Annotated in this window: 53 protein-coding genes, 2 tRNA genes and 1 pseudogene (1 of these 56 running past the window's edge); 22 read left to right on the top strand and 34 right to left on the bottom strand. The window is 72.0% G+C overall.

The features are described from left to right. Positions 1-3689 carry the 5' portion of an NAD-glutamate dehydrogenase gene (locus A5481_RS21805; protein WP_048433347.1) on the bottom strand. 1183 nt of this gene lie to the left of the window's left edge, so only the first 3689 of its 4872 coding nucleotides appear in the window; it begins with the start codon at positions 3687-3689; the stop codon falls past the left edge of the window. A gap of 144 nt (positions 3690-3833) precedes the next feature. On the opposite strand from A5481_RS21805, the gene A5481_RS21800 reads away from it, so the two are divergent. Then, a complete protein-coding gene (locus tag A5481_RS21800; protein WP_425339730.1) occupies positions 3834-4514 on the top strand; it encodes a peroxidase-related enzyme in 681 nt (226 codons plus the stop codon). Positions 4515-4902: 388 nt separating this feature from the next. Here A5481_RS21800 and A5481_RS21795 read toward each other — a convergent pair. The 3 genes from A5481_RS21795 to A5481_RS21785 all read right to left on the bottom strand — a co-directional run bounded on the left by A5481_RS21795 (position 4903) and on the right by A5481_RS21785 (position 5676). Continuing rightward, positions 4903-4987, bottom strand: a tRNA-Leu gene (locus tag A5481_RS21795). A gap of 175 nt (positions 4988-5162) precedes the next feature. Next, positions 5163-5247, bottom strand: a tRNA-Leu gene (locus A5481_RS21790). A 123-nt stretch (positions 5248-5370) separates the two neighbouring features. Beyond that, the gene (locus A5481_RS21785; protein ID WP_048433346.1) at positions 5371-5676 is read right to left on the bottom strand and encodes a FliM/FliN family flagellar motor switch protein; all 306 of its coding nucleotides are present in this window, start codon (positions 5674-5676) and stop codon (positions 5371-5373) included. 60 nt (positions 5677-5736) lie between these two features. Between A5481_RS21785 and lipB the strand changes: the two genes are divergently transcribed. From lipB to A5481_RS21770, 3 genes are all read left to right on the top strand, one after another. Next, positions 5737-6462: a lipoyl(octanoyl) transferase LipB gene (gene lipB, locus A5481_RS21780; protein ID WP_048433345.1), complete on the top strand. Its 726-nt coding sequence runs from the start codon at positions 5737-5739 to the stop codon at positions 6460-6462. Positions 6463-6627: 165 nt separating this feature from the next. Further along, on the top strand, positions 6628-7725 hold the full coding sequence (locus tag A5481_RS21775) for an ATP-binding protein (protein WP_048433344.1): 1098 nt from the start codon (positions 6628-6630) through the stop codon (positions 7723-7725). Between the two features lie 190 nt (positions 7726-7915). Then, positions 7916-8917 (top strand): TIM44-like domain-containing protein, encoded by a 1002-nt coding sequence (locus A5481_RS21770; protein ID WP_048433343.1) that lies wholly within the window; start codon positions 7916-7918, stop codon positions 8915-8917. 117 nt (positions 8918-9034) lie between these two features. Here the strand turns inward: A5481_RS21770 and rsmA are convergent, their stop codons facing one another. Further along, the gene (gene rsmA / locus A5481_RS21765) at positions 9035-9871 is read right to left on the bottom strand and encodes a 16S rRNA (adenine(1518)-N(6)/adenine(1519)-N(6))-dimethyltransferase RsmA (protein WP_048433342.1); all 837 of its coding nucleotides are present in this window, start codon (positions 9869-9871) and stop codon (positions 9035-9037) included. Further along, the gene (pdxA, locus tag A5481_RS21760; RefSeq protein WP_048433341.1) at positions 9868-10905 is read right to left on the bottom strand and encodes a 4-hydroxythreonine-4-phosphate dehydrogenase PdxA; all 1038 of its coding nucleotides are present in this window, start codon (positions 10903-10905) and stop codon (positions 9868-9870) included. Before pdxA ends, rsmA begins: the two co-directional genes overlap by 4 nt. 156 nt (positions 10906-11061) lie before the next feature. On the opposite strand from pdxA, the gene A5481_RS21755 reads away from it, so the two are divergent. Then, a complete protein-coding gene (locus tag A5481_RS21755) occupies positions 11062-11475 on the top strand; it encodes a CCDC90 family protein (protein ID WP_048433340.1) in 414 nt (137 codons plus the stop codon). Between the two features lie 36 nt (positions 11476-11511). Here A5481_RS21755 and A5481_RS21750 read toward each other — a convergent pair whose 3' ends face one another. The 3 genes from A5481_RS21750 to lptF are packed head-to-tail and all read right to left on the bottom strand — an operon-like array spanning position 11512 to position 16446. After that, positions 11512-14178, bottom strand: coding sequence for an LPS-assembly protein LptD (locus A5481_RS21750; RefSeq protein WP_048433339.1), 2667 nt, complete (start codon positions 14176-14178; stop codon positions 11512-11514). Next, positions 14179-15267 (bottom strand): LPS export ABC transporter permease LptG, encoded by a 1089-nt coding sequence (gene lptG, locus A5481_RS21745; protein ID WP_048433338.1) that lies wholly within the window; start codon positions 15265-15267, stop codon positions 14179-14181. 6 nt (positions 15268-15273) lie between these two features. Then, entirely contained in the window at positions 15274-16446 is a 1173-nt protein-coding gene (gene lptF / locus A5481_RS21740; RefSeq protein WP_048433337.1) for an LPS export ABC transporter permease LptF, read from the bottom strand. A 247-nt stretch (positions 16447-16693) separates the two neighbouring features. On the opposite strand from lptF, the gene A5481_RS21735 reads away from it, so the two are divergent. The 3 genes from A5481_RS21735 to A5481_RS21725 are packed head-to-tail and all read left to right on the top strand — an operon-like array spanning position 16694 to position 20697. Continuing rightward, positions 16694-18205 carry a leucyl aminopeptidase gene (locus A5481_RS21735; RefSeq protein ID WP_048433336.1) on the top strand — a complete coding sequence of 504 codons (1512 nt, stop codon included), beginning with the start codon at positions 16694-16696 and terminating at the stop codon, positions 18203-18205. Continuing rightward, complete coding sequence (locus A5481_RS21730) at positions 18202-18933, top strand: hypothetical protein (protein ID WP_048433335.1); 732 nt, start codon at positions 18202-18204, stop codon at positions 18931-18933. The genes A5481_RS21735 and A5481_RS21730 overlap by 4 nt, the downstream gene beginning before the upstream one ends. A 54-nt stretch (positions 18934-18987) precedes the next feature. Beyond that, positions 18988-20697 carry an AMP-binding protein gene (locus tag A5481_RS21725; RefSeq protein ID WP_082173050.1) on the top strand — a complete coding sequence of 570 codons (1710 nt, stop codon included), beginning with the start codon at positions 18988-18990 and terminating at the stop codon, positions 20695-20697. A 91-nt stretch (positions 20698-20788) separates the two neighbouring features. Here the strand turns inward: A5481_RS21725 and A5481_RS21720 are convergent, their stop codons facing one another. Together A5481_RS21720 and A5481_RS21715 are read right to left on the bottom strand one after the other, a co-directional pair. Beyond that, positions 20789-21643, bottom strand: coding sequence for a prephenate dehydratase (locus A5481_RS21720; RefSeq protein ID WP_048433334.1), 855 nt, complete (start codon positions 21641-21643; stop codon positions 20789-20791). A 19-nt stretch (positions 21644-21662) separates the two neighbouring features. Then, the gene (locus A5481_RS21715) at positions 21663-22406 is read right to left on the bottom strand and encodes a 3-deoxy-manno-octulosonate cytidylyltransferase (RefSeq protein WP_048433333.1); all 744 of its coding nucleotides are present in this window, start codon (positions 22404-22406) and stop codon (positions 21663-21665) included. A 262-nt stretch (positions 22407-22668) separates the two neighbouring features. Here A5481_RS21715 and A5481_RS21710 point away from each other — a divergent pair, with 262 nt between their 5' ends. The 4 genes from A5481_RS21710 (at position 22669) to A5481_RS21695 (ending at position 28229) form a co-directional block, all read left to right on the top strand. Then, positions 22669-23208 (top strand): c-type cytochrome, encoded by a 540-nt coding sequence (locus A5481_RS21710; protein WP_048433332.1) that lies wholly within the window; start codon positions 22669-22671, stop codon positions 23206-23208. A 161-nt stretch (positions 23209-23369) separates the two neighbouring features. Next, the gene (locus A5481_RS21705; RefSeq protein WP_048433331.1) at positions 23370-25277 is read left to right on the top strand and encodes an extracellular solute-binding protein; all 1908 of its coding nucleotides are present in this window, start codon (positions 23370-23372) and stop codon (positions 25275-25277) included. After that, positions 25277-27118, top strand: coding sequence for an extracellular solute-binding protein (locus tag A5481_RS21700; protein WP_048433330.1), 1842 nt, complete (start codon positions 25277-25279; stop codon positions 27116-27118). The genes A5481_RS21705 and A5481_RS21700 overlap by 1 nt, the downstream gene beginning before the upstream one ends. Before the next feature lie 4 nt (positions 27119-27122). Beyond that, the gene (locus A5481_RS21695; RefSeq protein WP_048433329.1) at positions 27123-28229 is read left to right on the top strand and encodes a microcin C ABC transporter permease YejB; all 1107 of its coding nucleotides are present in this window, start codon (positions 27123-27125) and stop codon (positions 28227-28229) included. A 203-nt stretch (positions 28230-28432) separates the two neighbouring features. Here the strand turns inward: A5481_RS21695 and eutC are convergent, their stop codons facing one another. Both eutC and A5481_RS21685 read right to left on the bottom strand, forming a co-directional pair. Further along, positions 28433-29260 carry an ethanolamine ammonia-lyase subunit EutC gene (eutC, locus tag A5481_RS21690; RefSeq protein ID WP_048433328.1) on the bottom strand — a complete coding sequence of 276 codons (828 nt, stop codon included), beginning with the start codon at positions 29258-29260 and terminating at the stop codon, positions 28433-28435. Continuing rightward, on the bottom strand, positions 29257-30627 hold the full coding sequence (locus A5481_RS21685; RefSeq protein ID WP_048433327.1) for an ethanolamine ammonia-lyase subunit EutB: 1371 nt from the start codon (positions 30625-30627) through the stop codon (positions 29257-29259). Before A5481_RS21685 ends, eutC begins: the two co-directional genes overlap by 4 nt. A gap of 413 nt (positions 30628-31040) precedes the next feature. On the opposite strand from A5481_RS21685, the gene A5481_RS21680 reads away from it, so the two are divergent. Continuing rightward, on the top strand, positions 31041-31259 hold the full coding sequence (locus A5481_RS21680; protein WP_048433326.1) for a DUF6894 family protein: 219 nt from the start codon (positions 31041-31043) through the stop codon (positions 31257-31259). Between the two features lie 29 nt (positions 31260-31288). On the opposite strand, the gene A5481_RS21675 is transcribed toward A5481_RS21680, so the two are convergent. The 4 genes from A5481_RS21675 to A5481_RS21660 all read right to left on the bottom strand — a co-directional run bounded on the left by A5481_RS21675 (position 31289) and on the right by A5481_RS21660 (position 33178). After that, positions 31289-31645, bottom strand: coding sequence for a HepT-like ribonuclease domain-containing protein (locus A5481_RS21675; RefSeq protein WP_053082319.1), 357 nt, complete (start codon positions 31643-31645; stop codon positions 31289-31291). Continuing rightward, a complete protein-coding gene (locus A5481_RS21670) occupies positions 31645-31944 on the bottom strand; it encodes a nucleotidyltransferase family protein (RefSeq protein WP_048433325.1) in 300 nt (99 codons plus the stop codon). Before A5481_RS21670 ends, A5481_RS21675 begins: the two co-directional genes overlap by 1 nt. A gap of 85 nt (positions 31945-32029) precedes the next feature. Continuing rightward, positions 32030-32890: an SDR family oxidoreductase gene (locus A5481_RS21665; RefSeq protein ID WP_048433324.1), complete on the bottom strand. Its 861-nt coding sequence runs from the start codon at positions 32888-32890 to the stop codon at positions 32030-32032. Between the two features lie 33 nt (positions 32891-32923). After that, a complete protein-coding gene (locus A5481_RS21660; RefSeq protein ID WP_048433323.1) occupies positions 32924-33178 on the bottom strand; it encodes a hypothetical protein in 255 nt (84 codons plus the stop codon). 183 nt (positions 33179-33361) lie between these two features. Here A5481_RS21660 and A5481_RS21655 point away from each other — a divergent pair, with 183 nt between their 5' ends. Further along, positions 33362-33961: a PepSY domain-containing protein gene (locus A5481_RS21655; protein WP_048433322.1), complete on the top strand. Its 600-nt coding sequence runs from the start codon at positions 33362-33364 to the stop codon at positions 33959-33961. Between the two features lie 165 nt (positions 33962-34126). On the opposite strand, the gene A5481_RS21650 is transcribed toward A5481_RS21655, so the two are convergent. After that, a complete protein-coding gene (locus A5481_RS21650; protein WP_048433321.1) occupies positions 34127-34630 on the bottom strand; it encodes a GNAT family N-acetyltransferase in 504 nt (167 codons plus the stop codon). 301 nt (positions 34631-34931) lie between these two features. Here A5481_RS21650 and A5481_RS21645 point away from each other — a divergent pair, with 301 nt between their 5' ends. Genes A5481_RS21645 through A5481_RS21630 form a run of 4 tightly spaced genes read left to right on the top strand, consistent with a single transcriptional unit; the run spans position 34932 to position 38042 of the window. Further along, a complete protein-coding gene (locus A5481_RS21645) occupies positions 34932-35786 on the top strand; it encodes a transporter substrate-binding domain-containing protein (protein ID WP_048433320.1) in 855 nt (284 codons plus the stop codon). 46 nt (positions 35787-35832) lie between these two features. Next, positions 35833-36537: an ABC transporter permease gene (locus tag A5481_RS21640; RefSeq protein WP_048433319.1), complete on the top strand. Its 705-nt coding sequence runs from the start codon at positions 35833-35835 to the stop codon at positions 36535-36537. Next, on the top strand, positions 36534-37244 hold the full coding sequence (locus A5481_RS21635) for an ABC transporter permease (protein WP_064504290.1): 711 nt from the start codon (positions 36534-36536) through the stop codon (positions 37242-37244). The genes A5481_RS21640 and A5481_RS21635 overlap by 4 nt, the downstream gene beginning before the upstream one ends. Before the next feature lie 15 nt (positions 37245-37259). After that, the gene (locus A5481_RS21630) at positions 37260-38042 is read left to right on the top strand and encodes an ABC transporter ATP-binding protein (RefSeq protein WP_064504289.1); all 783 of its coding nucleotides are present in this window, start codon (positions 37260-37262) and stop codon (positions 38040-38042) included. Positions 38043-38049: 7 nt separating this feature from the next. Here A5481_RS21630 and A5481_RS21625 read toward each other — a convergent pair whose 3' ends face one another. The 6 genes from A5481_RS21625 to A5481_RS21600 all read right to left on the bottom strand — a co-directional run bounded on the left by A5481_RS21625 (position 38050) and on the right by A5481_RS21600 (position 42019). Beyond that, positions 38050-38346, bottom strand: coding sequence for a helix-turn-helix domain-containing protein (locus A5481_RS21625; protein ID WP_197514220.1), 297 nt, complete (start codon positions 38344-38346; stop codon positions 38050-38052). Positions 38347-38379: 33 nt separating this feature from the next. Then, positions 38380-38754, bottom strand: a complete 375-nt coding sequence (locus A5481_RS21620; RefSeq protein ID WP_048437212.1) for a type II toxin-antitoxin system RelE/ParE family toxin — start codon at positions 38752-38754, stop codon at positions 38380-38382. 106 nt (positions 38755-38860) lie between these two features. Further along, positions 38861-39370: an OsmC family protein gene (locus A5481_RS21615; protein ID WP_048437211.1), complete on the bottom strand. Its 510-nt coding sequence runs from the start codon at positions 39368-39370 to the stop codon at positions 38861-38863. A gap of 75 nt (positions 39371-39445) precedes the next feature. Next, positions 39446-40228 carry an ABC transporter ATP-binding protein gene (locus A5481_RS21610; RefSeq protein WP_048437210.1) on the bottom strand — a complete coding sequence of 261 codons (783 nt, stop codon included), beginning with the start codon at positions 40226-40228 and terminating at the stop codon, positions 39446-39448. Position 40229: 1 nt separating this feature from the next. Next, entirely contained in the window at positions 40230-41051 is an 822-nt protein-coding gene (locus A5481_RS21605; RefSeq protein WP_048437209.1) for an ABC transporter permease, read from the bottom strand. Further along, the gene (locus A5481_RS21600; protein ID WP_048437208.1) at positions 41048-42019 is read right to left on the bottom strand and encodes an aliphatic sulfonate ABC transporter substrate-binding protein; all 972 of its coding nucleotides are present in this window, start codon (positions 42017-42019) and stop codon (positions 41048-41050) included. The genes A5481_RS21605 and A5481_RS21600 overlap by 4 nt, the downstream gene beginning before the upstream one ends. Before the next feature lie 258 nt (positions 42020-42277). On the opposite strand from A5481_RS21600, the gene A5481_RS21595 reads away from it, so the two are divergent. From A5481_RS21595 to A5481_RS32690, 3 genes and pseudogenes are all read left to right on the top strand, one after another. Then, on the top strand, positions 42278-45112 hold the full coding sequence (locus tag A5481_RS21595) for a [protein-PII] uridylyltransferase (protein ID WP_082173582.1): 2835 nt from the start codon (positions 42278-42280) through the stop codon (positions 45110-45112). A 59-nt stretch (positions 45113-45171) separates the two neighbouring features. Continuing rightward, a complete protein-coding gene (gene grpE, locus A5481_RS21590; RefSeq protein ID WP_048437213.1) occupies positions 45172-45762 on the top strand; it encodes a nucleotide exchange factor GrpE in 591 nt (196 codons plus the stop codon). Positions 45763-46038: 276 nt separating this feature from the next. Next, a pseudogene (locus A5481_RS32690) lies at positions 46039-46287 on the top strand (transposase family protein); the annotation flags it as partial. A gap of 155 nt (positions 46288-46442) precedes the next feature. Here the strand turns inward: A5481_RS32690 and fliP are convergent. The 10 genes from fliP to flgB form a co-directional block, all read right to left on the bottom strand. After that, positions 46443-47216 (bottom strand): flagellar type III secretion system pore protein FliP, encoded by a 774-nt coding sequence (gene fliP, locus A5481_RS21580; protein WP_048437206.1) that lies wholly within the window; start codon positions 47214-47216, stop codon positions 46443-46445. Between the two features lie 11 nt (positions 47217-47227). After that, positions 47228-47719, bottom strand: coding sequence for a flagellar basal body-associated FliL family protein (locus tag A5481_RS21575; RefSeq protein WP_048437205.1), 492 nt, complete (start codon positions 47717-47719; stop codon positions 47228-47230). A 25-nt stretch (positions 47720-47744) separates the two neighbouring features. Further along, positions 47745-48452 carry a flagellar basal body L-ring protein FlgH gene (flgH, locus tag A5481_RS21570; RefSeq protein ID WP_048437204.1) on the bottom strand — a complete coding sequence of 236 codons (708 nt, stop codon included), beginning with the start codon at positions 48450-48452 and terminating at the stop codon, positions 47745-47747. Continuing rightward, positions 48452-49039 (bottom strand): MotE family protein, encoded by a 588-nt coding sequence (locus A5481_RS21565; RefSeq protein ID WP_048437203.1) that lies wholly within the window; start codon positions 49037-49039, stop codon positions 48452-48454. Before A5481_RS21565 ends, flgH begins: the two co-directional genes overlap by 1 nt. Then, the gene (gene flgI / locus A5481_RS21560; RefSeq protein WP_425339773.1) at positions 49036-50181 is read right to left on the bottom strand and encodes a flagellar basal body P-ring protein FlgI; all 1146 of its coding nucleotides are present in this window, start codon (positions 50179-50181) and stop codon (positions 49036-49038) included. The genes A5481_RS21565 and flgI overlap by 4 nt, the downstream gene beginning before the upstream one ends. A 26-nt stretch (positions 50182-50207) precedes the next feature. Beyond that, on the bottom strand, positions 50208-50726 hold the full coding sequence (gene flgA, locus A5481_RS21555; protein ID WP_048437201.1) for a flagellar basal body P-ring formation chaperone FlgA: 519 nt from the start codon (positions 50724-50726) through the stop codon (positions 50208-50210). A 121-nt stretch (positions 50727-50847) separates the two neighbouring features. Beyond that, positions 50848-51636: a flagellar basal-body rod protein FlgG gene (gene flgG, locus A5481_RS21550; protein ID WP_048437200.1), complete on the bottom strand. Its 789-nt coding sequence runs from the start codon at positions 51634-51636 to the stop codon at positions 50848-50850. A gap of 13 nt (positions 51637-51649) precedes the next feature. Beyond that, positions 51650-52000, bottom strand: a complete 351-nt coding sequence (gene fliE / locus A5481_RS21545; protein WP_048437199.1) for a flagellar hook-basal body complex protein FliE — start codon at positions 51998-52000, stop codon at positions 51650-51652. 7 nt (positions 52001-52007) lie between these two features. Then, positions 52008-52421, bottom strand: a complete 414-nt coding sequence (gene flgC / locus A5481_RS21540) for a flagellar basal body rod protein FlgC (RefSeq protein WP_197514222.1) — start codon at positions 52419-52421, stop codon at positions 52008-52010. After that, positions 52421-52801 (bottom strand): flagellar basal body rod protein FlgB, encoded by a 381-nt coding sequence (gene flgB / locus A5481_RS21535; RefSeq protein ID WP_048437197.1) that lies wholly within the window; start codon positions 52799-52801, stop codon positions 52421-52423. Before flgB ends, flgC begins: the two co-directional genes overlap by 1 nt. 231 nt (positions 52802-53032) lie before the next feature. Here flgB and A5481_RS21530 point away from each other — a divergent pair, with 231 nt between their 5' ends. After that, a complete protein-coding gene (locus A5481_RS21530; RefSeq protein ID WP_064504288.1) occupies positions 53033-55744 on the top strand; it encodes a heparinase II/III domain-containing protein in 2712 nt (903 codons plus the stop codon). The last annotated feature ends 85 nt before the right edge of the window (positions 55745-55829 follow it).

The following is a 55829-nucleotide window of genomic DNA, read 5'->3' as shown; positions in this document are numbered from 1 at the left end:
AGGGTCTGGAGCTGGTTGTTGCGCAGGACCAGGTCGGCCACCGCCTCGGTCATGCCGGCGAGGAGGGCGTTGCGGCTCTCCGGGCTGAGCCGCCCGTCGCGCTCCGGGGTCGCGAGCGCGATCTTGATGTTGACCTCGACGTCCGAGGTGTTGACCCCGGCCGAGTTGTCGATCGCGTCGGTATTGAGGCGCACGCCGCGGCGCGCGGCCTCGATCCGGCCGCGCTGGGTGAGACCCAGGTTGGCGCCCTCGCCGACGACCCGGGCGCGCAGCTCCGCGCCGGTGATGCGGATCGCGTCGTTCGCCCGGTCGCCGGCCTCGTCGTCGCTCTCGGCGGTCGCGCGCACGTAGGTGCCGATGCCGCCGAACCACAAGAGGTCGACCGGTGCGCGCAGGATCGCCTGCATCACCTCGGCCGGCGTCGCCTCGGCCCGGTCGAGGCCGAGGCGGGCGCGAATCTGGGGCGAGAGCGGCACGGTCTTGGCCTGGCGCGAGAACACGCCGCCGCCGGGCGAGATCGCCCGCCGGTCGTAATCGGCCCAGGACGAGCGGGGCAGGTCGAACAGCCGCTTGCGCTCGGCATGGGCCGCGGCCGGATCGGGATCGGGATCGAGGAAGATGTCGCGGTGGTCGAAGGCGGCGACGAGCTTGAGGCAGCGCGACAGCAGCATGCCGTTGCCGAACACGTCGCCCGACATGTCGCCGACGCCCGCGACCGTGACCGGCTCGGCCTGGATGTCGATGTCGATCTCGCGGAAGTGGCGCTTGACCGCCTCCCAGGCGCCGCGGGCGGTGATGCCCATCTGCTTGTGGTCGTAGCCCTGGCTGCCGCCGGACGCGAAGGCGTCGCCGAGCCAGTGATGCGCCTCCAGCGACAGGGCGTTGGCGACGTCCGAGAAGGTGGCGGTGCCCTTGTCGGCGGCGACCACCAGGTAGGCGTCGTCCTCGTCGTGCCGCACCGTCGCGGGCGGCGGCACGATCGCGCCGTCGACGATGTTGTCGGTGAGCGAGAGCAGCGTGCGGATGAAGATCCGGTAGCTCTCGGTGCCCTCCTGCATCCAGGCCTGGCGGTCGGACGGCGGCGGCAGGCGCTTGGGGAAGAACCCGCCCTTGGCGCCGACCGGCACGATCACGGCGTTCTTGACCTGCTGCGCCTTGACGAGGCCCAGCACCTCGGTGCGGAAATCCTCGGGCCGGTCCGACCAGCGCAGGCCCCCGCGGGCGATGTAGCCGAAGCGCAGGTGCACGCCCTCGACGCGCGGCGAGTAGACGAAGATCTCGAACAGCGGGCGCGGCAGCGGCATCCCGTCGACGCGCGCGCAGCGGAACTTGAACGCGATGGTCTCGGGCGGCAGGCCGTTGCGGCCGATCTGGAAGAAGTTGGTGCGCTGCGCCGCCTCCACGAGGTTGACGAAGCGGCGCAGGATCCGGTCCTCGTCGAGGCTGGTGACGCCGGCGAGGTCCGCCTCGATCTCGGCGCGCACGACCTCCTGCCGCTCGGCGCGGTCGCCGGCCAGGCGGGGGTCGAAGCGGGCGTAGAACAGGGCGACCAGCCGGCGCGCCAGGGCCGGGTGGCGCGAGAGCGTCGCCGCGAGGTAGTCCTGGCCGTAGCGGATGCGCAGCTGGCGCAGGTAGCGCCCGAGCGCCCGCACCAGGGCGACGTCGCGCCAGCCGAGCCCGGCCTCGAGCACCAGGCGGTTGTAGGCGTCGGATTCGGCGAGGTCGCGGGCGAGCGCCAGCAGGGCCGCCTCGACCGGGCCCTCGACCGACGCGACGTCGACGGCGCCGCCGCCGGCCCGCTCCAGCACCATGTCGTGCAGCCAGACCCGGGCGCCGGCGCCCTCGGGCTTGAGGCGGTAGGAGCGCTCGTCGATGACCCGGAAGCCGAGATTCTCCAGCACCGGCACCCGCTCCGACAGCGGCAGGGCGGTATTGCGGGAGAACACCTTCAGGCCGATCCGCGTGTCGGGGTCGCCGGGCCGCCGGAAGAGGTCGACCGCCCGGGGCTGCGCTTCCGAGATCCGCTCCAGGATGGCGATGTCGGGCAGGGCCTGGGCGCCCGCATACATCTCGCGGTAGCCCGCCGGGAAGGCGTCGGCGTAGACGGCGGCGAGGCCGCGGGCGTCGCCGCCGCGGGCCTCGGCCAGCGCCTCGCGCAGGGAATCGGCCCAGGTGCGGGCAAGCTCCGCGATGCCGGCCTCGAGCGCGCCCGCGTCGATGTCGTCGGGGGGCGAGCCCGGCGTCGCCACAATGACGTGGAGGCGGGCGAGCGGGCCCTCGGGATAATCCGGCGCGATCGTCGAGAGGCGCCCGCCCAGAGCCTCGGCGAGGTAGGTGCCGATCCGGGCCTGGAGCCGGGCGTCGGTGCGGTCCTTCGGCAGGTAGGCCAGCAGCGAGACGAAGCGGCCGAACTTGTCGGGCCGGGCCAGCACCCGCACCCGCGGCCGGTCGGCGAGCGACACGATGGCGAGGGCGAAGCGCAGGAGCAGGTCGGCGTCGATCTGGAACAGGTCGTCGCGCGGATAGGTCTCGAGCACGTGGACGAGGGAGCGCCCGGCATGGCTCGTCGGGTCGAGGCCGGCCTTGGCCAGCACCGCCGCCACCTTGCGGCGCAGGTACGGCACCTCCTCGGCCCGGCTCGCATAGGCGCTGCCGGTGAACAGGCCGACGAGGCGCAACTCGCCGGGCAGCCCGCCATCCCCGGGGAACAGCTTGACCGCCACCATGTCGAGATGCGCCTGCTGGCGCACCCGCGAGCGCAGGCTCGCCTTGGTGACGAGGAGCGCCTCGGGCCCCTCGAGGAAGGCGCGGATCTCCGGCGTCACCGCCACCATGGCGTCGCCCCGGCGCAAGACCTCGACGGCGGGATCGCGCAGCAGGCCGAGCCCGCTGCCCGGCACGCCGGCATGGTCGGCGCGATCGTCCGTCCGGTACTCGCGCAGGCCGAGCAGCACGAAATGCCCGTCGCGCAGCCAGTCGAGGAAGGCGCGCGCCTCCGCCCGCTCGTCGGCGGCGAGGAGGCCGGGACCGTCGCCGTAGGCGCCCGCGGCGTGGGCCAGGCGCTCGACCATCGCCGCGTGGTCCGCCGCCGCCGCCGCGACGTCGGCGTAGACCCGGGCGAGGCTCGCCCCGAGGGCGGCGCGCGCCGCCTCGTCGTCGATCCGGTCGAGATGGATGTGGATGAAGCTCTCGCGGGCGAGGCCGTCGGTGTCGCCCGTCTCCTCCCCGGATTCCTGCGCCGTGGTCTCGCCGACGACCCGCACCAGGGCGCCGTCGGCGTCGCGCTCGACCCCGAGGATCGGGTGGGCGACGAGGCGGGGCTGGTAGCCGCGCCCGACGAGCTCGGCGAGGGTCGAATCGAGCAGGAACGGCCGGTTGGCGTTGATCGCCTCCAGCACCGTGAGGTCGCGCCGGCGCCCGCCCTGCACCACCTCGACGTCGCTGAGGCGCACCGCGCTCACCGTGCGGCCGGGCCGGGCGGCGGCGAGGTGGGCCCGGGCGGCCAGCGCCAGCTCGGCCAGGGCCTCGGGCGCGTACCCGGTCAGGTCCTCGGGCGCGACGCGGCCGAACAGGTCGCGGACGAAGCCGCCCGGGCCGCCGCTCGTCTCGGCGGCCGCCGCCGCCGCGGCGATCAGGTCTGTGCGGCTGGCCTTCGCTTCGGCGGTCGCGGTCGCGGTCGAGGGTTCCACGTCTGCATGTCCTCTGCCGAGGTTGGTGACCGGAGCGGTGGCACAGCGCACCGACCCCCGCAACCCCGGCCTCGCCCTCCGCGAGCAAACTGCCTATAGCTCGCGCATGATGACGAAGGGTGCAGGGACGGGGGAGGCAGGGGCATGACGGGCGGCGGCAAGATGGCGGGCAAGGCGGCGGGCAGGAAGACGGGATCGAAGCCGGAGGTGGGCGAGCGGCCGGCGCCGCAGGAGACGGAGGGCACCGTGATGGCCCTCGACCTCGCGCCCTCGCCGGACCTGTCGCCGGAGATGCGGGCCTACTTCGACAAGTGCCGGGAGAAGATCGGCTACGTGCCGAACGTGCTCCTCGCCTACGCCCACGACAGCGCCAAGCTCGAGGTCTTCGCGGGCCTCTACAACGACCTGATGCTGGCCCCCTCCGGCCTGTCGAAGCTGGAGCGCGAGATGATCGCCGTCGCGGTCTCGAGCGTGAACCGCTGCTATTATTGCCTCACCGCGCACGGCGCCGCGGTCCGCAGCCTCTCGGGCGACCCGGTGCTGGCCGAGATGCTGGTGATGAACTACCGCGCCGCCGACCTCTCGGCCCGCCACCGCGCCATGCTCGACTTCGCGGTCGCCCTCACCGAGGCGCCCTGGACGATCGAGGAGGAGGACCGCGAGGCCCTTCGCGATGCCGGCTTCTCCGAGCGCGACCTGTGGGACATCTCGGCGGTGGCGAGCTTCTTCAACATGTCGAACCGCATGGCCTCGGCCGTCGACATGCGCCCGAACCGCGCCTACCACGGCGAAGCCCGGACCCTGCCCGGTCCGGGCGAGGCGTGAGCCGGTCGCCCGTCGGGCACCGGGGCCGCGGCGCTCCCACACGGGGTCGGGCTCCGGGGGCTTTCGATGGGATGCGGCGGGCGATGCGGCCCGTCGTGACGATCTCCCGGAACCGCGCCGGCTCCTTCCACACATCGTGCAGGACGCGGCCGTTCACGCGATCGCACTCTCGGCCGACGTGGTCGCGTCCCGGCAGGGGAGCGTGCCGGCGTGACGACGGCGGCTGCCGACGACCGAGCGTCCTGGCACCGCGCACGGGCAGGTTTCGTCGGCCGACTGATCGGGTGAAAGGAGATTGGGGGAAGGGTACCTTCGATCCTGCCGACGATCTCGTCGTGCGATCGGCACCGTTCGGGAAGGATCCCGGAAATCCTGCGCTACGGCAGGATGGTGCGGCCGAGAGGACTCGAACCTCCACTGGTTGCCCAACTAGCACCTCAAGCTAGCGCGTCTACCAATTCCGCCACGGCCGCGGATGTTGCCGGACATCGAAAACCGGTCCAGCCTCGTCTCGAAACATCATCAACAATCGGACACGAAGACCGCTCAGCGGCGAGTGCCCCGGCAACCTCGCTCGGCGTCCGATCCCGTGAGGGGTGGGATCGTCATGCCGAATCCGGTCTCCATTCCGCTCCTTCGAGGAAGGAATGGTGCGGCCGAGAGGACTCGAACCTCCACTGGTTGCCCAACTAGCACCTCAAGCTAGCGCGTCTACCAATTCCGCCACGGCCGCGGATCGCTTCGTCTCGCCGGAAGCGGCGGGGCGGGGGTGAGACCCGTCCGAAGCGAGGCTGCGAATACCAGTCCCCTCCCGGGGACGCAAGCGCCCCGATGCGGATCCGGCGAACAATCTCGCCTAGAGAGCGTCCGACAGGGTGCCGAGCAGGGAGGCGCCGCCGTCGCCGATGCGGATGCCGGGCTCCTGCACCACCTCGGCCTTGCGGATCAGCTCGGTCACCTCCACGGAGATGCGGTTGCCCGTGACCACGATCTGGCCGCGGGCGATCGGGTGGTTGTTGGCGAGGATCTCGACCATATCGCTGTCGGTGGAATCGAGCTCGATCACCGCGCCGCGGCCCATGCGCAGCAGCATGTGGATCGGCATCCGGGTCCGCCCGAGCACGACCGCGAGGTCCACCTTGAGAATGTCGAGTACCGCCAACGGACGCACCCACCCTGATCACCACACGATGCCCCGACAATCCGATCTTATGGTGAAGCCTTGGTAAACGACCGGCTCGCAACCGCCCCGGGCAGCCTCCTGCCCGCCCCCGGCAGCCCCCCCGTCGAGTGGGTGGTGCGCGACGCGCGCCTCGATTACCGCGAGGCGGAAGCCGCGATGGAGGCGCGGGCCGCCGCGATCGCCGAGGGGCGCGCGCTGGAGCGCGTCTGGCTCGTCGAGCACCCGCCGCTCTACACCGCCGGGACCTCGGCGAAGGCGCAGGACCTGGTGGCGCCGGAGCGCTTCCCGGTCCACCGCACGGGACGGGGCGGGCAGTACACCTATCACGGCCCCGGGCAGCGGGTGGCCTACGTCATGCTCGACCTCAACCGGCGCCGGCCGGACCTGCGCGCCTACGTGGCCGCCCTCGAGGCCTGGCTGATCGACACCCTGGAGGCGTTCACGGTGCGGGGCGAGCGCCGGGAGGACCGGGTCGGCGTCTGGGTGCGCCGGCCGGAGAAGGGGCCGGGCGTCGAGGACAAGATCGCGGCGATCGGCATCCGGGTGCGGCGCTGGGCGACCTTCCACGGCGTCAGCCTGAACGTCGAGCCGGACCTGTCGCACTTCTCCGGCATCGTGCCGTGCGGCGTGCGCGAGCACGGCGTCACCAGCCTCGTCGATCTCGGCCGCCCGGTCACCCTGCCGGAGGTCGACGCGGTGCTGCGCGGGCGCTTCGAGGCGATCTTCGGGCCGACGGTCCTCGTCGACGACGACGGCCGGGCGTGAGCGCCGAGGCGCCCGGGCGTCGCGGTTTTCACGCCGCCCCGACTTGCACTAGAGTGCGGGCCCTGATCGCGGACACGACCCGGCCGCCGCGGCGGGCGGCCCCGGCCGCGCCACCACGGAGGTCCGCCCGTGCCGGATGTCCTCGCGCCAGCGCCGGCTGCCGAGATGCCTGAGGACGCCGATGCCCTGCGGGCCGCGCTCGCCGCCGCGCCGCTGCCCTCGCTCCTGGTCGCGCCCGGGCCGGAGGGCGTCGTGCGCTTCGCCAACCCGGCCGCCGGACGGCTGCTCGCCGGCGCGCCCGGGACGGTCGCCGCCCTCGGCGCCGAGCCGGAGGCGGAGGCGGCCCTGCGCGCGCTCCTGGCGGCCGGCGGGCCGGGCAGCGCCGAGGTGCCGCTGCGCCGGCACGACGGCGCGACGCTCTGGGCGGCGCTGCACCTCTCGCCGCTGCCGGGCGACGGGGGCGCCGGCCTGATCCAGATCGTCGAGACCTCGCGGTGCCGCGACCTCGAGGTCTCCCTGGCCCTGGCGCAGAGGCGCGAGGCGCTGGGGCAGCTCACCAACGGCGTCGCGCACGAGTTCAACAACCTGCTGCAGATCCTCGTCGGCTACGTCGACGGCCTGCGCCGGCGCCTCGGCGAGCATCCGGACGCCTTCGTGCAGCGCGCGCTGAGCCGCTCGACCGACGCCGCCGAGCGCGCCTCGGCGCTGACCCGCCATCTCCTGGCCTTCTCGCGCAGGCACCGGCCCGAGCCCCGGCCGGTCGACCTCAACGCGCTGCTGCGCGATTGCCGCGAGCGGGCCGCCGGGCTGCTCGGCACGGCGGTCGCCCTCGACCTCGACCTCGCCGACGACCTGTGGATCGCCTGCGTCGATCCGGTCCAGACCGAGCTGATCCTGCAGATCCTGCTGCGCAACGCCGCCGAGGCGATGCCGGCGGGCGGGCGCGTCACCGTCGAGACCCGCAACCACGGCGGCGAGGGCGTCGCCGCCGACGGGGCGGCGGGGCGCCACGTCGCGCTCAGCGTGACCGATACCGGCGCCGGCATGGCGCCGGAGGTGCTGGCCCGGGCGCTGGAGCCGTTCTTCACCACCCGCGAGCCCGGCCGCGGCACCGGCCTCGCCATCCTCAACGCGGTGGTCAAGCGCCAGAACGGCGCCGTCGCCCTGCGCAGCCGGCCCGGCGAGGGGACCTGCGTGCGCATGACCTTCCCGGCCGCGGAGGCGCCGCGGCTGCGTCTCCAACGAAGTGCCTCGGGTCGATAATCCCGATCGTCGCAAAAATTTATCGCTTGGCAGATCTGGCGGCGATCGGTGACTCTTCATCGGGTGTAGTTACAACCGGGCCGGCATCCGGCGCGATGCCTCCCTTCTACTGCGCCACCCATGCCCCCATATGTGCGATCGGGGGCCTGGACGACCCTCACTGGTGATTGCGCGAGGCTGAGACGAACCGATGATGACCACCTTCACCCGCGGCCGCCGGACGGCGGTGGCCTTCGGCCTGGCGGCCCTGATGGCCGTGGCGGCGACGGCCGGCGAGGCGCGTCCCGGCAGCGGCTCCTCCATGGGTTCGCGCGGCTCCCGCACCTATTCGGCGCCGGCCCCGACCACGACCGCCCCCGGCGCCCCGGCGCCGATGCAGCGCTCGATGACCCAGCCCGGCTCGTCGATGGGCGCCCCGGCCGCGCCGCAGCGCCGCTTCGGCGGCGGCTTCTTCGCCGGCCTCCTCGGCGCGGGCCTCCTCGGCGCGCTGGTCGGCGGCGGCTTCTTCGGCGGGCTGGGCGGCATCGCCTCGTTCCTCGGCCTGCTGCTCCAGGTCGGCCTGCTGGTCGGCGTGGTGATGCTGGCCCTGCGCTTCTTCCGCCGCCGCCGGGCCGAGCCGGCCATGGCGGGCGCCTATCAGCGCAGCGGCCCGGCCTCCGGTCCCGGCGGTCCGCTCGGCGGCACGGGTGGCAACATGACGGGTGGCAACCTGGGCGGCGGCCTCGGCGGCGGTCTGGGCGGCATGCTCGGCGGCGGCGCGGCGGCGCAGCAGGCCCGCCCGCCCAAGCGCGACGAGGTCGGCATCGGCCCGCAGGATTTCGACGCCTTCGAGCGCACCCTGAGCCAGGTCCAGCTCGCCTACGGCGCCGAGGACGCCGCCACCCTGCGCCGTCTCACGACGCCGGAGATGTTCGGCTATTTCGGCGAGGAGATCCGGGCCAACGCCGCCCGCGGCGTGGTCAACAAGATCGCCGACGTGAAGCTGCAGCAGGGCGACCTCGCCGAGGCCTGGCGCGAGGGCCCGGTCGATTACGCCACCGTGGCGATGCGCTACACCCTGCGCGACGCGCTGATCGAGCGCGCCAGCGGCAAGGTCGTCGAGACCAACCCGCCCGAGGCGACGGAGGTCTGGACCTTCCTGCGCGAGCGCGGCGGCCCGTGGGTGGTCTCGGCCATCCAGCAGACGCGATAACCCGCGTTTCGCGGGGAGCGATGCTCCCCGCCGATCAAACACGGCCCTCGGCCCTCGCGGATCGGGGGCTTTTTTCCAGGCGGCGCCCCTTTGTCCGTCGCCGGGCCGCGGTTGTCCTCAGAGCACCCGCGCCATCGCGACGAACCCCTCGACCGGGACCTCCTCGGCCCGCGCCGTCTCCGGGATCCCGGCGGCGGCGAGCAGGCGGGCCGGATCGGGCGTCGCCGCCTTCAGGCTCTGGCGCAGCATCTTGCGGCGCTGGCCGAAGGCGGCGCCGGTCACGGTCTCGAGCGCCCGGACCCGGCAGGGCAGGGGCTCGGGCCGCGGCACCAGCCGCACCACGCTCGAGGTGACCTTCGGCGGCGGCACGAAGGCGGAGGGCGGCACGTCGAACAGGATCTGCGCCTTGGTGCGCCAGCCGCACAGGACGCCGAGCCGGCCGTAATTCGCCCGGTCGCCCTCGTCGGCGACGATGCGCTCGGCGACCTCGCGCTGGAACATCAGGGTCAGCGAATCCCACCACGGCGGCCAGGCCTCCGCGGTGAGCCAGCCGGTGAGGAGCTGGGTGCCGACATTGTAGGGCAGGTTCGCGACGATGCGGGCCGGACCCTCGCCGATCAGCGGCCGGGGGTCGAAGGCGAGCGCGTCGGCCTCCACCACCTCCAGCCGCCCGGGGTAATGCGCGGCGATCTCCGCGAGCGCCGGCAGGGCGCGGGGGTCGCGCTCGATCGCGATCACGCGGGCCGCACCGTGCATCAGCAGCGCCCGGGTCAGGCCGCCGGGGCCGGGGCCGACCTCGACCACCGTCACGCCCTCGAGCGGCCCGGCCGCCCGGGCGATCCGCCCGGTGAGGTTCAGGTCGAACAGGAAGTTCTGGCCGAGCGAGCGGCGCGGCAGCAGGTCGTGCGCCTGCACCACCTCCCGCAGCGGCGGCAATCCGTCCTGGGCGCTCACGCCGCGATTCCTTTCCGGTCCTGGATCTCGGGCGACCGGGTCAGCCGACCGGCGAGCCTGAGGGCCGCCACCAAGCTGTCGGGCTTCGCCAGCCCCTTGCCGGCGATGTCGAAGGCGGTGCCGTGATCCGGCGAGGTGCGCAGGAACGGCAGGCCGAGAGTCACGTTCACGCCCTCGTCGAAGGCGAGGGTCTTGATCGGGATCAGCGCCTGGTCGTGGGTCGGCGCGAGCGCCACGTCGTAGGTCGCCCGCGCCCGGGCGTGGAACAGCGTGTCGGCCGGGTGCGGGCCGGTGATGGCGATGCCCTCCGCCTGCAAGGACGCGACCGCCGGTGCCAGCACGTCGCGGTCCTCGGTGCCCATCGTGCCGGCCTCGCCGGCATGCGGGTTGAGCCCGGCGAGCACGAGGCGCGGTCTGGCCAGCCCGAAGCGGGTTCGCATGTCGTGGTCGACGATGCGGGCGGTCTCGACCACGAGATCCGTGGTGAGGAGGTCGGGCACACGGCGTAACGGCACGTGGATCGTCACCGGCACCACCGCCAGCGTCTCGGACCACAGCAGCATCACGGGTGTCGGCCCGGTCGCGCCGGGCGGGGCGGCGAGCGCCGCCAGGTACTCGGTATGGCCGGGATGGCGGAAGCCCGCCTCGTAGAGCACGTGCTTGGCGATCGGGTTGGTGACGAGGGCGGGGGCGCGGCCGGCCTGCACCAGCCGCACCGCCTCGTCGATCGACGCGAGGGTGGCGGCGGCGCTCGCCGGATCCGGCCGGCCGGGCTCGGCCGCGACGGCGAGGCCGCCCGGCAGCGGCACCACCGGCAGGGCGCGTCCGAACGCCTCCGCCGCCGTCTCGGGCGTAACGTCAGCGAGCGGCACCGCGAGGCCGAGCCGGGCGGCGATCCGCGCCAGGAAACCGGGGTCGGCGATGACGAAGAACGGCGCCAGGCCGTGCTCCTCCCGGGCGAGCCAGGCCCGCAGGGTGATCTCCGGGCCGATCCCGGCCGGATCGCCCTGTGTCAGCGCAAGGGCTGTGGTCATCGCGGGGATCCCCGTCCGTCGTGGCGCATCCCCGCGCCATGGCATCCCGGCTCCCGCCGGGCAAGCGCCCCGCACGATGCCGGGCGAACCTTCCGTCGCGGCCGTGGTTGGTTCCGGGCACCCTTCGGCGAGCAGACCTCCGGATCGTCCCGACCCATGGCAAGCGTCGCCTTCGACACGCTGACGTTCGCCCGGACCCTGCGCGACAAGGTGCAGCTGTCCCCCGAGCAGGCGGAAGGGTTCGCCGTCGCCGTGCCCGAAGCCGTTCAGGGGGATCTCGCGACGAAGAGCGATCTGCACAGCCTGGATACCGGGCTCCGGAACGAGATGCAGGCCCTTCGCACCGAGTTGAAGAACGACATTCAGACGCTCCGGACCGAGCTGAAGAACGACATGCAGACGCTCCGGACCGAGTTCAAATCCGAGCTGCGCGAGTCGGAGTCGCGCCTCGAGACCAGGCTGGAGCGTCAACGGTCCGAGATCGTCAAGTGGATGTTCGGGACGATCGGATTTCAGACGCTGATCATCCTGAGCGCGGTGATCGCCCTGGTGCGCGTCGTCGGACCCTGATCGGCGCGCTCCGGCATCCGGAGCGCGCCCCTCCCGTCACCGGGCCGTCGCGATGCCGTCCGCCGTCGTGGTGGTGCTGAGGTTCTGGCGGAAATTCGCCTCGCCGAGGGTGCGCAGCTCGATCCGCAGCAGGAAGGTGCGGTTGCGCTCGCGCAGGCCCGACGCCGTCTCGATCGGCGACGACAGGTAGTTGAGCGAGATCGTCGTGCACTCGTCGCGGTAGCCTACGCCGAAGCCCGACGACGAGACGTAGAACTTGTCGGGCCGGTCGTAGGTCGGCGCAGTGCCGACCGGGTTGAGGAAGTAGGCCTGGGCCGCCGTGGCGTAGAACTCGCGCACCTGGAGGTAGTGCGAGAGGTCGAACAGCACCGAGCCGGTGACGAACCAGTTCGGCGTGACGTTGTAGAGCGCGGAGGCCTGCAGGCCCTCGCGGCGGCGGTCGTAGCCGAGTTCGGGCTGCGCCTCGTAGCGGGCGTAGATCAGCGAGGTCTCGAGCGGCAGGAACGGCGCGAACTTCGCCGTCACGCCGCTCTCGAAGCGCTTGAGCGCGAAGGTGCTGTTGTCGAACCGGGCCCGGGTGATGAAGCTGATGTTCTGGTTCGGCGAGACCTGGAAGCGCGAGACGAAGTCCGAGCCGGTGGTCTCGAGGCCGGAATCGCGGCCGACATTGACGATGTCGCCGCGGCGGAACGAGTTGACGCCGGCGAGCGCGATCGACTCGCCGAACATCGCGTTCATGTAGAACCCGTTGCGGCCGGTGATCGAGTATTCGGCGCCGAGATTGGCGCGCACGCCGCCCTCGACCCGGTCGTAGCCCGAGAACTTGTCCCACTGGAACAGCGAGGTGTCGTCGAAGACGAGGCTCTGGGCGTCCTCGTTCGGCAGGCGGCCGATATGGGTCTCGCTCGGGCGCGCGATCACCTGGGCGATCGGCGACACGGTGTGGACGCCGAGCGGGCCGAAATCGGCGACGAAGGGATAGCGGTACTCGAGGCCGACCGCCGGCATCACCCGGCCGGAGAAGTTCGAGTCCGGCGAGAACAGGTTGCTGATCTCGTTGTTCTGGTAGCCGGTCGTGCTCGGGTTCACGAAGAAGGCGTCGCCGCGCAGGTAGGCGAAGGGCTGCCAGCGCTGGCCGAACTCGTCCGTGAAGGTGCGCCGCCACGACACCTGGGCGGTCGCCCGGGTGGTGTCGCCGGCGAGCCCGCTCACCAGGCACTGGCCGCGCTCGAACACCGAGCAGGTGCTGTAGAGCGGGAAGGTGATGCCGTTGACGCTCGGGCTTAAGAGGTAGGTGCTGGTGCGCGGGATCTGGGTGTACTGGGTCGCGTCCCGGGTCAGGTGCTGGAAGTTGGCCTGGAACCGCACCTCGCCGCCGATCGGGTCGGGCCCGTCGCGGCGCTTGTCGTAGTCGATCACCGGGGCGACCACCGGCTGCTGCTTCTGCCAGTCGAAGGTCGACAGGCCCTTGAAGTAGTAGCCTCGCGCCTCGAACCACGACCGGTCGCCCTGGCCGATCAGGAAGGCGGTGGAGACCGCCTCACGGAAGTAGTCCGTGCTGATCGTCTGGTTGCGGATGCGGTAATTGTCGAGGAACCACTTGTCGGTGACGCCGACGACGTCCCAGCCGGCACGCCATTGCTGGCCGAGATAGAACTGGCCGGCCGATTCGATCGAGCCGCGGAAGTCGCGGTCGCCGGAGCCGAGGGGGCCGGGCAGGAACGCGCTCGGGGTCGACTGGAAGATGCCGCTGACCCGGACGTTGTAGAACCCGTTGGCGAGGCGCTGGCGCCACTCGGCCTGGCCGAGCACGCCCTGCTTCGACAGGAAGGTCGGCTCGACCGTGAGGTCGTAATCGGGCGCGATGTTCCAGAAGAACGGCGTGCCGATGCCGTAGCCGAGCACGTTCGAGGACACGAAGTGCGGCGCCAGGAAGCCGGTCTCGCGCCGCACCGTCTGGTCGGGCGAGTAGAAGTACGGCAGGTAGGCGATCGGGATGCCGGCCACCTCGAGGGTCGAATCCTCGTAGTAGATCCGGCGCTCCTCGTTGTTGTGGATGATCCGCGCCGCCTTGATCTGCCACAGCGGCGGCCGCTCGGGATGGTCCTTGCACGGCTCGCAGGCGGTGTAGGTGCCGTACTCGAAGGTCGAGGTCTGGCCCTCGACGCGCTCGCCGCGCGGGGCCGAGAACCGCACCCGGGCCGGGCGGCCGCGCTGCTCGATCGGCTGCTCGATGCGCAGCGAGTCGATGAAGCCGGACTTGAAGTCGTCGGTCAGCTCCATCCGGTCGCCGGTCACGACCGAGCCGGTCTGGTCGGTGAGGCGGACGTTGCCCTCGGCGAAGACCCGGCCGGTGTTGCGGTCGTAGCGGACGCGGTCGGCCAGCAGGGTGCGCGGGCCGTAATGCAATTCGGCATTGCCGACCGCCGAGACCGTGTTGCGGTCGTTGTCGTAGACGAGCTCCTTGGCCTCGACGAGCAGGCGCTCGGAATTGCCGCCCTTGGCGGCGTTCTTGGCCGATCCCGCCGCCAGGCGGTCGTTGAGCGTGCCTTGCGCGTGCGCAAGGCCGCTCGCGCCTGCCGTGACGGCAGCCGCCAGCAGGACCGTCAGGGATCCCGTGACCGCGGCACCCGCGGCCTTACGCACGACTCGACCCATCCCTGCACCCGCTATGCCCGCGCCGCCTTGCCGGAGGTTGGGCATTCAGCCGTCCTCCAGGTGCAGAAGCGCGAGCGTTCCGAGAAGACTCCCTACCACGGCCGGGAACCACGCCGCCACCGGCGCCGCGACCAATCCAGAGGCTCCTAGGCCCTCCATCACCTGGCGTGCCACGTAGAGCACGAAGCCCGCCGCGACGCCGCCGAGGACCATCTTGCCGATGCCACCAAAGCGGAAGAACCTTAATGAAACCGATGCCGCCACCAGCACCATCGCCAGGAACAGCACCGGCCGCGCCATCAGCACGTCGTACTGGAGGCGGTAACGGGTGGCGTCGAGTCCCGCCCGCTCGGTCCGGGCGATCGTCTGGCTCAGTTGCCAGAAAGGCACGGATTCCGGCGGGGTGAAGCGCTGGCGCACCTGCGAGGGATCGAGCGTCGAGGCGATCAGGTAGGTGTCGTAGCTCTGCGGCTCCTGGTCGAGCCCCTGGACGCGGACGTCCTGCAGCTCCCAGTAGCCGTCGTGCAGGGTGGCCCGGGCCGCCTGCATCTGCTGTGCGAAGGCCCCCGAATCGTCGAAGGTGAACACCGCGACGCCGGCGAGCGTGGTCGTGCCCTCGACCGCGGTCTCGGCCCGGATGATCGCCTGGCCGTCGATGCTGCGCTGGCGGATCCACAGGTCCTTGCCGGACCCCGCCTTCGACGAGCGGGCGAAGATCTTGGCCTCGATCTCGGTCGAGCGCTGCTTCAGCTCGGCCGAGACCGGGTTGTAGACCCCGATCGTGAAGGCGCCGATGCCGAGCGCCACGAGCGCGCCGGGCTGCAGGAACTGCCAGGCCGAGATGCCGGCGGCGCGCGCCACCACCAGCTCGAGCTTGCGGCTGAGCTGGAGCAGCGCCGCCATGGCGCCGAACAGGATCGCGAAGGGCAGGACCTGCTCGGCGACCGCCGGCGTGCGGAAGAGCGCGAGCCGCGCCATCACGGCGGCCGAGGCGCCCTCGGCATCGCCGGCGCGCCGCATCAGCTCGACGAAGTCGAGGGTGTAGACGAGGGCGAAGACCGTGAGGAAGACCCCCAGGATCATCCGCAGGAAGCGGGCCGCCAGGTAGCGGCCGAGGGTGGCGCCGATCAGCATGGCGGCTCAGCCCGCCCGCGCCCGCAGGCGCCGCACCGGCAGCGCCGCCGAGAGCCGGCGCAGCCGCGCGGCGAGCGCGGCGTTGAAGGCCCGCACCCGGTTGCCCTGGTAGGCGACGACGAGGGAGAGCGCGATCGCGGCGAGCGGCGCGGCGTAGACCGCGACCACCGCCCCCTGGCTGCGGACCGCCGCGCTCGAGGCGGCGAAGCCCGCGATGCGCAACCCGACCACGGCGAGGATCGCGCCCGCGACCGCCATGCTCCGGCCCTGCCGGGTGGTGCGCGGATCGCCGAGCGCCGCGAAGGCGATCAGCCCGAGCGCCAGGGGATAGAGCCAGGAGGACAGCCGGTCGTGCAGCTCGGCCCGGAACCGGCCCTTGGTCAGCTTGTAGTAGGTCTCGTTGGCGTCCGGGAACATGAGCTGCACCGTCGAGCGCTCCCGCGGCTTGTAGATCGTGTCGGCGTCGGGCGGGGTGAAGGCCGCCAGGTCCACGGCGTAGCGCTGGAAGGTGATGATCGAGGAATCGCGGCTGCCCGGCTGCTGGCGGTGGATGCTGCCCTTCTCGAGCACGAGGTAGGTCTGCCCGTCGAGGTCGACCGCCTGGCCGCGCTCGGCGAGGTAGACCACCGTCTTCCCGGCCTCGCGCCGGTCCTGCATGAAGATGCCGAGCAGGGCCCCGTTCGGCGCCCGCTCGCGGAAGTGGAAGGTGATGCCGCTGTCCAGCGTGGTGAACTGCCCCTCCTTGACGACGTTGGCGATGAAGTCGCCGCGCACCCGGGTGAGCACGTCGCGCAGCTCCTGGAAGCTCGACGGCATCACCTGGATGGTCAGGAAGCCGATCGCGGCGCTGACCACGAGGGCGAGGGTCAGGAACGGCCGCATCAGGTGGCGCGGCGACATGCCGGCGGCGCTCATCACGATCAGCTCGGAATCGCCGTTGAGCTTGTTGAGCGCGTAGACCACCGCGATGAACAGCGCGACCGGCGCGATCACGGTGATGAGGGTCGGCAGCGACAGGCCGGTGATCAGGAAGAAGATCAGCAGCGTCTGGCCCTTGGCGGTGATCAGGTCCAGCTCGCGCAGGGCCTGCGTCACCCAGATCACGCCGGTGAGGCCGATCAGGCACGACAGGAACGCCCCGAAGGCGATGCGGAAGATGTATCGCTCGATCTGCTTCATCGGCCGGTTGCGGTCGGGCCCCCTCCCGCGTCGATGCTGGTTAGGCGCCCCCCGCCGGCCGCACAAGCACCGGCCGTCCTCAAGCACGGCAAGTGCGGCCTTTTGCGGGCGGGCGCGCTGATGGGGTCACAGGTGCACGGCGCGCGCACCCGGTCGCGTTGCCTTCCGGCAGCCCGCCCCGCTACACAGGGACCGACGCGGCGCCCGCAGAGGCGCGCTTCCTTGACGACGGGACGAAAGCAACGCCATGGCGGACGGCATCAGCATCGAGATCGAAACCCTCGCCGCGTCGGGCGCGGTCCTCAAGCCCGGCGGCGACCTCGTGCTGTTCGTGGGCGAGGACCTCGCCCTGTCGCCGCGGGCGGCCGAGATCGCCGGCCCGGGCGCGGCCGAGCTCGTGACCCGCGCGGCCGGCGCCGAGCGGTTCAAGGGCAAGGCGTCGAGCGCCCTCGTCATCGCCGTCCCGGCGGGCCTGTCGGCCGAGCGGCTGGTGGTGATCGGCACCGGCTCCGAGGAGGCGGCCTCCCGCGACTGGGCGACGCTCGGCGGCTTCACCGCCGGCAAGGTCGGCAGCCGGCCGGCGACCGTGGTGCTCGAATGGCCCGGCACCGCGCCGGGCACGGACGAGGTCGCGGCCTTCTCGCTGGGTGCCCGCCTGCGCACCTACAAGTTCGACCGCTACAAGAGCAAGAAGTCGCCCGAGGGCGAGGAGACCGGCGGGGGAGGGCGGCTGACCCTGCTGGTGCCCGAGAATGCCGGGCTGAAGAAGGCGCTGCGCGGGTCGGACGGGCTCGCCGAGGGCGTGATCCTCGCCCGCGAGCTCGTCAACGAGCCGCCGAACGTCCTCGACCCGGAGGAGTTCGCCCGCCGCGCCTCCGCGCTCGAGAAGCTCGGCGTCGAGATCGAGGTCCTCGACGAGAAGGACATGAAGAAGCTCGGCATGCGGGCGCTGCTCGCCGTCGCGCAGGGCTCGGCCAAGGAGGCCCGGGTCGTCATCATGCGCTGGAACGGGGCTGAGGACGCCTCCGAGGCGCCGGTGGCCTTCATCGGCAAGGGCGTGACCTTCGATTCCGGCGGCGTCTCCATCAAGGGGAGCGGCGGCATGGAGGACATGAAGGGCGACATGGCGGGCGCCGCCTGCGTCGTCGGCCTGATGCACGCGCTCGCCAGCCGCAAGGCCAAGGTCAACGCGCTCGGCGCCATCGGCCTCGTCGAGAACATGCCCGACGGCAAGGCCCAGCGCCCGGGCGACATCGTCACCTCGATGTCGGGCCAGACGATCGAGATCATCAACACCGACGCCGAAGGCCGCCTGGTGCTCGCCGACGTGCTCTGGCACGTCCAGCAGAGCTACAAGCCCCGCTTCATGATCGACCTCGCGACCCTGACCGGCGCGATCCTGGTGGCGCTCGGCCAGGAATTCGCCGGCATGTTCTCGAACAACGACGAGCTGGCCGGGCGCCTGGCGGCGGCGGGCGAGGCCACCGGCGAGAAGGTCTGGCGCATGCCGCTGGCCCCCGGCTTCGACAAGCTGATCGAGTCGAAGTTCGCCGACATGAAGAACACCGGCGGCCGCCACGGCGGCTCGGCCACGGCGGCGCAGTTCCTCAAGCGCTACGTCAACGACGTGCCGTGGATCCACCTCGACATCGCCGGCGTCGGGATGGGCTCGCCGGCGACCGAGACCAACCGCTCCTGGGGCTCGGGCTGGGGCGTGCGCCTCCTCGACCGCCTCGTGCGCGACCATTACGAGGCGTGAGCGCCGGCACCCCCGTTGCCGCCCCGGCGCTTCCCGTCCTGGCGCCTCCCGTCCTGGCGCCCCTCGGGGCTGCCCTCGCAGCGGTGGCGCTCGTCGCCGCCGCCGGCACCGATCAGGGCAGCCTCGACGCGGCGGGGTTCGGGCAATACGCCTACGGCTTCTTCGCCGACCGCTACCCGCTGTTCTTCCCGGCCATCGCGTACGGGGCCGCGCGGGCGCTGCTGCTGCCCGTGGCGGCGCCCGGATGGCGGGGCTGGCTCGGCGCGCTCCTCGGCCTCGCCCTGGTGCTCGGCCTCTCGCTGCACCCGACCTATGGCGGGCTGGTGCTGCGCACCGGCTACGCGGTCGGCAGCGTCGCCTTCCTGTCCGGCCAGCCGGCCCCGGTCGCGCAGGGGCTCGGGATCGTCACCACGGCGGCGGTCTTCGGCCTCGCCATCGGCCTCCCCGCCCTCGTCGCCCGCGGGCTGCCGCGCCGCGGCGACCGGTGGCACTCGCTCGGCCGGGGGCTCCTGCGCTTCGGCGCGCTCGCCTTCGCCGTCGCGGTGCTGGCGGCCGCGCGGGATCTCGGCCTTGCCGGATTCCCGCGCCGGCCGCTCTCGGGCGCGCAGGCGGCCCTGGCCGGCGGCCTCGTGCTGGCGGCGTTCCTGCCCCACGCCGCCCTCTCCTCCGCCGTCTTCCGCCGCCGCGCCTCCGGCCCATCGGTTGAAACGCCCCGGGGGAGCGGCTAACCGGGAGGAAAGCCGGGCCCGACGAGGCGACCGGAGCCGGGGAGGGCGGAGTTCATGGGCAAGGGGTCGAGCGCGATGGAACCGAACACCCCGCCGCGGCCCTGGCTCGCCGCCTATCCGGCCGGCGTCCCGGCGGAGATCGAGCTCGCGCGCCTCGGCACCCTGGTCGAGCTGATCGAGACCGCGACGCAGCGCTTCGCCGACCGTCCGGCCATCACCTGTTTCGGCGCCTCCCTGACCTTCGCCGACCTTCGCCGCGAGGGCGAGGCGATGGCCGCCTGGCTCCAGGGCCAGGGCGTCGCCAAGGGCGACCGGGTCGCCCTGATGATGCCGAACGTGCCGGCCTTCCCCGTTGCCCTCGTCGGCGCGCTGCTCGCCGGCGCCACGGTGGTCAACGTCAACCCGCTCTACACCCCGCGCGAGCTGACCCACCAGCTGCGCGATGCCGGCGCCCGGGTGCTGGTGGTGCTGGAGAATTTCGGCCACACGGTCGCCGAGGCCCTGCCGGAGCTGCCGGGCCTCGAGCGCGTCGTGGTGGCGGGCGCCGGCGACGGGCTCGGGCTCAAGGGCTCGCTGATCACCCTGGCGGCGCGCCACCTCAAGAAGGCGGTGCCGGCCTTCGACCTGCCGGGGTCGCGCCGCACGAGCTTCAAGGCGGCGCTGGCGGCCGGGCGCAAGGCGAGCTTCCGGCCGGTGACGGTCGGCCCCGACGACCTCGCCTTCCTGCAATATACCGGCGGCACCACCGGCGTGTCGAAGGGGGCGATGCTCACCCACCGCAACGTCGCCGCCAATGTCGAGCAGAGCCGGGTCTGGTTCGGCATGCGCGACGACGAGGGCCCGGGGCGGGTGATGGTGACGGCGCTGCCGCTCTACCACATCTTCGCGCTGACCTGCTGCTTCTTCTTCATGATGCGGCTCGGCGCCTGCTGCCTGCTGGTGCCGAACCCGCGCGACATCGGCGGCTTCGTAGGCTTGCTGCGCAAGAGCCGCTTCACCAACCTGTCGGGCGTCAACACCCTGTTCAACGCGCTCCTCAACCATCCCGAGATCGGGAAGGTCGACTGGTCGCGGCTCGAGCACGCCATCGCGGGCGGCATGGCGATGCAGGGCCCGGTGGCCAGGCGCTGGAAATCCGTGACCGGCCAGCCGGTGATCGAGGGCTACGGCCTGTCGGAGACCTCGCCGGTGGTCTCGATCAACCCGCCGACGCTCCACGACTGGTCGGGCACCATCGGCTACCCGGTGCCCTCGACCGAGGTCTGCATCCGCGACGCTGCCGGCACCACCCTGCCGGCGGGCCAGCCCGGCGAGCTCTGCGTGCGCGGGCCGCAGGTGATGGCCGGCTACTGGAACCGGCCCGACGAGACCGCCCGGGCGATGACCCCGGACGGTTTCTTCCGCACCGGCGACATCGCGGTGATCGAGCCCGAGGGCCAGGTCCGCATCGTCGACCGGATGAAGGACATGATCCTGGTCTCGGGCTTCAACGTCTATCCGAACGAGGTCGAGGACGTGATCGCCGCCCATCCGGGCGTGCTCGAGGTCGCGGTGGTGGGCGAGCCCGCGGCGGAGACCGGCGAGAGCGTCGTCGCCCACGTGGTGCGGCGCGACCCCGACCTCACCGCCGAGGCCTTGCGCGCCTATGCCCGCGAGGGATTGACCGCCTACAAGGTGCCCCGCCGCTTCGTCTTCCGCGACAGCCTGCCGAAGACCAATGTCGGCAAGGTGCTGCGGCGCGCGCTGCGGGACGGGGAGGGGTGATCGGCACCGCGGCGTCCGGGACGGCCCCGGACGCCGCGTGCCGCCTCACGCCTTCGAACGGATCCGTTCGGAGGCGCAAGGCGTGAGGGTATCACTCGGCCGGGGGCCGCGCGCTCTCGCGGAACGGATGCGCCGGATAGGTGCCGATGATCCGCAGCGCGCTCGAGAAATACCCGAGCTCGTCGAGCGCCCGGCGCAACGACGGCTCCTCCGGGTGGCCGTCGACCTCGGCGTAGAACTGGGTCGCGGTGAACTGGCCCTCGACCATGTAGCTCTCGAGCTTGGTCATGTTGACGCCGTTGGTGGCGAAGCCCCCGAGCGCCTTGTAGAGCGCCGCCGGGATGTTGCGCACCCGGAACATGAAGCTCGTCACCGTCGGGCCGGAGCCTGCCGGCGGCACCGCCGGCTCGCGGGAGAGCACGACGAAGCGGGTGGTGTTGTGCTCCTCGTCCTCGACGTTCTCGGCCAGGATGGAAAGGCCGTAGATCTCGGCGGCGAGCCGCGGCGAGAGCGAGGCGCGGGTGCGGTCGCCGGCCTCCGCGACCTGGCGGGCGGCGCCGGCGGTGTCGGGCGCGACGACCGCCTTCAGGCCGAGGCGCCGGATGATCTTGCGGCACTGGCCGAGCGCGTGGACGTGGCTGTGCACGGTGCGGATCTCCTCGAGCCGCACGCCCGGCAGGGCCATGAGCTGGAAGCGGATCGGCAGGAACTGCTCGCCGATGATGTGCAGCCCCGAGGCCGGCAGCATGTGGTGGATGTCGGCGACGCGGCCGGCGATCGAGTTCTCGATCGGGATCATGCCGAGGGCCGCCGAGCCGTCCTGCACCGCCGTCAGCGCGTCCTCGAAGGTGGCGCAGGGCAGCGGCGTCCAGTCCGGATAGGCGTCGTTGATGATGATGTGCGAGTTGGCGCCGGGCTCGCCCTGGTAGGAGATCGTTCGGTTCATCGCGTGCGCTTTCGGGAGGTCAGTTCAGGCGCCGGGCGGCCAGGACGGCGCGGGCGCGCTCGAGGTCGTGGGGGGTGTCGACGCCGAGGGGCACGTCGTCGACCACCACCGCGTCGATGCGCATGCCGGCCTCGAGCGCCCGCAGCTGCTCGAGCTTCTCGCGCAGTTCGAGCGGGCTCGGCGGCAGCGACACGAAGCGGTCGAGCGCCCGGCGGCGATAGGCGTAGAGGCCGATATGGTGGAGGAGCGGCCCGTCGCCGTAGGGCGCGGTGGCGCGGGTGAAGTAGAGCGCCCGTAAGCGCCCGGGCGCGACCTCCGAGCCGACCAGCTTGACGACGCTCGGCTCGGTGCGCTCCTCGGGCCGGGTGATGACGGCGCAGAGCGTCGCGATGTCGACCGCCCGGTCGGCCAGCGGCGCGACCGAGGCGGCGATCGCCGCCGGGTCGATCGTCGGCAGGTCGCCCTGCACGTTCACCACCACGTCGTGGCGCCCCTCCGGGTCGATCGTCTCCAGCGCCTCGGCCAGCCGGTCGGAGCCCGACGGGTGATCGGGCCGGGTCATCACCGCGAGCCCGCCGGCGGCCTCCACCGCCTGCACGATGGCGGGCGTGTCGGTGCAGACCACCACCGGGCCGATGCCGGCCTCCATCGCCCGGCGCCAGACATGCACGATCATCGGCGCGCCGGCGATGTCGGCCAGCGGCTTCTCGGGCAGGCGGGTGGCCGCGAGGCGGGCGGGGATCAGGACGAGGGGATCGGACATCGGCGATTCAGGAGGGATGACGGTCCGGTGGCCCGGCAAGGCGCGGGTCTTAGCAGCGCCCGCCGGGCTTGTCATGGCGGGGCGGCCGGGCCGGCACCGTGGCGCTGTCCACACGCCGGTCGTCTGCGACGAACCGACGATGTTTAGAGCCATTGTCAACGGTGTCGCAGAACGGCTAAGCACCGGCGGACTGTCAGAGCGGCGCGGCGCCGGGCCGTGCCTCGAATCGCCCCTGCTCACCGGAGCATCGGAGCTGCCGAGAATGGATTCCTTCGAGCTTAACAAGATCGCCGGCGCAGTGCTCGGCGCCCTGCTCCTCGCGATGGGGACGGGGTTCCTGGCCGAGCTGATCTACAAGCCGAAGCCGGCGGGTGATCGCGGCTACGCGCTGCCCGCCGCCGAGGAGAATGCCGGCGCCGCCGCGCCCGCCGCCGCCAAGGAGGAGCCGCTTCCCGTGCGCCTCGCCAGCGCCGACGCCGCCAAGGGCCAGGCCGCCGCCAAGAAGTGCATGGCCTGCCACAGCTTCGAGAAGGGCGGCCCGAACAAGGTCGGCCCCGACCTCTACGGCGTCGTCGAGCGCCCGAAGGGCAGCCACGAGGGCTTCAACTACTCCGCCGCCATGAAGGCCAAGGGCGGCAACTGGACCTACGAGGACCTCGACCACTTCCTCCACGGCCCGAAGGCCTTCGTGCCGGGCACGATCATGGCGTTCGCGGGCGTGCCGTCGGGTACCGAGCGGGCCGACATCCTGGCCTACCTCAAGACCCTGTCCGAGAAGCCGGTCGACTTCCCCAAGCCCTGATCGGCTCCGGGACCGTCCGCGGGATGCAGCGAGGCCGGGCGAGAGCCCGGCCTTTTTCGCGTCCGCCCCATACCCCTGCGCCGACGCGCCCGGGTTGGCGCGAGCCCCCCCGGCGACCTAGAACGGTGGGAGAGACCGTTTCCACCGGAGGATCGCCCCGCGTGATCGCACGCCCCCTCACTCGCCGCGCCGCCCTCGCCGCCTCGCTGGCGGGCCTCGCCGCCGTCCCGTCCCGGCTCCGCGCGCAAGGCGCGCCGCCGGCCGGGAGCGCCGCGGCCTCGGGCGACGGCTGGCGCCACGGCCTGTCGCTCCTCGGCGAGCCGAAATACCCGGTGGGCTTCACGCATTTCGACTACGCCGACCCGAACGCCCCGAAGGGCGGGCTGGTGCGGTTCGGCTCGCAGGGGTCGTTCGACAACTTCAACCTGATCGTCGCCGGGGTGAAGGGCGACCTCGAGAGCCAGATCCCGCTGATCTACGACACCCTGCTGGCCCAGGCCCAGGACGAGGCCTCGACCTATTACGGCCTGCTCGCCGACGGCGCGCGCCCGGCCGACGACCTCGGCAGCGTCGTCTACCGCCTGCGGCCGGAGGCGCGCTGGCACGACGGCCGGCCGGTGACGCCGGACGACGTGGTGTTCTCCTTCGACGTGCTGAAGGAGAACAGCCCGCAATACTCGGCCTACTACCACAACGTGACGAAGGCCGAGGCGACCGGGCCGCACGAGGTCACCTTCACCTTCTCGGAGAAGGGCAACCGCGAGCTGCCCCAGATCGTCGGCCAGCTGCCGGTGCTGCCCAGGCACTGGTGGCAGGGCAAGGACGCGAGCGGAAAGACCCGCAACCCGACCGAGACGACGCTCGAGATCCCGCTCGGCTCCGGCCCCTACCGGCTCGCCCGGTTCGAGGCCGGCCGCACCGCGGTCTACGAGCGGGTGCCGGATTACTGGGGCCGCGACCTCGCCGTGAACCGCGGCCTGAACAACTTCGACACCCAGCGCGCCGAGTATTTTCGCGATGCGACGGTGATGATCGAGGCGTTCAAGGCCGACCAGTTCGACTGGCGCACCGAGAACATCGCCCGCAACTGGGCCACCGCCTATGACGGCTTCCCGGCCGTGCGCGAGGGACGGATCGTCAAGGAGGAATTCCCGCAGGCCGGCATGGGCATGATGCAGGCCTTCACCCTCAACCTGCGGCGCAGGAAGTTCGCCGACGAGCGGGTGCGCCGCGCCTTCAACCTCGCCTTCGACTTCGAGGAGATGAACCGCACCCTGTTCTACGGGCTCTACCGCCGTGTCGATTCGTACTTCTTCGGCACCGAGCTGGCCTCGTCCGGCCTGCCCGAGGGCCGCGAGCGGGCGATCCTCGAGAGCGTCAAGGACAAGGTGCCTGCCTCCGTCTTCACCACGCCCTACAGGAACCCGGTCAACGGCAGCGCGGAAGCGGTGCGCGCCAACCTCCGCGAGGCGGTGAAGCTGTTCCAGGAGGCGGGCTACGAGATCCGCGGCAACCAGATGGTCGAGAAGGCGAGCGGCCAGCCCTTCACCCTCGAATTTCTCGGCTACGACAACTCGGCCGAGCGGGTCGTGCTGCCCTACCGCGCCACCCTGGAGCGCATCGGCCTCAAGGTCTCCCTGCGGGTGGTCGATTCGGCCCAGTACCAGAACCTGGTGCGCAGCTTCGACTTCGACGCGCTCGCGCTCAGCTCCTGGCCCGAATCGCTCTCGCCCGGCAACGAGCAGCGCGATTTCTGGGGCTCGGCCGCCGCCGACCGGCCGGGCTCGCGGAACCTCGCCGGCATCAAGGATCCGGGAGTCGACGCGCTCATCGACAAGGTGATCTACGCCGGCGACCGCGACGAGCTGGTGGCGGCGACCCGGGCGCTCGACCGGGTGCTGCTCGCCCACAACTACGTCGTGCCGCAATGGTCCTCGCCCGTGTCGCGGACCCTGCGCTGGAACCGCTTCGCCCATCCGGCGGTGCTGCCGAAATACGGCGCCTCGGGCTTCCCGACGACGTGGTGGTACGACCAGGGCCTCGCCGCCAAGACCGGGGCGGCGCGGTGATGCGCCGGCGCAGCTTCCTGGCCGGGAGCGGAGCGGCGCTCGTCGCCTCCCGCCTCCCGGCCCTGGCGGACGCCCCCGAGCGCCACGGCCTGTCGAGCTTCGGCGACCTGAAATACCCGGCCGGCTTCCCGCGCTTCGACTACGTCGACCCGCTGGCGCCGAAGGGCGGCACCTTCGCGGCGCAGCTCTCGACGACCACCGGCAACCAGGCCTTCGAGACCTTCAACACCCTCAACATCTACGTGCTGAAGGGCGACGGCGCCGCCGGCATGGACCTGACCTTCGACAGCCTGATGGTCCGGGCCCTCGACGAGCCGGACGCGCTCTACGGCCTCGTCGCCCGCGGCGTCACGATCGGCGACGACGGCCTGTCCTACCGGTTCTCGCTGCGGCCGCAGGCCCGCTTCCACGACGGCGCGCGGCTCACCGCCCGCGACGTCGCCTTCTCGATCGCGACCCTCAAGGAGAAGGGCCATCCGCGGGTCGCCGCGGTCCTGCGCGACGTCGCCGGGGCGACGCCGGAGGGCGACGACGCGGTGACGGTGCGCTTCGCGCCCGGTGGCAGCCGCGACCTGCCGCTCATCGTCGCCGAATTGCCGATCTTCTCCGAGGCCTATTGGCGCGGACGCGACTTCGAGGCCTCGACGCTGGAGCCGCCGCTCGCCTCCGGGCCCTACCGGGTCGCCCGCTTCGAGGTCGGGCGCTTCATCGCCTTCGAGCGCGTCGCCGATTACTGGGGCGCCGACCTGCCGGTGACGGTCGGCCAGAACAACTTCTCGGAGATCCGCTACGAGTACTTCCGCGACCGCGACGTGGCGTTCGAGGCGTTCAAGGCCGGCACCTTCACCTGGCGGGAGGAATTCACCTCGCGGGTCTGGGCCACCGGCTACGACTTCCCGGCCGCCCAGGAGGGCCGCGTCAAGCGCGAGACCGTGCCGGATCACACGCCCTCGGGCACGCAAGGCTGGTTCCTCAACACCCGCCGGGCGGTCTTCCGCGATCCCCGCATCCGCGAGGCGATCGGGCTCGCCTTCGACTTCGAGTGGTCGAACCAGAACCTGATGTACGGCGCCTACAAGCGCACCGCCTCGTTCTTTGAGAATTCCGACCTGAAGGCGGAGGGGATGCCCTCGCCGGCGGAACTGGCGCTGCTGGAGCCGTTCCGGGGCCGGGTGCCCGACGAGGTCTTCGGCGAGCCGGTCGCGCCGCCGCGCTCGGACGGGTCGGGCCAGGACCGGGCGCTGCTGCGCCGGGCCGACACGCTGCTGCGCCAGGCCGGCTGCACCCGCGACGGCGGCGTGATGAAGCTGCCGGACGGCCAGCCGCTCGCCTTCGAGTTCCTGGATTCCTCGCCGGTCTTCCAGCCGCTGCTGCAATCCTACATCAAGAACCTGTCCCTGCTCGGCATCCGGGCGAGCTCGCGCCTCGTCGATGCGGCGCAGTACCAGGCGCGGCTCAAGGATTTCGACTTCGACGTGGTCTCGACCCGCTTCGGCGGCTCGGTCACCCCGGGCGCCGCCCTGCGCGAGGTATATGGCAGCCGTGCCGCCACGGTGCCGGGCTCGCAGAACCTCGCCGGCATCGAGAGCCCGGCCGCCGACGCGATGCTCGACCGCATCGCCGATGCCGGCTCGCGGGCGGACCTCACCACCGCCTGCCGCGCCCTCGACCGGGTGCTGCGGGCCGGGCGCTACTGGGTGCCGATGTGGTACGGCGCCACCCACCGCCTGGCTTTGTGGGACCTCTACGGGCGCCCGCGCGAGTTGCCGAGATACGGCCTCGGCGTCCCGACCCTGTGGTGGCACGACGCCGAGAAGGCGCGAAAGATCGGACGGACCTGACACCATGGCCGCCTACCTCATCCGCCGTCTCCTGCTGATGATCCCGACGATCCTCGGGATCATGCTGATCTCCTTCGTGATCGTGCAGTTCGCCCCCGGCGGGCCGGTCGAGCGGGTGCTCGCCCAGCTCCAGGGCCAGAACACCACGATGTCCCGGGTCACCGGCGGCGGCGGCGACCTCGCCGGGCGCGGCGGCACGTCCCAGGCCGGGGGAGGGGACTCGAATTCCCGCTACCGCGGCGCGCAAGGCCTCGACCCGGCCTTCATCAAGCGCCTGGAGCAGCAATTCGGCTTCGACAAGCCGGCGCCCGAGCGCTTCCTGAAGATGCTGTGGGACTATGCCCGGTTCGATTTCGGCAAAAGCTACTTTCGCGACGTGTCGGTGCTGCAGCTGATCCGCGAGAAGCTGCCGGTCTCGATCAGCTTAGGGCTCTGGATGACGCTGATCTCCTACGCGATCTCGATCCCGCTCGGCATCCGCAAGGCGGTGCGCGACGGCTCGCCGTTCGACGTCTGGACGTCGGGAATCGTCATCGTCGGCTACGCGATCCCCGGCTTCCTGTTCGCGATCCTGCTGATCGTGCTCTTCGCCGGCGGCTCGTTCTGGCAGATCTTCCCGCTGCGCGGCCTCACCAGCGAGGGCTGGTCGCAGTTCCCGCTCTGGCACAAGGTGACGGACTATCTCTGGCACATCACCCTGCCGATCATCGCCATGGCGATCGGCGCCTTCGCGACCTCGACCCTGCTCACCAAGAACTCGTTCCTCGACGAGATCCGCAAGCAATACGTGCTGACCGCCCGGATGAAGGGCCTGTCCGAGCGCCAGGTCCTCTACGGCCACGTCTTCCGCAACGCGATGCTGATCGTGGTGGCGGGCTTTCCCGGCGCCTTCATCTCGGCGTTCTTCGCCGGGTCGCTGCTGATCGAGACGATCTTCAGCCTGGACGGGCTCGGCCTGCTGTCGTTCGAGTCGATCGTCAACCGCGACTACCCGGTGGTGTTCGCGAACCTCTACATCTTCTCGCTGCTCGGCCTGGTGGTGAACCTGATCTCCGACCTGACCTACAGCTGGATCGACCCGCGGATCGACTTCGAGGCGCGGGCGGCCTGAGTCGAGGCGCGCCGCCCGGAACCCTTCCCCTCTGCGGGCTCATGCTCTCGCGCCTTCGCATCGACACGTCGATGCGAAGGCGTCCGGCGTATCAGCGCCGGTCACGCCCGCAAGGTCGCGCTTTCCTCGCGCCGGCGCGAAGGCAATGCGGCAAAATCAAAGACCTAGAGCCGCGTCCGATTGCAACGTGATCGGGCGCGGCTCTAGCCCGCGGAGGGAGGAGGGTTCGGGCGCTCGACCTCGATCGGTCTCACCCCGGGCCCCGCCAGCAGCCGGTCGCTCTCGTCCTTGAGCGCGACGCCGGTCACCTGCCGGGTCAGCGCTTGGTCGATCAGCCAGTGCAGCTTGAACGCCGCGAGCTCGGGCTTGAGACCCGCCGCCCGCACGTTCGACAGGCAGTTGCGCTCGGCATCCGTCCGGCCGGGGCGCGGGGCGAAGGTGAGGTAGATCCCGAGGCTGTCGGGCGAGGACAGGCCGGGCCGCTCGCCGATCAGCACCGCGACGGCGCGGGCCCTGAGCAGCGACCCGGCCGCGTCGCCGAGGGCCACCCGGCCTTGCGTCGCCACCACCACCGGCGCGAGGCGCCAGCCGGAGCCGGCAAGCGCGCCCTTCAGCGCCGCGAGCACAGGCACCGCGCCCTCGTGGACCGCCCGGGCCGAGAGCCCGTCGGCCACCACGAGCGCGAGGTCGACCGGCGCGTCGGCGGCGGCCGCCAGCGCCGCGGCCGAGGCCTCGTCGAGCCGGCGCCCGAGATCGGGCCGGCGCAGGTAGGTCGCCCGGTCGGGCGCCGCGGAGGCCGCGACCAGGGTCGCGAAGCCGAGCGCCGCGATGCGGTCGCGCACCGCCTCCACGTCGAGCGGGAGATGCACCGCGTCGCGGGCCTGGGCATGGGCGAGGCCGAAGCGCAGGACCTCGTGGGTCGGCAGGCCGGATCCGGCGCGGCCGAGGGCGATGCGAGCCGGGGTCAGTGCGGCGAGGCGGCGCCACGTCGCGGCGGGATCGGCCGCGGCGGGATCGTCGTCCCGGCTCATGCGGCGCGTCCCGCGAGGAGCGGCGCCCCGTCGCCGGGCAGGAGGGCGCCCGCGGCATCGGTCAGCCCGATCCGGGCGAGCCACTCGGCGAATTCCGGCGCCCGCCCCAGCCCCATCACCTCGCGCAGGTAGAGCTGGTCGTGGAACGAGGTCGACTGGTAGTTCAGCATCACGTCGTCGGCCCCCGGCACGCCCATGACGTAGGTCACGCCGGCGGCGCCGAGCAGCGTCAGCAGCGTGTCCATGTCGTCCTGGTCGGCCTCGGCGTGGTTGGTGTAGCAGACGTCGACGCCGAGCGGCACGCCCATCAGCTTGCCGCAGAAATGATCCTCGAGCCCGGCCCGGATGATCTCCTTGCCGTCGTAGAGGTATTCCGGCCCGATGAAGCCCACCACCGTGTTGACGAGGAGCGGCCGGAAGGCGCGCGCCACCGCGTAGGCCCGGGCCTCCAGCGTCTGCTGGTCGATGCCGTGATGGGCGTCGGCCGAGAGCGCCGAGCCCTGGCCGGTCTCGAAATACATCACGTTGTCGCCGAGCGTCCCGCGCTTCAGGGCGAGCGCCGCCTCGTGCGCCTCCCGCAGGAGCGGCAGGGTGACGCCGAACGAGGCATTGGCGCCTTGCGTTCCGGCGATCGACTGGAACACGAGGTCGACCGGCACGCCGCGGTTCAACGCCTCCAGCGTCGTGGTGACGTGGGTGAGCACGCAGCCTTGCGTCGGGATCGCGTAGCGGTCGATCATCTCGGCCAGGAGGTGCAGCAGGCCGGTCAGCCCCTGCACCGAATCCGAGGCCGGGTTGATGCCGATGCAGGCATCGCCGCAGCCATAGGCCAGGCCGTCGAGGATCGCCGCCGTGATCCCGGCGGGGTCGTCGCTCGGATGGTTGGGCTGGAGGCGCACCGCCAGCGTGCCGGGCAGCCCGATCGTGTTGCGCAGGCGCGTGATCACCCGGGCCTTGCGGGCGACCAGGATCAGGTCCTGGTTGCGCATGATCTTCGACACCGCGGCGGCGATCTCCGGCGTCACGCCGGGGGCGATCGCCGCCAGGGTCCCGGACGGGGCGGTGAGCAGGAACTCGCGGAAATCGCCGACCGTCAGATGGGCGATGGACGCGAAGGCGGCGCCGTCGTGGCCGTCGAGGATCAGCCGGGTGACGTCGTCGGCCTCGTAGGGGATCAGCGGCCGGGCCAGGATCTCGGCAAGGGGGACCTCGGCGAGGCACCAGCGCGCCGCGACGCATTCCTCGGCGCTGCCCGCCGCCAGCCCGGCGAGCCGGTCGCCCGAGCGGGGCGGGCTCGCCTTCGCCATCAGCTCGGCGAGATCGGCGAAGGCGAATGTCCGGGGTCCGACGACGTGCCGATAGCTCATGAGCGGATCGCACCTGTGGGCCTTGCGAGGAGCCGCGAGCCTAGAGCAGCGCCCGATCGCCTTGCAACCGGACGCCGCTCCAGGTCTCTGATCCTGCCGCATCGTCTTCGCCGAACCGGTATCCGCTTTGCCGGAAAATGCTCTGGCCCCGGCCGGCCGCGGCGTCAGAAGGCGTCGGCGCCTCGCGCATCGGACCGTCGGTTGCTTTCGTCTGCCGCTACGGCAACCACGGGTGTCGATCCCGGCTTGAGGCCGTTGCCGCCGCCGGGCTAGGGTGACGTAGCAGCAACGCCGATTCGGCTCGTGCGGGAGCCGCGCGACGGCGGCCCGGACTTTGCGTGGGACCGGTTAGCCTGCGTTAAGGCGCGGGGCGGCCGGTCCGGCAAGACCGGAGCGAGCAGGGAGGACGCACCGTGCACCGCTACTTCTTCGACCTCGATGCCGGAACCTGGGACGCCCGCGACGCGATCGGGGTGGTGCTCTCCGATGCGGGCGCCGCGCATGCCGAGGCCGTCCAGGCCCTGCGCTCCTGCGCCCTCGACCTCGCCCGCTCGGCCGGTGCGATCCTCGCCATGAACGTCCGCGACGAGACCGGGCGGACGCTGTTCCGGGTGTCGCTGGCCGCACAGTGAGAGGGAATGGCGGGGGTGTCGGTCGCCCGTCACCCCTGATCCCAATTCTCGGCGATCATCCGGTCGACGACGAGCGCCAATGCCGGAAGATGCTCCGTCATGATGTTCCACAGCACGAGCGGATCGACGGCATAATACTCATGCCGCAGGATGTTGCCGATGCCGCGGATATCCGCCCAAGGCGGACCGGGGTAACGATCCGTCATCTCGTTCGGCACGGCCTTGACGGCTTCGGAGATGATCAGGATTGCGTGCTCGGCGGTTCGCCGCAGGATGTAGGAATCCATGAAGTCGTCACGGCCGATTCCCGCAGCGGCCTCCGTGAGGGCATGAATTTCGTCGCGGACATGCTCCAGGCGCAGCAGCGGGTTCCGGCTCGGCGCCATCAGAAGACCCGAACCGCCTCGCGGTCGACCTGGGCCCTGATATGTCCCGAGAGGCCGGCGCGCGTGGAGTAGCCGATGCTGAGGCCCGGAAAGGCCGCACTCAGCCTGTCGTAGACGCCCATGTAGTTGCGCAGGTCGTAGAAGGCATCGCTGCCGGGTTCGACCAGGATATCGAGGTCGGAATCCGGCCTCGCCTCGTCGCGGGCGACCGAGCCGTAGATGGACAGGCTGCCGACACCGAGCGCCCGCAGGTCGGGCTCGATCGCCTTCAGGTGGGCAAGGGCTTCGTCGCGGTCCATCGATCGTCCAGAGATCGCGTTCGCTCCAGGGGAGCGGACACGAATCTATCAGGCCTGGACCAGGCCTTCCATGGGATCATCGGCCTCAGATCATCGGCTTGCCGCCGGTCACCGCCACCGTGGCGCCGGAGACGTAGCTCGCCTCCTCGCTCGCCAGCATCACGTAGACGGGCGCGAGCTCGACCGGCTGACCGGGGCGCTTCATCGGCACCTGGGAGCCGAACTGGCGCACCTTCTCCTCGGGCATGGTCGAGGGGATCAGCGGCGTCCAGACCGGGCCGGGGGCGACGCAGTTCACCCGGATCTCCTTCTCGGCGAGCAGCTGCGCCAGGCCGCCGGTGAAGTTCTGGATCGCCCCCTTGGTGGTGGCGTAGGCCAGCAGCTGCGGGCTCGGCGCGTCGGCATTGATCGACGTCGTGTTGATGATCGCCGAGCCCGGCCGCATGTGCGGCACCGCCGCCTTGGTCAGGTAGAACATCGCGTGGATGTTGGTGCGGAAGGTGACATCCCACTCCTCGTCGCTCATCTCGTCGATCGACTGCACGGTGGCCTGGTGGGCGGCGTTGTTGACGAGCACGTCGACCCGCCCGAATGCCGCCACCGTCTTCTCGACGATGGCGCGGCAATGGGCCGGGTCCTTGATGTCGCCGGGCACCAGCACCGCCTTGCGGCCGGCGGATTCGACCAGCGTCGCGATCTCGCGGGCGTCGTCGTGCTCGTCGTAATAGGCGATCAGCACGTCGGCGCCCTCGCGGGCGAAGGCGAGCGCCACCGCCTTGCCGATGCCGCTGTCGCCCCCGGTGACGATCGCCTTGCGGTCGGCGAGCCGTCCCGAGCCCTTGTAGCGGGTCTCACCGTAATCGGGCCGCGGATCCATGTCGGCGTCGCGGCCGGGCATCGGGATCGGCTTCTGGCGCGCGAAGGGCGGCTTGGGGAAATCGGTCATGGGACATCCGGCTCCGGGTTGCAGGGGCGGCGATCAGAACCGGCCGCCGCCGAAGGGCCGGCAGCGGCCGTCGGCGATCTTGAAGTTCGGAGGGTCGCAGGGGACGTGATCGGCCTCGCACCAGCGCTGGCAGGCCTGCGGGCCGGTGCGGGGGACGATGTCCCGGACATCCCGCCCGCCGCGCAGCGCGCCGGTGGCATCGGGATCGGGGAACGGGCCGCCCTGCGCCAGGACGGGGGCCGCGAGGATCAGGGGAGCGAGCGCCGGCAGGACGCGAAGGAGCGGCACGGAGGATCTCCGACGAGGGAGGGCACCGCCGCGACGGGCGGGCCGCGATGTCCGACCAACCGGTGGGGAGTATCCCTGTTCCCGGCGAATTGCCTGCCACTTCCGCGAGCAGGCTGCCCATCGGGCAACCAAGTCGGGGGAACGGCGTTTCCGGTGTCCTTAAAGGTACCCTCGGAGACCACGATGCTGACGCGCTTCCTCGCTACCGCCGGCGCCCTCGCCCTGACCACTGGTCTCGCCCTCGCCCAGACCACCGCCCCGACCGCGCCGACCGCGCCCGGCACGGCTCCGGCCACGACCGCCCCGGCGACGGCCGACATGAAGGACATGAAGGAGTTCCAGGCCGCCAAGCTGACCAAGATCAGCCTCGCCCAGGCGATCGCCACCGCCGAGCAGCAGGGCGACAAGGGCCGCGCCATCGACGCCGACTTCGAGAAGGCGGACAGCAAGAACCCGACCCACTGGTCGATCAAGGTGGTCTATCCGGACGGCAAGCTGGTCGAGTACGGCATCAACGCCGATACGGGCGCGCTGTACAAGACCGAGAACCAGCCGTTCGAGCGCTACTTCACCCGCCTGAAGGTCGCCGACTTCAGCAACGCGAAGGTCTCGCTGAAGGACGCCTTGGCGATCGCCGAGAAGCAGGCTGGCGGCGGCAAGGCCTACGAGGCCGAGGTCGAGCGCGAGGGCTCGGCGGTCGCCTACGAGATCAAGGTGGCGCTGGCCGACAGCGAGAAGGAAGTGAAGGTCGGGCCGGACGGCCAGGTGATGAAGGATAAGTAGTTCAGGAACGAGGCACCCTTCCCCTCTCCCGCCGGAGAGGGGAAAACCTATTTGTTATCTGTTCCATGAGCTGAATGTTCGACACGTCGTCCTGGGGCTTGCCGCAGGCAAGAACCCGGGATGACGCCGAGGGGTGGACGCTCCGTAACCCGACGAGACAGTCTCTCAGGCAGAGCCGCCGACCACGCTCCCGCCCGTCTCCGCCAGGGCACCCTCGCGCAGTTCCAGGCCCAGGAACCGCCCCGGATCGACCGGGCCCGGCAGAGTGAGCTTGCGCGGCGGCAGCACCCGGAAGCCGAAGCGGGCGTAGTAGGGCGCATCGCCGACCAGGATGACGAGGCCGTGGCCGCCGGCGCGGGCGGCGTCGAGGGAGGCGCGCATCAGGGCGCCGCCGATGCCGCGGCTGCCGAAGGCCGGATCGACCGTGAGCGGACCCAGCACCAGGAGCGGGGTCGCGCCCGCCCGGGCCGGCGAGACCCGGATCGAGCCGACCAGCAGCGTGCCGACGAGCGCCGTGAACGAGAGATCGGGCAGGTGACGCACGCCCTCGCGCAACCGGAAGGCGGTGCGGGCGTAGCGGCCGGGGCCGAAGGCGCGCTCGTGCAGGCGCTCGATGGCGTCGTTGTCGCGCGAGGTTTCGGGCCGGATGACGAGGGGAAGCGTGGTCACGGGCAGACTCGGGGCAGGCGTCGGGATATGGGGCGGATCGGTCAGCCGATCCGTCGTCGCGCCTCTGCCCTCGGGGTCATCGTCGTCCGCTCCCGGCGGGCGGCGCCCGCATGTCGTGTCGAGCGGGCACGACCGCCCGCGGGGGCGCCATAGCAGCGCCCGGGTGTGAGTGCAAACCTCAGGACGCATCCTGGCACGCGGCTCGCATCGTCCGGGCCTGCAAGCGCTTGCGTCGGGGCACGCCTTGCGGGACAGCTAGGCGCGTGAAGGCCGCGAACGGCCGAAGGGGGACAACGCCGCAATGAGACTCCGATCCGCTCTCGCCCTCCTCCTCTCCCTCGCCCTCGGCACCGCCGGGGCGGCCCGGGCCGACGACACGGTGCCGGAGACGGTGAGGATCGCCACCGAGGGCGCCTATGCGCCGTACAACTTCACCAAGCCGGACGGCACCCTCGACGGCTACGAGATCGAGCTCGGCCGCGAGATCTGCGCCCGCGCCAAGCTGAAATGCGAGTTCGTGGCCCAGGACTGGGACGGCGTGGTGCCGGGCCTCAACGCCAGGAAGTTCGACGCCATCATGTCGGGCATGACCATCACCGACGCGCGGCTGAAGGTGGTGGACTTCACCAAGCCCTATAGTGGCGATTCCTCGGGCTTCGCCGTCGACCGCAACGGGCCGCTGGCCAAGCTGCCGCTCGGCGGCGAGAAGTTCAGCCTGGCGAACGAGGCCGAGGCGCAGAAGGCGCTCGACGCGATCAAGCCGCTCCTGAAGGGCAAGACCGTCGGCGTGCAGGTCTCGACCATCCACGCCGGCTTCATGGACAAGTACCTCAAGGGCATCGTCGAGGTGCGCGAGTACAAGACCACCGAGCAGCACGACCTCGACCTCGCCGCCGGCCGCATCGACGCGATCTTCGCCAACGACGCGCCCCTGCGGGCGACCGCCGAGAAGCCGGAATTCGCCGGCACGGTGATGCTGGCGGGTCCCCGCTTCCGCGGCGGCATCCTCGGCCGCGGCGTGGCGATGGGCCTGCGCAAGGGCGAGGCGAAGCTGAAGGCGCGGCTCGACGAGGGCATCGACTCGGTGATCGCCGACGGCACCCTGAAGAAGCTGTCGCTCAAGTGGTTCAAGGCCGACCTGACCCCGCAGAGCTGACGGCCCGACGTCGCGACGAGAGCCCGGAACCAGGGACGGTACCCGCGTGAGCGCCTTCACCCTTCTCGGCTTCGGGCCCGGCGGCTGGGGCGGCGCGCTGCTGCTCGCCGCCGGCACCACCCTGGCCCTCGCCCTGTGCGGCTTCCTCGTCGGGGCGGTGCTCGGCGGCCTCGCGGCGAGCGCCAAGCTCTCCGGCCTCCTGCCCCTGCGGGCGCTCGCCGACGGCTACACCACGCTGCTGCGCGGCGTGCCGGACCTGCTCGTCATCTACCTCCTGTATTTCGGCGGCAGCGCGGCGCTGGGCAGCATCGCCGGGCTGTTCGGCGTCACCGGCTTCGTCGGGGTGCCGGCCTTCGGGGTCGGCGTCGCGGCGCTCGGCATCATCTCGGGCGCCTACCAGGCCGAGGTGTTCCGCGGCGCCTACCTCGCCCTCGACCGCGGGCAGATCGAGGCGGCCCGCGCCGTCGGCATGCATCGCGGCCTGATCCTGCGCCGGGTCGTGGCGCCGCTCGTCGCCCGCGACGCGCTCCCCGGCCTCGGCAACGTCTGGCAGATCCTGCTCAAGGACTCGGCGCTGGTCTCGGTCACGGGCCTCGTCGAGCTGCTGCGCCAGGCCCAGGTCGGCGCCGGCTCGACCCGCCAGCCCTTCACCTTCTACCTCGCGGCCGCGGCGCTCTACCTCGCCATCACCTCGCTCTCGACCTGGGGCTTCTCCCGGGCCGAGGCCCATGCCCGGCGGGGCACCCGATGATCGATCCCGACTTCCTCGCATCCACCGTGCGGTCGCTGCTCGGCGGCCTGCCGCTGACCCTGAGCCTCACCGCCGGCTCGGTGGCCCTGGGCGGCGTGCTCGCGGCGCTCGCGGCCTGGGGCCGGCTCTCCGGCCTCGCGCCGGCCGGCTGGCTCGCCCGCCTCTACGTCTTCGTGTTCCGCGGCACGCCGCTCCTGGTGCAGATCTTCCTGATCTATTACGGGCTGGGCCAGTTCCGGCCGACGCTGCAGGCCTGGGGCCTGTGGACCGTCTTCCGCGAGCCGTACTGGTGCGCGCTCCTGGCGCTCGCCCTCAATACCGGCGCCTACACGGCGGAGATTTTTCGGGGCGCGGTCCTGTCGGTGCCGCACGGGGCGCTGGTGGCGGGCCGGGCCTGCGGCATGAGCCGGAGCCTGCTGTTTCGCCGCGTCACCCTGCCGCTCGCCACCCGCCAGGCCCTGCCGGCCTACGGCAACGAGGTGATCTCGGTCGTCAAGGCGACCTCGCTCGCCTCCACGATCACCCTGATGGAGATCACCGGGATCGCCCAGAAGCTGATCGCCCAGAGCTTCCGGGCGCTCGAGGTCTTCGTCTGCGCCGGCGCGTTCTACCTCGCCCTCACCTTCGTGATCATCGGCGCCCTGCGGGCCGCCGAGGCCTGGCTCTCGCCCGACCTGCGCCCGCGCCCGGTGGCCCGCCCCGCCTGATTTCCGGACACCGCCATGCTCGCCCCATCCCCCACCCGCCCCGAGGCCGTCGCGGTCCGCGACCTGCACAAGCATTTCGGCCGCCTCGAGGTGCTGCGCGGCGTCTCGCTCTCGGCGCGCGAGGGCGAGGTGGTGGCGATCCTCGGCTCGTCCGGCTCCGGCAAGTCGACGCTTCTGCGCTGCATCAACCTCCTGGAGGTGCCGGAGGCCGGCGAGGTCGTGGTCGGCGACGAGGCGGTGGCCTGGCGCGAGCGCCGCGGCGGGCGGGTGCCGGCGGATGCCGGGCAGGTCGACCGCATCCGCGCCCGGGTCGGCATGGTGTTCCAGAGCTTCAACCTCTGGTCCCACCGCACGGTGCTGGAGAACGTGATCGAGGCGCCGGTCCACGTGCTGGGGCGCAGGAAGGCCGAGTGCATCGCCGAGGCCGAGGGGCTGCTCGCCAAGGTCGGCATCGCCGACAAGCGCGACCACTACCCGGCCCACCTCTCCGGCGGCCAGCAGCAGCGCGCCGCCATCGCCCGGGCGCTCGCCATGCACCCGCGGGTGCTGCTCTTCGACGAGCCGACCTCCGCCCTCGACCCCGAGCGCGTCGCCGAGGTCTTGAGGGTGATGCGGGCGCTCGCCGAGGAGGGGCGCACCATGCTGGTCGTCACCCACGAGATGGCGTTTGCCCGCGACGTCGCCCACCGGGTGGTCTTCCTGCACGAGGGCAGGATCCTGGAGGACGGACCGTCCGAGCAGGTCTTCACCGCGCCGCGCTCGGAGCGGTTCCGGCAGTTCCTGGCGCGGGGGGAGTGAGGCCGAATTACGGGCCTACGCTCAGGATCTCCTGCACCACCTGGGGGCGCTTCTCGACCAAGGCCAGCAGCACCCGGGCCGGTCCCTCCGGTCGGCGGCGTTTCTGCTCCCAGTTGCGCAGGGTGTGGAGCGACACGCCGATGGTTGCGGCGAAGGCCGGTTGCGCGAGGCCGGTCCGGTTTCGGATCCCGGCAACGTCCAGGTCCTCCGGCACGTGGACGACGGTCCCGGCAGGAGGACTCCCATCCATGTAGGCCAGGGCGCTTCGGGCGCCACCCATGATGCGCGTAAAGCTATCGGTCACCGAGGAGCATCCTTCTGGCAAATCGATCCGACATCACGACCGCCTGCGACGGTGTGCTGCCTTGATCGCGGTAGCGATCTTCTTGAACTCGGCAACTTCGACGTCTGAGAAGTTTTCACGGTCTCCTTTACTGAGGACGGCGACCAGGAAGACCGGGGTTCCCTCGTCGAGGTAGATCGAGACCACGCGATATCCACCGGACTTGCCTTTGCCGCGGCCCGCAATGCGTCCTTTGCGAAAGCCGCCGGATCCCTGGATCTCCTCGCCGTAGCCGGGCAGCTCGGCGTAGGTGTCGACAGCGCGGCGGCGATCCGCTTCGTTCATGCCAGCGCGTTTGGCGTCCGCGAGATAGTCGGGTGTCTCGACGACGGTGTGGAGCGGCTTCGACACAGCCGCAACATAAGCCATTGGACGACATCGTTCAATGGCTTATGGAGTTGCCTCGGGTGGCCACCTTGTGCGGATCGCCGCCCGAACGCTCGCGCTCCGGGCCGGCGCCGGGAGGCACCGCCCCTCACCCCCGCGTCATCACCACATCGAGCTGCGGCTTCTGGGCGATCGTCTGGAACACCACGCAGTAGCGCTCGGTCAGCTTCAGGAGCTGGTCCAGCTTCTCCTGCGGCGCGTCGCTGTCGACCTCGAAGCTCATCCGGATCGCCCGGAAGCCGACCGGCGCGCCCTTGTCGACGCCGAGCGTGCCGCGGAAATCGAGGTCGCCTTCCGCCTTCACCACGCCCTTGCGCAACGGGATCTCGAGGGCGGTCGCCACCGCCTTCAGGGTCACGCCGGCGCAGGCGACGAGGGCCTCGAGCAGCATGTCGCCGGAGCAGAGCTCGGCGCCCGAGCCGCCGCTCGCCGGGTGGAGGCCGGCCACCGCCAGCGCCCGGCCGGTCTCGACCTTGCAGGCGATGCCGCCGTCGTCGAGCGACCCTTGCGCCTTCAGGGTGATGACCGCCGCGTCCGGATCGGTGCGGTAGCGATCCTTGATCGGGGCCTGGAGCGAGCGCAGTTCGGTGGCGTCCATCGGGTGTCCTCCCTGTTTATGGCGAACGGCTTAGCATCCCGTCCCGGTCGCCTGCCAGGGCGCGCAGCGAAGGTCTCACCACCACAGGGCGGGGGCGTCGGGTGTCGTGCGGTCGGCATCGCCCTCCGGGCGCAGCGAGCGGTCGAGGCTCGCCAGGATGGTGCGGGCGGCGGCCTCGCTGCCGGGGGACGAGGGCTGGCGCGGGCGGCTCAGCGGCAACGGAATCGTGTCGTCGGTCCGGCCCGGCTTCGGCCGCAGCACCACGGCACGGTCGGCGAGGGCCACGGCTTCCGCCACGTCGTGGGTGACGAGGAGCACGGTCGGCCGGGTCTCCTCCCACAGGGAGAGCAGGTGGCGGTGCAGCCCGGCGCGGGTGAGGGCGTCGAGGGCCGAGAACGGCTCGTCGAGGAGCAGCACCTTCGGGGCGGCGACGAAGGCGCGGGCGATCGCCACCCGCTGCTGCTGGCCGCCCGACAGGTCGCGCGGCCAGCGCCCGGCATGCTCGGCGAGGCCGACGCGCTCCAGGGCATGCGCCACCCGGGCCCGGCGCTCGGCCTTGCCCAGGGACGCGAGGCCGAACCCCACATTGTCGGCGACGGTGAGCCAGGGCAGCAGCCGCGGCTCCTGGAACACGATGCCGACGCCCGGATGCGGCGATGAGATCGCCTCGCCGTCGAGGCTGATGCCGCCTTCGCTCGCCCGGTCGAGCCCGGCGATCAGGCGCAGCAGGGTGGTCTTGCCGCAGCCCGAGCCGCCGATCAGCGCGACGATCTCGCCGGCCCGCACCGCGAGCGAGAGATCGGCCAGCGCCCGGGTGCCGTCGGCATAGGTCTTCGACAGCCGGTCGAGGATCAGCATCTCAGAGGGACTCCCGCGCGGTGTCCTGCCAGCGCGCCAGGGGCGAGGTCAGCCCGACGAGCACCGCGTCGCAGAGCTTGCCGAGGATCGCGAAAGCCAGGATCGCCGCGACGATCTGGTCCGGCTTGCCGAGCTGCTGGCCGTCGAGGAGGAGGTAGCCGAGGCCTTCCGAGGCGCCGAGGAGCTCCGCCGCCGCCACGAACATGAAGCCGAGTCCGAGGCCCGTGCGGAGCGCCACGAGCGTCGCGGGCAGCACCGCCGGCAGCAGGATGCGCCGGGCGAGCGCGGCGCGCGACAGCCGGAAGACCCGGCCGACCTCGACGAGCTTGCGGTCGACGCCCGCGATGGCGCCCGCCACCCCGAGATAGACCGGGAAGAACACGCCGACCGCGATCAGGGTGATCTTCGAGGTCTCGAAGATGCCGAACCACAGGATGAACAGCGGCACCCAGGCGATCGAGGGAATCGCCCTGAGCGCCTGGAGGCTCGGATCGAGGAGGCGCCGCATCCACGGCAGGGTGCCGGTGAGCGCCCCGACCGCGATGCCGGCGAGCGCCCCGAAGCCGAACCCGGCCGCGACCCGGGTCAGGCTGGCGAGCACGTGGGTCCAGAGCTCGCCGCTCGCCGCGAGGCCCCACAGGGTGGCGAGCACGCGGCTCGGCGGCGGCACCAGCCGCCCCTGCGCTAGGCCCGCCCGCACCGCGGCCTCCCAGGCGAGGGCGAGCGCCAGCGGCAGGACGAGGCCGGCGAGCACCCGCCCGCCGGGCAGGCGCGGGGCGGTCGGGACCGCGGCCGCGGGGAGCGTCCCGGCCTCCGGCCTCACGGCGCCGCCGGGCCGAAGCGCGGGTCGATCAGCGCCTGGACCGCGGCGCCGACATCGGTGCCGGCCGGGATCACCCCGGCATCGAGGAGGGCGGTGCCGGCATCCAGGATCGTCTCGGCCTGGAGCTTGCCGATCGCCGGCTGCGACAGGTCGGTGCGCGCGAGCTGGCGCGCCACCACCGGCTCGGGCAGCCTCGTCGCCGCGACCAGGATCCGCGTCAGCTCCCGCGGGTCGGCGAGCGCGAGCTTGCGCGCCTCCTCGTAGGCGGCCAGCACCTTGCGGGTGAGGTCGGGATTCTGCCTGGCGAAATCCTCGCGGACGTTGAGCACGCCCCAGGTGTTGGCGGCCGGATCGCGATGGAACAGCACGTCGCCGTTCTCGATCTCGGCCGCCGCCATGATCGGGTCGAGGCCGGCCCAGGCATCGACGTCGCCGCGGTCGAGGGCCGTGCGGCCGTCGGGATGCTGGAGCAGCACCAGCTTCACGTCGCGCTCGGTCAGGCCGGCGGCCCGCAAGGACCGGATCAGGAAGATGTGCGGGTCGGTGCCGCGGGTGACGGCGACGCGGCGGCCCTTCAGGTCGCCCACGGCCTTGATGCCGGAATCGGGCCGGGTCACGAGCGCGGTCCATTCCGGCCGCGAGAAGGCGTAGACCGCCTTGATCGGGTTGCCGTTGATCCGCGCCAGCAGGGCCGCCGCGCCGGCGGTCGAGCCGAAGTCGATCGAGCCGGCATTGAGGAACTCGAGCGCCTTGTTGGAGCCGAGCGACTGGACCCAGCGCACGGTGATCCCCTCGGGCGCCAGCGCCTTCTCGATCAGGCCCTTGTCCTTCAGGACGAGGCTGACCGGGTTGTAGGTCGCCCAGTCGAGGCGCACCTCCCGGGCCGATTGCGCGAGGGCCGGGCCGCAGGCGGCGAGGCCGGCGGCCCCGAGGGCGGCGCCGATGAGCGCGCGGCGATGGATGCGCATCGTCTCTCCCTGACTGGCCGCCGGCCCTCCGAGCGGGGGCGGACCGGCGCGAAAGCTAGGGCGGACCGTTCGGAATGTCAAACAATCCGGACGACGAAGCGGATTAGCCTTTTGGATCGAACGTCGCTGTCCTGTGGGCACCTGTGTGCCGCGCGGAAGCGTTGGCTTTCCGCCGGCCGTGATGCGAAACAGGGGGCGACGCGACGGGACCCGGCCGCGCGCGCGAACCCCGACGCTCCAGTCCCGACCCCGGCAGCCATGTCCGACCCCGTCATCGACCCCGCCGATACCGACGCCGCCCTGCGCGCGCTGCTCGCCGGCATCGACCAGTCGCTCAGCGACCCGACCCGCCTGCGCGAGCGGCTGGTGCCGGAATTGCGCCGCATCATCGAGGCCGGCCGCGCCGAGGCCGAGCGGCGCCTGCTCGCCGACCGCGACGGCCATGCCTGCGCCGGCCTGATCTGCGCCCAGATGGATGCGGTGATCCGGGCGATCTACGACGCCGTGGTCAAGCGGCTCTACCGGGCCGACAACCCGACGGCGGCCGAGCAGATCGCCGTGGTGGCGACCGGCGGCTACGGCCGCGGCCTGCTGGCGCCGGGCTCCGACATCGATCTCCTGTTCCTGCTGCCCTACAAGCAGACCGCCTGGAGCGAGAGCGTCGTCGAGGCGATGCTCTACGTGCTGTGGGACCTCAAGCTGAAGGTCGGCCACGCCACCCGCTCGGTCGCCGATTGCCTGCGCGAGGGCCGCGGCGACATGACGATCCGCACGGCGCTCCTCGAATCGCGCTTCCTGTTCGGCGACCGGGCGCTGTTCAACGAGCTCGAGACCCGCTTCGACCGCGAGGTGGTGCAGGGCACCGCCGCCGAGTTCGTCGAGGCCAAGCTGAAGGAGCGCGACGCCCGCGTCCAGAAGAGCGGCGCCTCGCGCTACCTCGTCGAGCCCAACGTCAAGGACGGCAAGGGGGGTCTTCGCGATCTCAACACCCTGTTCTGGATCGCCAAGTACACGTTCCGGGTGAAGGAGGCGGCCGACCTCGTCGAGGCCGGGCTGTTCACCCCCGACGAATTGCGGCTGTTCGAGCGCTGCGACGAGTTCCTGTGGCGGGTGCGCTGCCACATGCACTTCGTCACCGGGCGCTCGGAGGAGCGGCTGTCCTTCGGGCTGCAGCCGCGCATCGCCGAGCGCCTGGATTACGGCGCCCGCGGCGGCCTCGCGGCGGTCGAGCGGTTCATGAAGGCGTATTTCCTGGTCGCCAAGGATGTCGGCGACCTCACCGCCATCGTCTGCGCCGAGATGGAGGCGCGCCACGCCAAGCGCCCGCCGGTGCTCGATCGCTGGCTGCGCCGCTTCAAGCAGCATTTCCGCGCGCCCGACCTCGAGGCCGACGATTTCCGCATCCATACCGGCCGGCTCGACGTGCGCGACGACGCCGCCTTCGAGCGCGATCCCGTCAACCTGATCCGGCTGTTCTGGCTCTCCGACCGCCACGACCTCGCGATCCACCCCGACGCGAGCCGGCTCGCGACCCGGTCGCTCGCCCTGATCGGCCCGATGGTGCGGGTCGACCCGGAGGCCAACCGCCTGTTCCTGGAGCTGCTCACCTCGCAGAACGCCCCCGAGACGGTGCTGCGGCACATGAACGAGACCGGGGTGCTCGGGCGCTTCGTGCCGGATTTCGGCCGCATCGTCGCGATGATGCAGTTCAACATGTACCACCACTTCACGGTGGACGAACACCTGATCCGCTCTCTCGGGGTGCTGGCCAAGATCGAGGCCGGGGAGACCGAGGAGGAGCATCCGCTCGCCCACCGGATCGTCGGCACGATCCAGAACCGCCGCGCCCTCTACGTGGCGATGTTCCTGCACGACATCGCCAAGGGCCGGAAGGAGGACCACTCGATCGCCGGCGCCGCCGTCGCCCGCAAGCTCGGGCCGCGCTTCGGGCTCGACGCTGCCGAGACCAGCACCGTCGCATGGCTCGTCGAGCACCACCTGCTGATGTCGATGACGGCGCAGAGCCGCGACCTCTCGGACCCCAAGACCATCGAGACCTTCGCGGGCGTGGTGCAGAGCCTGGAGCGGCTGAAGCTCCTCCTCGTCATCACCATCGCCGACATCAAGGCGGTCGGGCCCGGGACCTGGACCGCCTGGAAGGCGACGCTGCTGCGCACCCTCTACTACGAGACCGAGATGGTCCTGTCGGGCGGGCGCTCGGAGGTCCCGCGCACCGACCGGGTGCGGCTGATCCAGATGCGCCTGCGCGAGCAGCTCGCCGACTGGTCGGCGGAGGAGTTTGACGCCTATGCGGGCCGGCACTACCCGCATTACTGGCTCAAGGTCGATGCCGGGCGCCAGCTCAAGAACGCCCGCTTCATCCGCGCGGCGGCGGAGGCCGGCAACACCGTCGCGACGATCTACGAGACGGACCAGTCGCGCGGCGTCACCGAGCTCTGCGTCTACTCGCCCGACCACCCGCGGCTGCTCGCCATCCTCACCGGCGCCTGCGCGGCGTCGGGCGGCAACATCGTCGACGCGCAGATCTTCACCACCGCCGACGGCTTCGTCCTCGACACCATCACCCTGTCGCGGGCCTTCGAGCGCGACGAGGACGAATTGCGCCGGGCCGGCCGCATCGCCACCGCGATCGAGCGGGCGCTCAAGGGCGAGATCCGCATCGCCGACCTCGTCGCCGACAAGCACCCGGCGAAGGACCGGCCGCGCACCTTCCAGGTCGCCCCGGACCTGTCGATCGACAACGCGCTCTCGGCCCGCGAGACGGTGCTGGAGATCTCCGGCCTCGACCGGCCGGGGCTGCTGTTCGATCTCACCTCGGCGCTCGGCCGGCTCAACCTCAACATCACCTCGGCCCACGTCGCGACCTTCGGCGAGCGGGCGGTCGACGTGTTCTACGTCACCGACCTCACCGGCACCAAGGTGACCCAGCCCGACCGGCAGGCGACCATCCGCCGGGCGGTGATGGCGGTGTTCGAGGCCGACCTGCCCCGCGGCGACCGGGGCCGGCGCGGGACGAAGGGCGCCCCCAAGGACGAGCGGGGCGACGCGGCCCCGGCGGCCGGCGAAGCTTGATTTCGTCGGCCGTCCACCTGATATCGGGGTCACTCCCAGACCCCTTTTTCGGAATGACGATGACGCCGAACGACACGGAGAACGCCGCGCGGGCTTACGAGCCCGAGGCTGCCGAGGGCGCCTCCGCGCCGGAGACCGCGCCGACCGCCGACGCGCTCGCCGCGCTCGAGGCCGAGAAGCTCGACCTCAAGGACAAGCTGCTGCGCACGCTCGCCGACATGGAGAACCTGCGCCGGCGCACCGAGCGCGAGGTGGCGGATGCCCGCACCTACGCGGTGACGAACTTCGCCCGCGACATGCTCAACGCCGCCGACAACGTCCGCCGCGCCCTCGAGGCCGTCCCGGCCGACGCCCGCGCGGCGACCGAGGGCCCGCTCAAGGCGCTGGTCGACGGGATCGAGCTGACCGAGCGCGACCTCATCAAGACCCTCGAGCGCCACGGCGTGAAGAAGGTCGAGCCGCACGGCCAGCGCTTCGACCCCAACCTGCACCAGGCGATGTTCGAGGTGCCCAACCCCGACGTGACCGCCGGCACCGTGGTCCAGGTGGTGCAGACCGGCTACGTCATCGGCGACCGCGTCCTGCGTCCGGCCCTCGTCGGCGTGGCGAAGGGCGGCCCGAAGGCCGAGGCGAAGCCGGCGGAAGGCTGAGCCCGGTCGATCGGGCGCGATGCCGAAAAACCCTCCCCCTCCGCGGGGGAGGGTGGCGAGCGTAGGCGAGCCGAGAGGGGGGACCGCGACGCCGTTCCAGCGCGCGCCCTTCGGTAACGGTTCCACTCGATCCGGAAACGGCGTGCCCTCTCCCGCCCGGTTCCCCCCCCTCCCTCGCAGAGGCAGGGCGATCGCATATGGGCAGAACCGGGATCGCGGCTCTGCGCGGGTAGGATCTCGATCGGATCCTGACGATCTTTCACGAGATCCGCGGTCACGGCGCGCCACGGCTTCGGCGAGGTGCCGTTCCCCGTGCTCTGCGGGCCGTCATGCGGCGAGACGACCAGCGTCGCCGTCGCCGACTTCGCCGCCGGTCACGAGGACGAGCTTCGCGAGGTGCTGGATCTGCGTCATGGTCCGCCCAGCCACGACACGGTCTCGCGCGCCCTGCATCTGCTCGACCCGCACGAACTCGTGCAGGCGTCGCGCGGGCTTGGCTGCGATGGAACGGCATCGACGCCGTAAGTCGGTGGCCGACCCCGACGACATCCCGATCCGCAAGGACAAGGAAACGAAGAGAGCGTCCCGGAGCAAGGACGCTCTCTTCGCCCTGTTTACTCGTATGCGTTACCCTGACCAGAAGAAGGGGCCGGACGCACGCTCGACAGCGTAAAGCAAGCCTAAAAGAACGATCGCACCAGCCCGCTCACCAGCAGGTTCCACCCGTCGATCAGGATGAAGAACAGCACCTTGAACGGCAGCGAGATCACCGTCGGCGGCAGCATCATCATGCCCATCGACATCACGATGGTCGAGACGATCATGTCGATGACGAGGAAGGGCAGGGCGATGAGGAAGCCGATCTCGAAGCCGCGGCGCAGCTCCGAAATCATGAAGGCCGGGATCAGGATGCGCAGGTCGATCTTCTCGCCCTCCTGCGGCTTCGGGAAGCTGCGGCTGGCGAGGTCCTGGAAGGTCTGGAGATCCTTCGGCCGCACCTGAGCCGACATGAACTCGCGGAACGGGTCGGTGATGCGGGTGAAGGCCTCCTCCTCGCTGATCCGGTTCTCCTGCAGGGGCCGCACGCCCTCGCTCCAGGCCCGGTCGAAGGTCGGTGCCATGACGTAGAAGGTCATGAACAGCGACAGGCTGACCAGGAACAGGTTGGCCGGCGTGCTCTGCAGGCCCAGCCCCGAGCGCAGGAACGAGAACGCGACGGCGAAGCGCGTGAAGCTCGTCACCATCACGAGCAGCCCCGGCGCCAGCGAGAGCACCGTGAGCAGCGCCACGAGCTGGAGGATGCGCCCGCTCGCCGCGCCGTTGCCCGGCGGCAGCAGCGCGTCGAGGCCCGGGATGCCGGTGACGCTGGCGCCCGCGCCCTGCGCCAGGGCGGCGCCGGCGGGAACGAGCAGCAGGGCCGCCGTGCCGACGAGGAGGATCGCGCGCCGGCTCACTCGACCACCGCTCACTGCACCACCAGGGCTTCGACGATGACCTCGCGCACCGCCCCCTTGGTGCGCAGGGACACGCGCTCGTTCAGGTCCTCGCGCAGGTGCTGCAGGCCGCTCGCCCCCTCGATCTGCGCCGTCGAGAGCGTGCGCAGGTAGGCGACGATGTCGGCCTTGACCTCCGCGACCGTGATGTCCGGGGTCGGCAGGCTGCCGGTCTTGAACACCACCGAGGATTCGAGCCGGATCCAGGAATCGGCCGGCTCGGCGAGGTTCGTCACCACCGAGCCGACGCTGCGCAGGGTCAGATCGCCGGTGTAGTTCAGCACCTTGGCGGCCTTCTCGTGCTCCTGCGCCTCGCGCGCCTTCTCGCCGGCGGCCTTCTCGACGCTGGTCATCAGGTACAGCCCGAGGCCCGCGCCGGTGCCGACCGCCACCAGGGTGCAGAGGGCGAGCGCGCCGATCCAGGCCTTGCCGCCGCCCTTCTTCTTGTCGTTCGTGTCCGCCATCGCGGGTCCTCTCGGTGCGAGGCCGTCAGAACGGCGCGACGGTCTCGAAGATCTGCTGGCCGAGGGTCGACCCCTGCACGTCGGTCAGGCGGCCGCGACCGCCATAGGAGACGCGGGCCTCGGCGATCTTGTCGTAGTCGATGGTGTTCTTGCGCGAGACGTCGCGCGGCCGCACGATGCCGGCGATGGTGAGCACCCGGACCTCGTTGTTGACCCGGATCTCCTGCGAGCCGCTGATCAGGAGGTTGCCGTTCGGCAGCACCTCGGTGACCACCGCCGCCACCGACAGGCTCAGGTTCTCCTTGCGGTCGATCGAGCCCTGGCCCTTGGTCTCGGTGCCCGAGCGGATGCCGGCATCGGCCGTGGCCGAGTCCTTCAGGGCCGAGACGCCGTAGCCGAAATCGAAGCCGAGGCTCGATTTCTGGCTGCGCGAGCGATCGCTGGCGTTGTCGAACTGCGCCTTGTCGTTGATCGAGATGCTGACGGTCAGCACGTCGCCGATATTGCGGGCGCGGGGGTCCTGGAACAGGTCGGCGCTCGCCGGCGACCAGGTCGAGTGGTAGCCGTGGCGGCTCTGCAGCGAGCCGAAGGTCGAGGGCAGGGCCTCGCGCGGCGCGGCGAGCCCGGTGCCGATCGGCGTCAGCACCGGCGGGCGGCCGAACTCGTCGAGCTTGCTCTGGCAGCCGGCGAGGGACAGGCCGAGAAGGCAGAGGGCCGGAAGCTGGCGGGTCATCACGATCTCTCGTTGTCCTTGCGGCGGCCGGCCTCGGCCATCTTGCGGGCCAGCGCGGCGGCGCGGGAGGCCTCCATCTCGGCGAGCACCGCGCTCGCCGTGCGGGCGTTGAGCTTCACCAGGATCGCCGCGGCGGCGTCCTCGGGCATGTTGGAGAGCTGGAGCGCCGCGGCGTCCGCCCGCATCTTGGCGTAGACCGCCACCACGCCGTCCTCGGCCTTGGCCAGGAACTCCTTGCGGCGCTGGACCACGGCCTCGTACTCGGCGCGCTTCTCCTCGAGGCGGCGGATGCGCTCCTCGACCTGCTTCTCGAGCGCGGCGAGCTGCTCCTTCTGCCAGGCGTAGCGGGCATCGGCCGCGGCGTCCGCGATGGTGGCGCAGTAGCCGGTCTTGCCGGAATCCCTGCCGGAATCCCTGGCCGCGACGAACTCCTGCGCGGTCGGCTCCTTGGGGGCGTCGCGGGCGGCGATGGCCCGCATCGCCGCGTCCTTGGCCGGGTCGCTCGCCGCCCCGCCATGGCCGTCGCCGGCGGCGAGCGCCGGGGCGGCGAGACCCAGCAGCAGCAGCGTGAGGAGGGTCCGGGTCATTGCACGACGAGCTCCGCCTGGAGGGCGCCGGCGGTCTTCACCGCCTGGAGGATCGCGATGATGTCGGTGGGCTTCAGGCCGACCTGGTTGAGGCCGCGCACCAGCGTCTGCAGGTCCGAGCCGCCGATGATCGCGAGCCGGCCCTGCTCCTCGCGGGCCGCCACCTCCGTGCGCGGGACCACCGTGGTCTGGCCGTTGGAGAAGGGCGCGGGCTGGGACACTTCCGGCGTCTCGGTGACCCGCACCGTGAGGTTGCCGTGGGTGACCGCCACCGTGGAGATCTGCACGTTGCGGCCGATCACCACCGTGCCGGTGCGCTGGTCGACCACGACCCGGGCCGGCACGTCGGGCTGGATCGTCAGGTCGCCGATCTCGGCGACGAGGCGCGGCAGGATCATGTCGCGGGGGCGCTGCAGCACCACCGAGCGCTGGTCGCGCGGGCTGGCGATGCGGCGGTGGAAGCGGCCGACCGCGTAGGCGTTGATCGCGTCGGCCACCAGCGTCGCGGTCTTGAAGTCGGGGTTCTTCAATTCGAAGACCAGCTCGGGCAGGTCGCGGAAGGCGCCCGGCACCTCGCGCTCGATGAGCGCGCCGTTGGGGATGCGGCCGGCGGTCGGCACGCCCTGCGTCAGCTGCTCGGCCTGGCCCTGCGCCGAGAAGCCCGAGACCGCGAGCGGCCCCTGCGCGGCGGCGTAGACGTTGCCGTCGCCGCCCGAGAGCGGGGTCATCAGCAGGGTGCCGCCGCGCAGGGACGTCGCGTCGCCGAGCGAGGTCACCGTGACGTCGATGCGCGAGCCGGCGCCGACGTAGGGCGGCAGGTCGGCCGTCACCATCACGGCGGCGACGTTGCGGGTGCGCAGGCGCGCGTCGCGCACGTTGATGCCCATCCGGTCGAGCATCGATTGCAGCGACTGCTCGGTGAACTGGGCGTTGCGCAGGGTGTCGCCGGTGCCTTGCAGGCCGGTGACGAGGCCGTAGCCGACGATCTGGTTGTCGCGCACGCCCTTGAGGCTGGCGACGTCCTTGATGCGGGCGTAGCCGCCGGTGGCGATGACCGGCGCGACCGCGAAGGCCGGGACCGCCGGGGCCGCGAGACCCCCGCCGAGCGCGAGAAGTCCAAGGACGGCGCGCGCGACGCGCAACACGGCCTTCGTCGGGACCCGCCGCATCAGAAGCCGCCGATCTTGATGCGGCCGTCGGCCATCACCGTGCCGAGCACGATGCGGTTGGTGTCGGTGTTGCGCACCCGGACGGTCTCGCCGAGGCCGCCGTTCTGCAACGGCGACCCGACCGCCGTGATGACGAGGCCGTTCTCCTCGAAGATCATCTGGGTCGGGGTGCCGCGGCTGACGAGGCGCGGGTCGTCGACGGCGTTGACCGGCACCGGCTCGCCCGGCAGCAGCGTGCGGCGGGCGATGCGTCCGACGATCGCGAGCGGCGCGTCGATCACCGCGGCCCGGGCCCGGTAGGTCGTCGGGTAGGCCTGGAGCCGCAGCATCGATTCCTTGATCGTGTCGCCCGGATAGATCGTCACGGTCGGCACCGGCAGCATGAGCTCGTCGGCCCGGAGCGGCGGCGCCACGGGAGCCGGCGCGGAGGGCCCGGGCGCGGCCACGCCGAGGGCGGCCGGCAGGCAGAGGCCGACCAGCGCCAAGAGGAGATGGGAGTGCCGGAGGAGGGGGGGCATGGGGATGTCGCGCCGGGAGGAGGGGCGGCGCCGGCGCCGGGGCCGGCGGCGAGGCAGTCTCACCGAGGTCGGTCCGTCCGGAGACCGGGCGGACCGGATGCGGGGCCTACCGGATGCGTGGCTACCGGATGCCCTTGGAGATCGTGCCCGCCATCTCGTCGACGGCCTGGATCACCTTGGAGTTCATCTCGAACGAGCGCTGGGCGGTGATCAGGCTGGTGATCTCCTTGACCGGGTCGACGTTCGAGCCTTCGAGGTAGCCCTGCTGCAGCTTGCCGTAGCTGGCGTCACCCGGGTTGCCGATCACCGCCGCGCCCGAGGCCGGGGTCTCGCGATAGAGGCCGTTGCCGAGGGGCTCCAGCCCCGACTCGTTGGCGAAGTTGGCGATGGTGATCTGGCCGATATTCTGCTGCGCCACCTGGCCGTCGATCTTGGCGAAGACCTGGCCCGACTGGTTGATAGTGATCTCGGTCGCGGTCGGCGGGATCAAGATCGCCGGATCGACGGTGTAGCCCTCGAGCGTGACGAGCTGCCCGGTGGCGTTCTTGTTGAAGGCGCCGGCGCGGGTGTAGTTGATCTCGCCGCTCGGGCTGGTGATCTGGAAGTAGCCGCGACCGTTGATGGCGAGATCGAGCTGGTTGGCCGTGTTGGTGAGCTGGCCCTGGCGGTGCAGGTTGCGGATCGCCGCGGCGCGCACGCCGAGGCCGAGCATCGCGCCCTCGGGGATCGCCTCCTGGCCGGACTGGTTGGGCACGCCCTGCTGGCGCTCGGCCTGGTAGAGCAGGTCGGTGAACTCGGCCCGCGCGCCCTTGAACCCGGTGGTGTTCAGGTTGGCGATGTTGTTGGCGATGACCTCGAGGTTGAGCTGCTGGGCGGACATGCCCGTGGCGGCGACGGCGAGCGCTCTCATCTGCGTAAAATCCTCAGATCGCCATGCGGCTCAGTTCGAGGTAGGCGGCCACGACCTTGTCGCGGATGGCCACCGCGGTCTGCAGGCTCTGCTCGGCGGACATCACCGCCTCGACGACCTGCTGGGTCGAGGCCTTGCCCTGGATGCCGGCGATCGAGGCGGCCTCGCTGGCGCGCAGGTCGTTGCGCACTCCGCTCGCGAAGCTCGCCATGATCTGCCCGAAATCGGCCGGCGCGGCGGACTCGATGCCCGGCATCGCGGCGCCGGTCACCAGGGGCAGCGCGGCGCGCACGGGCGCGGCGGCCTCGGGCCGGGAGGAGGCGGCGGCCCGGTCGAAGGCCGAGAGGGTGAGGGCCTCGATCATCGGATGCTCATGTCCTCAGGAGGTCGATCACGCTGGCCACCATCGCGCGGGCCTGCTTGATCACCTGCAGATTGGCTTCGTAGGAGCGGTTGGCCTCGCGCATGTCGGCCATCTCGATCAGGGCGTTGACGTTCGGCAGCTTGACGTTGCCGTTCTGGTCCGCCGCCGGGCTGCTCGGGTCGTATTCGACCCGGAACGGGGTCTTGTCGGTGTCGATGTCGCGCACACGCACCGACGCGGCGCCGACCATGCGGTCGAGCTCGGCCTTGAAGGTCACGGTCTTGCGCGCGTAGGGGTCGGCCCCCGGCGCGTCGCCGGTCGACTGGGCGTTGGCGAGGTTCTCCGACACCACGCGCATGCGCAGCGACTGGGCCTCGAGGCCCGCGCTCGCGAGGCGGGAGGCGGCCTGCAGGGGGTCGATCACGATCCGCTCCTCACGGCCGACATCAGCATGCGGTGGAAGCTGCGCACCACGCCGACATCGAGGTTGTGCTGGCGCGACACGTCGGACGCCTTCAGCATCTCCTGCTCCAGGCTGACGCTGCTCGAGGTCTCGAGCACGTCCCAGCCGCCCGTGTCCTTGCGCGTCGACACGCCGAGGCCGGGCGCGCCGAGATGCGCCTGCGACGTCGTCGCCATCTCGGTGCCGGTGCGGGCCAGCACCTGGGCGAAGGGCACGGTGTCCCGGGCCTGGTAGCCCTGGGTGTTGGCGTTCGCCACGTTGCCGGCGATCGTCGACTGGCGCACCGACAGGTAGCGGCCGTGCAGCGAGGCGAGATCGAACAGGTAGACGCCCGTCACGCGACCCCCTCCATGTCCGTCACTCCTCTGTCGCCGTCCCGAAACGACCCGATGGCCGGGCCTGCCGCGTAACCCGGGGTTTAGGAGCGCTACCTTGCCCGAGGCTGGCGGGGCTTGCGGCGAGGTGCGGGCCCGGCGCCCGGCGCGGCGTGCATCCGCGCCTTGACAGGGGAGCCCCGTCCCCGGCACTGGCGCTGGTCCCTCTTTTCCGCGCTCCCGGTCCGTCCCGCGATGCTCCCGGCCCCGTCGCCCTCCGAGCCGGTCTTCCCGTCGGTTCTCCTGCCGGTCCAGGCCCGCTACGCCGGCGGGGCCGGCCCCGGCGCGCGCGAGGGCGAGCACCGGATCACCGCCAACAACCGCTGGTCCCGGGTGCTCCTGACCTTCCCCGACCTGCCGGCGGGCATCTGGTGCTGCCTCGAGGCCCGCCTCGGCTGGGCGCCCGACGAGGAGGGGGGGCAGGCCCTCGACTTCGCACTCGCCGGCTTCGATTTCCTCGCCGCCGACGGATCGAGCCTCGACCTCGAGCAGGTGCCCGGCCTCGCCCGCACCCTGCTCGATCCCCACAGCGCCTGGATCGCCGGGCCGGCCTGCCAGCCCGCCGGCAGCGAGTTCGCCCGGGCCGCCCCGGTGCGGGTGGCCTTCGGGGTGCCGCCCCAGGCCCGCGGCCTCGCGCTGACCCTGCGCTCCTGGCGCAACTCCGAGGGGTTCACGGTCGCGGATCCGTGCCTGCGGCCCGGCGCGGCCCTGGAGGCGGACGCCTTCCGCCGCCGCCGCCTCGGGCCGCGCCCTGAGCCCTTGCGCCACACCCTGGTGCCGGGCCTCGGCCTCGTCGTGCGCGGGCAGGTCCATGCCGGCCGTCCCAACGAGCACGCGGCGCGGGCGAGCCTCGTCTACCGCGATCGCGACGGGGCGGAGATCCCGCCGCCCTATCCGGGCACCGTCTCGATCCCGGGCTTCGACGACCGGCCCGGTCTCGGCGCGACGATCAACCTGCCGGCCCAGCCCCAGGCCCGCCGCTTCACCCTCGACCTGGAGCCGCCGCCGGGGGCGGCCTCCCTCGATCTCGCCTTCGGCACCTGGGAGGAGGAGGGCGAGGCGCTGCCCGCCGTGGAGCTCCTCGGCCCGCCGGAGGTGGCGCTGGAGGACGGGTTCCGGCTGGAAGCCCTCTGCGGCGACGATCTCCTCGACGCGCCGGGCTTCCTCGCCCGCCTCTCGGCCCGGCTCGGGCGCGACCCCGGCGCCGAGGCCGCCTGGATCCCGGGGCCCGGGGAGGCCGGCGCCGCCGCCCTGGCCCTCGCCCGCGCCCGGACGCTCCGGGGCGAGGCCGAGCGGCCGGTCGCCTTGCGGCCCGACGGCGGCCTCGCCTTGCGCCTCGCGGGCGCCCCGGACTGGCCCCTGCCGGAGGCCCCGAGCTTCCGCGAGGATCCGTTCCGGGCCACCCCCTCCCTGGCGATTCCCTGGCGGCTCGCCTACCAGTCCCTCGCCTGGCTCGCGGCGCTGGCCGAGGCGGCGCCGGCCCGGGCCCTCGCCCTGGCCCAGGCCTGGTCGCGGGCCAACCCCTGGGGCCAGCCGGCCGACCCCCTGAGCCTGCATCCGGCGGCCCTGCCGGCCCGGGCCGAGATGTGGATCGGGCTCCTCGCCCTGCCGGGCGCCGGGGCGGCCGCCCCCCTCCTCACCGGCGAGGCGGTGCGGCACGGTTTCGCCCTGGCGGAGATCGTCGGCCAGAACACCTTCGGGCGCAGCCTGCACCAGCTCCAGGCCGCCGCCGCGCTGCTCGCCATCGCCCGCGCGCTGCCGCGCCTGCCGCTCGCCGGCCACTGGGACGGGCTCGCCCGCGAGAGCCTGCGCGACGGCGTGCCGGCCCTTCTCCCGCAGCACGGGCTCTGCACCGAGCCCTCGCTTCACCGCCGCCTCGACCTCGCGACCCTCGGGCGCGCGCTCAAGGACCTCCTCGGCGAGGCCGCGCCCGGCCCCCTCGTCGCTGCCCGCACGGAGGCGGCGCTCGCGGACCTCGCCGGCCGCCTCGATCCCGGCGGCCGGCTGCCGCCCTTCGGCGAGGTGTTTTCCGGGAGCGACGATGCCGGCTGGATCGCGCGCCTGCGCGGTGCCGGGCTGGTAGCGCAGCGCCCCGCCGCACCCGCGGCGTCCCCGGCCGCCGCCGCGACGCTGCACGCCGACGGCCTGTCGGCCCGCCACGAGGCCCCGGGCCGCGGCTGGGCCCATTTCGCCTGCACCTTCGCCGAGACCTCGCCGCAGGGCCACGCCGACTGCACCTCCTACGTCTACGCGGCGAACGCCACACGCTGGATCGTCGAGGCCGGAGGCTCGGAGCAGGTCGAGACCGGGGCGGCGCGCCACTACCTGCTCTCGGCCCGTGCCCACAACGTCGCCGTGCCCGACGGGCGCGAGCCGGTGGCCGGGCGCGGCCGCCACCGCGGCAGCCTCGCGCTGCCGGGCGCCACCGCCCACGCGGTCGAGACCAATGTCCACGGGCCGGGCGTGCAGCACCGGCGGATCTTCGTGCTGCCGCACGACCTCTCGGGCCTCGCGGTGATCGACCGCTTCGCCCTCGACGGCGGCGGCGCCCTGACCTTCCGGGCCTTCGCCCATCTCGCGCTCGAGACCCTGGTCGCGATCGAGGGCTCGCGCCGGGCGCAGGCCCGCCAGGGCGGACGGCGCCTCGGCCTGGTGCCCTTCGCCATCGCCGGCCGGGTCTCGGGCCTCGACGCGGTGATCGCCCGCAGCGACCGGCCCGGGACGATGCAGGGTTTCGTCGTCGCCCGCCCCGGCGTGCTGGAGCCCGCCTGCACCCTGCGCTACGGGGTCTCGGGCCGCGGCACGGTCTGCGGCGGCCTGCTGATGGCGGTCGACGGCCCGGCGGAGGATTCGCTGGCGCGGATCCTGGCGCGGGAGGAACTGACGCCGTTCGTGATGCGGGATTAGGAGCTTCCACGGTCACGACACGAACTCCGTCGCCCAGCGGTCGGCCTCGCGGCCCATCGTTGGCCGACCCCCTTTCCCGGACGAC

Source organism: Methylobacterium platani (assembly GCF_001653715.1).
Taxonomy (GTDB): domain Bacteria; phylum Pseudomonadota; class Alphaproteobacteria; order Rhizobiales; family Beijerinckiaceae; genus Methylobacterium; species Methylobacterium platani.
The sequence above is the reverse complement of the archived record's forward strand: the minus strand, read 5'-3'. Positions and strand labels throughout refer to the sequence as shown.

What these genes read in the sequence shown, in the direction of transcription:
- A5481_RS21800 (WP_425339730.1), top strand. Translation starts at nt 3,834, where the DNA reads ATGACGGGCGGCGGCAAGATGGCGGGCAAGGCGGCGGGCAGGAAGACG.
- A5481_RS21775 (WP_048433344.1), top strand. Translation starts at nt 6,628, where the DNA reads ATGCCTGAGGACGCCGATGCCCTGCGGGCCGCGCTCGCCGCCGCGCCG.
- A5481_RS21770 (WP_048433343.1), top strand. Translation starts at nt 7,916, where the DNA reads ATGATGACCACCTTCACCCGCGGCCGCCGGACGGCGGTGGCCTTCGGC.
- pdxA (WP_048433341.1), bottom strand. Translation starts at nt 10,905, where the DNA reads ATGACCACAGCCCTTGCGCTGACACAGGGCGATCCGGCCGGGATCGGC.
- A5481_RS21755 (WP_048433340.1), top strand. Translation starts at nt 11,062, where the DNA reads ATGGCAAGCGTCGCCTTCGACACGCTGACGTTCGCCCGGACCCTGCGC.
- A5481_RS21750 (WP_048433339.1), bottom strand. Translation starts at nt 14,178, where the DNA reads ATGCCCAACCTCCGGCAAGGCGGCGCGGGCATAGCGGGTGCAGGGATG.
- lptG (WP_048433338.1), bottom strand. Translation starts at nt 15,267, where the DNA reads ATGCTGATCGGCGCCACCCTCGGCCGCTACCTGGCGGCCCGCTTCCTG.
- lptF (WP_048433337.1), bottom strand. Translation starts at nt 16,446, where the DNA reads ATGAAGCAGATCGAGCGATACATCTTCCGCATCGCCTTCGGGGCGTTC.
- A5481_RS21735 (WP_048433336.1), top strand. Translation starts at nt 16,694, where the DNA reads ATGGCGGACGGCATCAGCATCGAGATCGAAACCCTCGCCGCGTCGGGC.
- A5481_RS21725 (WP_082173050.1), top strand. Translation starts at nt 18,988, where the DNA reads ATGGGCAAGGGGTCGAGCGCGATGGAACCGAACACCCCGCCGCGGCCC.
- A5481_RS21720 (WP_048433334.1), bottom strand. Translation starts at nt 21,643, where the DNA reads ATGAACCGAACGATCTCCTACCAGGGCGAGCCCGGCGCCAACTCGCAC.
- A5481_RS21715 (WP_048433333.1), bottom strand. Translation starts at nt 22,406, where the DNA reads ATGTCCGATCCCCTCGTCCTGATCCCCGCCCGCCTCGCGGCCACCCGC.
- A5481_RS21710 (WP_048433332.1), top strand. Translation starts at nt 22,669, where the DNA reads ATGGATTCCTTCGAGCTTAACAAGATCGCCGGCGCAGTGCTCGGCGCC.
- A5481_RS21700 (WP_048433330.1), top strand. Translation starts at nt 25,277, where the DNA reads ATGCGCCGGCGCAGCTTCCTGGCCGGGAGCGGAGCGGCGCTCGTCGCC.
- A5481_RS21695 (WP_048433329.1), top strand. Translation starts at nt 27,123, where the DNA reads ATGGCCGCCTACCTCATCCGCCGTCTCCTGCTGATGATCCCGACGATC.
- eutC (WP_048433328.1), bottom strand. Translation starts at nt 29,260, where the DNA reads ATGAGCCGGGACGACGATCCCGCCGCGGCCGATCCCGCCGCGACGTGG.
- A5481_RS21685 (WP_048433327.1), bottom strand. Translation starts at nt 30,627, where the DNA reads ATGAGCTATCGGCACGTCGTCGGACCCCGGACATTCGCCTTCGCCGAT.
- A5481_RS21675 (WP_053082319.1), bottom strand. Translation starts at nt 31,645, where the DNA reads ATGGCGCCGAGCCGGAACCCGCTGCTGCGCCTGGAGCATGTCCGCGAC.
- A5481_RS21670 (WP_048433325.1), bottom strand. Translation starts at nt 31,944, where the DNA reads ATGGACCGCGACGAAGCCCTTGCCCACCTGAAGGCGATCGAGCCCGAC.
- A5481_RS21665 (WP_048433324.1), bottom strand. Translation starts at nt 32,890, where the DNA reads ATGACCGATTTCCCCAAGCCGCCCTTCGCGCGCCAGAAGCCGATCCCG.
- A5481_RS21655 (WP_048433322.1), top strand. Translation starts at nt 33,362, where the DNA reads ATGCTGACGCGCTTCCTCGCTACCGCCGGCGCCCTCGCCCTGACCACT.
- A5481_RS21645 (WP_048433320.1), top strand. Translation starts at nt 34,932, where the DNA reads ATGAGACTCCGATCCGCTCTCGCCCTCCTCCTCTCCCTCGCCCTCGGC.
- A5481_RS21635 (WP_064504290.1), top strand. Translation starts at nt 36,534, where the DNA reads ATGATCGATCCCGACTTCCTCGCATCCACCGTGCGGTCGCTGCTCGGC.
- A5481_RS21630 (WP_064504289.1), top strand. Translation starts at nt 37,260, where the DNA reads ATGCTCGCCCCATCCCCCACCCGCCCCGAGGCCGTCGCGGTCCGCGAC.
- A5481_RS21620 (WP_048437212.1), bottom strand. Translation starts at nt 38,754, where the DNA reads ATGGCTTATGTTGCGGCTGTGTCGAAGCCGCTCCACACCGTCGTCGAG.
- A5481_RS21615 (WP_048437211.1), bottom strand. Translation starts at nt 39,370, where the DNA reads ATGGACGCCACCGAACTGCGCTCGCTCCAGGCCCCGATCAAGGATCGC.
- A5481_RS21610 (WP_048437210.1), bottom strand. Translation starts at nt 40,228, where the DNA reads ATGCTGATCCTCGACCGGCTGTCGAAGACCTATGCCGACGGCACCCGG.
- A5481_RS21600 (WP_048437208.1), bottom strand. Translation starts at nt 42,019, where the DNA reads ATGCGCATCCATCGCCGCGCGCTCATCGGCGCCGCCCTCGGGGCCGCC.
- A5481_RS21595 (WP_082173582.1), top strand. Translation starts at nt 42,278, where the DNA reads ATGTCCGACCCCGTCATCGACCCCGCCGATACCGACGCCGCCCTGCGC.
- grpE (WP_048437213.1), top strand. Translation starts at nt 45,172, where the DNA reads ATGACGCCGAACGACACGGAGAACGCCGCGCGGGCTTACGAGCCCGAG.
- A5481_RS21575 (WP_048437205.1), bottom strand. Translation starts at nt 47,719, where the DNA reads ATGGCGGACACGAACGACAAGAAGAAGGGCGGCGGCAAGGCCTGGATC.
- flgH (WP_048437204.1), bottom strand. Translation starts at nt 48,452, where the DNA reads ATGACCCGCCAGCTTCCGGCCCTCTGCCTTCTCGGCCTGTCCCTCGCC.
- A5481_RS21565 (WP_048437203.1), bottom strand. Translation starts at nt 49,039, where the DNA reads ATGACCCGGACCCTCCTCACGCTGCTGCTGCTGGGTCTCGCCGCCCCG.
- flgA (WP_048437201.1), bottom strand. Translation starts at nt 50,726, where the DNA reads ATGCCCCCCCTCCTCCGGCACTCCCATCTCCTCTTGGCGCTGGTCGGC.
- flgG (WP_048437200.1), bottom strand. Translation starts at nt 51,636, where the DNA reads ATGAGAGCGCTCGCCGTCGCCGCCACGGGCATGTCCGCCCAGCAGCTC.
- fliE (WP_048437199.1), bottom strand. Translation starts at nt 52,000, where the DNA reads ATGATCGAGGCCCTCACCCTCTCGGCCTTCGACCGGGCCGCCGCCTCC.
- A5481_RS21530 (WP_064504288.1), top strand. Translation starts at nt 53,033, where the DNA reads ATGCTCCCGGCCCCGTCGCCCTCCGAGCCGGTCTTCCCGTCGGTTCTC.